Source organism: Salegentibacter flavus (assembly GCF_900115145.1).
In the GTDB taxonomy this organism is placed as follows: Bacteria; Bacteroidota; Bacteroidia; order Flavobacteriales; family Flavobacteriaceae; genus Salegentibacter; species Salegentibacter flavus.
On record NZ_FOVL01000014.1, the window covers coordinates 1 to 57,671 of the forward strand.

Sequence of the window (57,671 nt, forward strand, 5' to 3'; positions counted from 1 at the left end):
AGTGAAGAAGGAATTGCCCATCGTAAGCGAAGGTGCTGGGATGTAGAGGCCGTTTTTGGGAATATTAAGCAAAATATGGGCTTCAAAAGGTTTATGCTTCGGGGAATGGATAAAATAACTACCGAAATGGGGCTTATAGCAATGGCCCATAACCTAAAGAAGTTTAGTATAGCCTAAGAGAAAAGATACTACTTCTATTTTTCATTCTTAAAAAAATAGGAAAAACTGACCAGAGCCTACAGATCAAATAACACAAAAGAAAAAAACCGCCCAAAAATTACTTTTTAGACGGCCTCTTTTTTCAAAAATCCATGATGAGGATTTTTAATTATTTTATGCCGAAACTATTTCAGGTTAATTTTCTCAGTAAAGACCTTAGCGATGGCTTCCTTGCCACAGTGTACGTTTAGTTTCTGATAGATGTTCCTAAGGTGAGATCTGGAGGTCTCGAAAGCCATATTTAATTCGCTGGCGATTCGCTTTACACTAAGTCCCTTAATAAGAAGTTTAAGGACTTCAATTTCCCTGTCGGTGAGATTGTAATTCTCTTCATTCTTTTTAGAGGGTTTTCTAAAGGATTCAAGAACAAGTTTTGCTGCGGCAGGCGACATTGGTGCACCGCCATCCCTCAATTCGTTAACCCCTTCGTATACCTCAATAAGCGAGGTATTTTTAAGAAGAAAGCCGTTAGCACCCTGGCAAAAACACTTAAATAGTTTCTCTTCATCCAGAACACTGGTGTAAATAAGTACAAGGGTTTCTGGCCTCTCTTTCTTTATTATAGAAATCGCAGTAATACCTTCAGGCATTCCGGCATCAAGGATTACCAAATCCGGCTTCTCAAGTCTAAGGATCGCAGCGATATCTTTAACATTTTCGTAAGCTCCTAACACCACATACTCCCCTCCACTTTCCAGAACCGCTTTAAGCGATTCCCGAAGCTTTTCATCCTTTTCAAACAATAAAAGTTTGGAATGCATAATTAAAGAATTTAAAATCTAAAGTTTGCGGGTATAAATGCTACTGCGGAAAACTCTTTAAGACTGAATTTATTCAGTTTAAAGATTAGCAGGTCGTAATAATATCCGCTGGGGGAGGACATTAGCAATAGAAGTCTGAAATATTTTTCCAATACGTCATAAAGAAAAATACTTTTTAAAGTACATTGCTGAGGATTGGGGTGGTTTACTCCAGAGGTTTGCCTTTTCTTAAACCTGCTTATAGATTTAAGAGAAACAGGAAGAGCATATATCAGGCACCACTTTTCCATAAGACTGAGGTTAAAAATAACCCGGGGCTAAAATTTGGGAGGGCTATAAATTTAATGAAATTTAAACTTGCCACAAAGATTACAACAACTTGATTTACAACTAAATACAGGGGGTTTTCCCGTAATATTAAGTAAAATAATCTTTAGTACGAAATTGAGAATTTCATCCCGAAAATTAGAGTTTTCGCAGCAATAGGGAGATTTGCTTATAAACGATCCCTAATCTCAAATTTCCTTTACCTTGATGATCTTCACCGGGCAGGCCCCGGCTGCCGCTTCAGCCGGATCCAGGATACTATGATCGGGAGATTTCAGGGTATGAAAACCTTTATTGTCTGTAGCTCTCAAAAGCACCGATTTACCGTCTTTCTTCGACATCTGGAATTGAGCGGGAGCAAGCTCAACACAATAATTACAACCTATACACTTTTGGCGTTGCAGGGTGATTACTATCATCAGGCCTCAACCATTTTATACAGTTTATCTGAAAGTCTAACCCGGAACGGAAGCTTTATGGTACAAGAGTCCCCTTTGGTAGCTTTCTCAGCACTGGCCTCATTTACGTACAGCTCCTCCAATTCAATTTCTTTGGCGCCGGTACTGGGGCCGGTAACCAACAATTTATCTCCCTTTTTAATATCGTAGGCTTCTATCTTAAATTCGGCGATCCCGGCTTTAGGGAAATAATGGACTCCTTTCCCAACGTAAACTTTTTTCTGAGTGGCCTGGGAACCGGAGGTTTTACTCCATTCCCCCAGTTTCTGGCCGAGGTAATACCCACTCCAGAACCCGCGGTTATAAACCGTTGCCAGCTGTTCCATCCAGGTTTCTATTTTTTCTGAAGTAAAAGCATCTTCATAAAGCGCATCTATTGCCTCGCGATATACGCGAGTCACCGTGGCCACATATTCAGGGGCCCGACCGCGACCTTCAATTTTAAGGATCTTAATACCTGCATCCATTACCTGATCAAGAAAATCGAGAGTACAAAGATCTTTGGGAGACATCATATACTCATTATCGATCTCGATCTCAAAACCGGTTTCCTGATCGATTACGGTATATTTCTTTCGGCAATTCTGTTTACAGGCCCCACGGTTTGCCGAGGAGTTATCTGAATGCAGACTTAAATAACATTTTCCCGAAACGGCCATACATAAAGCCCCGTGACCAAAGATTTCAATCTTCACCAGCTCGCCGGATGGCCCTTTTATCTGGTCTTTTTCGATCTGCTCAGTGATCTTTTTTACCTGGCGCAAGCTCAATTCACGGGACAGCACCATAGTTTCGGCAAACAGGCTGTAGAATTTAACCGTTTCGATATTGGTGACGTTAAGTTGGGTAGAGATATGCACATCTATTCCAATTTCCTTTGCTGAAGCGATCACGGCCTGGTCTGAAGCGATCACCGCTGTGATCCCGGCCTCTTTTGCTTTGCTCAAAAGCGTTTTAATAAGCGAAAGGTCGTGATCGTAGATGATGGTATTAAGGGTAAGATAAGTTCTTACGTTTTTTTGTTCACATCTGCGGGTTATTTCCGGAAGGTCTTCCATCGTGAAATTTATCGAGGCCCTGGCCCGCATATTAAGCTGATCTACTCCAAAATAAACCGAATCGGCGCCATTGTCAAGAGCTGCCTGCAGGGATTCAAAATTTCCCGCTGGAGCCATAAGTTCCATCCTTGTCTTCATTTAAATCTGTTTAGTGATAATTTCAAGTCCTGATTTCAGGAAATAGTCTTTCTACCAAATCGCTTCGGCTGAAAAACACTACAAAAAAAGTAAAAATCCCATTTTCTCATTGTGATTAGGGTCATATTTCAACACATTTCTGTGCCTTTTCTTTGTTTTAAAATAAAGACAATGAATGCAAGCTTAGATATTAATGTCCTTCCGGAAGGACATCCGGTTAAGATTTACTTTGAAGAAAAAGAACTCATCCAAATTTTGCTAGGAGAACTGGAAGAAACCAGTCCCATTGAAGAAACCCAGAAATACTATAATATTTTCAACCAGTTACAAAGTATCGAAAGACGTTTTGAACGAAAAGAGAACCAATTATTCCCTTTTCTGGAGCAAAAGGGATGGAATGGCCCCAGCCAGGGCATGTGGTCTTTTCATGATAATCTCAGGGAGCAGTTAAGATTACTCCGGAAAAAGATAGCTAAAGGAGAATATAAAGATGTTGCTGCTGATGCCAGGTTTCTAACCAGCGGAATTCATCGGTTGCTATTGATTGAAGAAGATGTTCTCTTTCCAAATGCCCTGGAAATACTTTCAGAAAAAGACTGGATAGAAGTACGCAAAGGAGAAGAGGAAATCGGTTGGATGTTAGCTGAAAATCCGGTTGCTTTTCCGAAGGAAGAAGAATACATACACCCAAGCCAGGATACTACCAAAAGGGAACTCACTTTTAGCCTTGAGAATACCTCTCATTACGATGAAGGTTATATGACTGTAGATCAGGTCAACCTGCTATTAAAAACAATGCCCCTGGATATCACCTATGTTGATGAAAACGACAAGGTTATCTTTTACAATCGTGGTAAGGAAAGGGTTTTCCCAAGAAGTGCCGGAATTATAGGCAGGGAAGTTAGATTTTGTCATCCCCCTAAGAGTGTGGGCACCGTGTTGAAGATCCTGGAAGAATTTAAAAAGGGCACAAAAAACGAAGCTTCTTTCTGGATAAACTTTAAGAGCAGACTAATTTACATTCGCTATTTCGCGGTAAGAGATGCAGAGAAAAAATATAGAGGCGTTATAGAAATGTCTCAGGATATCACCGATATCAAAAAAATAGAAGGAGAAAATCGATTACTGAACTGGGATTAATACCCAGATATGTTCTTGTAGTTCAAAATTCTTATCTTTAACTAAATAAGAATTCTGAAGCTATTTTCAGAGAAAAAATCAATCACTATGAGAACAATAATATTCGCAGGGCTTTTAAGTTTTGCAGGCTTTGGAGCCACGGCCCAGGATGCCGAGATCCTTCCGAAGGAAATTCAGATAAAAACAGCGACTCTTGCCGCACCCGAAGAAGATCGGGACGGGGCAATGGTTTATGGATATGACGAAGCGGGGAAAATGATCGTTTTGAGAGAAGGAACCAATAACCTGGTTTGCCTTGCTGATGATCCCAACCGAAAAGGAGTCAGCGTTTCCTGTTATTCCAAGAAGCTGGATCCGTTTATGGCCCGGGGAAGAGAATTGCAAGCTGAAGGAAAAGAGATGATGGAAATAAGAGAGACGCGCAGACAGGAAGCAGAAGCCGGCAGCCTGAAATTACCTGACTCTCCCAGTATGACCTATATCCTAAGCGGGGATGAGGAAAATTATAACAAGGAAACCGGAAAACTAAAGGATTCGCATATGCGGTATGTAATTTATATGCCATATGCTACCACCGAGGAAACCGGCCTTCCGGATAAACCACATATGCCGGGAATGCCATGGCTTATGGACCCCGGAACACACCGGGCTCATATTATGATCACACCGCCTAAAGATCAGTAAAAAAATAATCGAATCCCGGAACCTTAAAGTTTCGGGATTTTTTTTGGTTCAGGACCTACTTCCTATGCCGATTGCGAATAGTCCTTAGTTTCCAGTATCCCATTTTATAATAGATAAAGGCTACAATTGCCGCCAGAAGGTTAGAGATGGGGAAGGCCCACCAGATCCCTTCAAAACCCAGTCCGGTATTATTTGAAAGTACAAAAGCCGTGGGAAACCTTATCATCCAAAGGGCAAAAACAGAAATCAACAGGGAAGCTTTTGTGAAGCCAGCTCCGTTAAAGACCCCGTTTAAAACCTGCTGCACACCAAGCAACCCAAAACTGGGCGCCATTATTTTAATAAATATAGAGCCATCTCTTATCACTTCGGGATCATCAGGGACAAAAAAGGCGGTTACCGGCTCGGCAAAAGCAAAGAGCACCAAGCCAACGGCCGTAAGGCCAAAGAAAGCAATTTTGGCACTCAGGTTTCCAATCAACTCCGCTCGTTTGATCTTCCCGGCTCCTATATTCTGACCTACCAAAGTCGTGGTTGCCATAGCAAAGCCCAGGGCGGGAACAACGATAAGGCTCAGGATACGACTACCAATTCCATAGGCTGCTACTACCTCACTTCCAAAACTCGTTACCAGCATTATTAGCACCGTCATCCCAGCGGCGCGAGTAGACATTTCCATACTGGAAGGGATGCCTATATTAAACATTCGCCGGGTCCAGGGGGAGTCAAACTTCATCTGGCTGAAACTTATGCTAATCCCCATTTTTCCGCGGAAAAGGATAATAAGTCCGACTAGAGCAGACAGCCCCTGAGTCACAATACTGGCAACTGCAGCACCCGCCACCCCATAGCCCGGGATGGGGCCATAGCCAAATATGAATAAGGGATCCAAAACCAGATTCAGAAAAACAGTAGCCAAAACAACGTACATCGGTAGGAGCACGTTGCCTATACCACGCATTAATGACTGGAAAACATAGAACATAAACAAAAAGATGAAGCCCCAGGAAGAGACCTGGAAATAACTTACTGAATCCTCCAGAATCTCGGGGCCTGCCCCGATCAGTTTCATCAGCGGGGCAGCCGAAAAATAACCGACAACGGCCAGGAGCACCGAAATAAAGAAGATCACAAAAACGGTTTGAGAACTGCTGTAATTTACCTGCAACTGGTCCTCGGCTCCTTTATACTGGGAAACAATCACGGTACCTGCCAGGGTGAGGCCTGCCCCCAGGCTAAGGATAAGAAATAGAATAGGGAAACTAATACTCACTGCAGCTACGGCATCGGCGCCAATACGCCCCAGCCAAAATGTATCGATTAGCTGATAGGCAGTTTGTAGGATATTAGCCAGAATTATAGGCCAGGCTAGTCTTACCAGGTTATTGAGGATTTTACCTTCGGTGAATTTCACCTGTTTTTTTTTTGCCACGGGAATGAAAATAGTTTAAGACTGCAAGTAAGGAAAATATCGATAAAGCCCGGCTTTCCCTGGTTCTGAAATAAATTATTTTAAGGATAATTTATAAAAAATCGTGGCGAGAAGACCGGATTTAGTACTCTTAAAAGAATGCACAAAAAAGCCTCTTAACTTATAAAGCAAAGAGGCTCCCTTATTCCGAAGACATCCTTTGGGGGGCTCCGGAAAATCAGGTTAACTAAATTAGCGAATTTTCTTACAAATAAAAAATGTGTTTAGGAGTTTCTCAGAGCCTCAATGAGTTCATCCTTTGTCATTTTGCTCCGGCCTTCAACGCCCACCTTTTTAGCCTGTTGGTAAAGCTCTTCTTTGGTGCGCTCCTCATATTTATCGGCCTTTCCTCCCTTTTTACCTGAATCAGGGTCATTAGCGATACGGGCAGCTTTTTTTTTGCTCATTCCTTCCTTGCGGAGTTCCTCATATTGCTCATCGTCTTTAATACTTGGTCCGTGATCTTTAGTCATGACTTATAATTTTAAATTCTGATTTCAAGTTAAGAAATTTGGTTATCCCGAAGATTGAAATTTCCAAATGATTTTCTAAATACTTCCTTTATTAACAGACTTTTATAATCCTTAGATTCCTGAAAAATAAGTTAAAACCTAACGTTTCCCAACTGATTTTGTTTATCTTATAAATGTCCTCCCAATCTGTTTACCCATTATGAAATCAAACATGAAAGGCTATGAAATCAAACATGAAAGACTCTGTAAGAAGGTTAAAAGAACTCTATATTTTAAATAAAAACCTGGAAATGTTCTACCGGAAAATCCGGGAGCGGGAGAAAAGACTTTTTTTAAAGAGTCTGTTGACGCGCTTAGTCCAGGAAAAGAGTAGTTTTAACCACGATATTCGACGTCACCTAATGCGTTATACAAAGAGGGATCCTGCAAGTGAGGTAAAGGCTTTAGTCGAATCCAGAAAATTTATGCCCGAAACCGGTAGAGAAAAAATAGAAGCGGTGTGTCTTAAGATGGAATTAAACTCTTATAAACTCTGCCAGGAAGCCCTAACAAAAACTACTGTAGGCGAAATAAGGGCTACCCTGCTGGAGCACCGGCAACAAATGAGGGAATTGCTGGAAAATTTAAAAACAATGAATAAATATGTTTTATAGAAATCTTTAGCGACGGTGCCATTTGGTTTGGAACAGGCTTACGGCTATCTGTAGAAAAACAGTTAGGATCGCCGCGACAGCCAGATGTTGCAGGGCAGTAAAAACCCCCAAAGTATAAGAATCACTAAAGCGGGAAGAATTCCCGAATAGGTTAAGCGCATGTTGAGTGAAATAACCAAAGACGCCAAAGGCTAAAACAAGAAAAAAATAGGTGAGAATAAAGAAGAAGTTATTTTTCTGTGTCCATTTATAATACACTGAGACTACCATCATTCCCACCCAACTTAGCCAGATACTTAATTGATACCCGGTAATATCAGCTCTTATTTCCCCCGGATTTTGTGCCGAAGTAAACAGATCTAAGACTCCATACGCCTGGTAAAGAGGGTACAATAATAAGATGATAAAAATAAGGATTAGGAGTTGTCTTTTCTTCATACTTAATAGGATAACACTATATTTTTAAAGCAAAAGAAAATCCCGGGCCAGATAGCCTCCTACGGGCCCGGGAATCTTTGATTGGTTAGATCTAAGAAGTTAATTCTGTTATTTATATTCGATCCTACCTGAGAAAAAGCAATTTTTTGTAAGAGCAAAAAACAGAAATAACTTCTTAATTTTAAATCACATACTCTGTAAATTTAAGATTTAAGGAAGGTACTATCAATGGATTTAACGTTTTTAACGCTTTTATAATCAATTTGTTAGGCTTGATATTTCTTAATCGATATTAATTCCATTTCATCCGGAAATGACCACAAAAAACCCCTTATTTTCCTAAAGGCTTAAAAAGAAGAACGGTTTTCCCGATATTCCGTCCTAACAGACTCCAATCGGGACAGGCTTCTCAACGATCAATCTCAAGGTTACTGAAGAATTGGAATTGTACAGTAAAGAAATAAGATTAAAAATATATCTTACATTGAATTCTTCCCATATTGATTATCCTCAAATTTTATGTTTAGTCCACAACATTTAGGCTTGATCCCAAAAAATTTGACATAAAAAAAGGCGGATTATTAATCCACCTTTTTTTGCCCCAAATCTACCATGAACTTAACCTACTTATGTTATGGTCTTATGAATATAAGAAGAAAAGATGCCATGCAAAATACTTTTAGCCCAATAACCTAAATACTTGATAAATGCCTTCTTTGGAAAAACATTTGTAGGAATTTTCTTTTATTTTGGGATAGTCACAACATTTAGGAATGATTCGGTATAAGATTATCATCAAATTAACGAAATAAAAAAAGCCCCTCGTTTCCGAAGGGCTGAATAAAGGGGTGGAAGACCGGTTTCGAACCGGCGACCTCCGGAACCACAATCCGGCGCTCTAACCAGCTGAGCTACAACCACCATTTTAATTGCGGTTGCAAATGTAATTTATTTCTACTATTTCCCAAAGAAAAAAATCATTTTCGGATGGAAAAAATCAAATCAAATCAAAAACCGAATCCACCGCCACGTAACGTTCTGCCGTAAATCCCTCAGCGTGTTCGGTATTGATCAATCTCCCAAGGTCTCTTGCCCTGTATGTAATACTGTCTAAAAAATTAGAACTGGAAATTGGAGTTTGAGGCTCTTTGGAACTCTGGTCAAAAAACTGGGTCTTATATGCCAGTACCGATTCAAGTTTCTTGTCCATATACCCCGTGATATCCACCACGAGATCCGGTTCCAGATTTTTCCACTGTATGTAATGAAATACCTGCTTAGGCCTCCAAGCCTCCTGGTTCTTCCCGCCATTAATGGTTTCTATTTTGCGCAGTCCACTAAGAAAACACGCATCACTAACCAGTTTAGCCCCTTTCCCGTGATCAATATGCCTGTCCTCAACGGCATTGCAAAGCACGATCTCCGGTCGGTAATTTCTAAGGATCTTTATGATCTCCAATTGGTGCGCGGTATTGTTCTGAAAAAAACCATCGCTAAATTCCAGGTTGTGACGCATAACCACGCCCAGAATTTCCGCTGCAACTTTAGCTTCCTCATCCCGGGTTTCGGCGGTACCTCTGGTTCCAAGTTCACCCCGGGTCAGGTCAAGAATACCCACTTTCTTTCCACGGTCTACCTCTTTGGCGATAGTGCCTGAACAACTTAATTCCACATCGTCGGGATGCGACCCAACAGCTAATATATCTAACTTCATAATATTTACTTTGTCATTTCCGTGAAGACGGAAATCTAATTTTAAATCAGTCAAAATACCTTCAAACTTCCCAGGGTGAACTTCTAACCTCTAACTTTCTCTAAAGCCTGTTCCAGGTCTTCCAGAAGGTCTTCCTTCTCCTCTATCCCAACCGAAAACCTCAACAGGCCATCCCGTATCCCTTGTTTCTCCCTTTCTTCTTCGGAAAGGAGTCCGTGGCTGGTTTTAGCCGGAGAAAGAATGGTTGATTCCACACCGGCAAGGCTCATCGAGGATTTAATCAGTTTCAATTCCTTCTGAAACAGATCGGCATCAAGACCTTCCCGAAGTTCAAAAGACATCATTCCCCCAAAACCACTCATCTGTTTTCTGGCAATGTCATGATCGGGGTGAGATTCAAGACCGGGGTAGTATACCTGAGCAACATCGGGATGTTTTTCCAGGGATTTTGCCAATTCCAGGGCATTTTCATTCTGAGCTCTTACCCGAATTCCCATGGTTTTCAGGCTGCGTTCCAGGAGCCATACGGTATAATCGCTTAGGCTGCCACCAAAATTTTTAGCCAGTTGAAAGATGGTATCTATTTTTTCTTCCGAAGAGATCACCGTTCCGGCAAGAATATCGCTATGCCCACCCATATATTTCGTCGCCGAGTGTATCACCACATCAATTCCCATATCAATAGGGTTCTGGTTTACCGGCGAGGCAAATGTATTATCTATCATACTCACCAATCCATGATTCTTTGATATTTCGGCAACGGCCTTGATATCGGTAACAGTAAGTAGCGGATTAGAGGGAGTTTCTATGTAAATTACTTTAGTATTCGGTTTGATTTCCGCTTCAAAAGAAGAAGGCTTAGAATCTTCCGTAAAAGTGTATTCAATCCCGAATTTATCGAACTCCTCGGTTACCAGGTTACTGGTCCCGCCATATAGGGTATTCTGGAATACCACGTGATCGCCTTTATGTAAAAAAGCCATCAATGCAGTGCTTACTGCGGCCATTCCGCTGCCAAAGATCAGGGCTGCATCGCCATGTTCCAGGGCGGCCATTTTTTTAGCAAGGGCCACCTGGTTTGGAGTATTGAAATATCTTGGGTAACGTTTTACCTCTACATCTTCAAAAGCGTAAGAGGTGGCCATATATAAGGGAGAAACTGCCCCTTTAAATTCTTTGTCTTCCAGTTCGCCGGCGTGAATACAAGTTGTATTTATTCCGTGAGTTCTTTTTGCCATATTATGTCTATGAATTAATTTTTAAAAATTTCCCCTAAAATAAACATAAGCCTATAGTTTCCCAGCATTTCCTTTATTTTTCTTCCCTGTTTTATATCTTTATCTGGCAAAACCCAAAAGAAAATGAAATTACTGTTTACCAATATAAAGGAACTGTTACAGGTAAGGGAGGCTTCCGTAGAAAAGCTATCCGGAAAAGAGATGAAGGAATTGCCCACGATTAAAAACGCCTGGTTGCTAATTGAAGATGGTAATATATCAGACTTCGGAAAAATGGACAATCTTTCTGAAATTAATGCCGATGAGACTATTAATGCCGAAGGAAAGATCGTTTTACCCACCTGGTGCGATTCCCATACCCATATCGTCTACGCCGGAAACCGGGAACAGGAATTCGTAGACCGCATCAACGGGCTCAGCTATGAGGAAATCGCCAATCGTGGCGGTGGTATTCTTAATTCGGCTAAGACCCTGCAGGAGACTCCTGAAGAGGAAGTATACCGGCAATCGGCAGAGCGTCTGGAAGAAGTAATGAGCCTGGGTACCGGCGCGGTGGAGATCAAATCGGGGTACGGACTTACCAAAGAAGGGGAACTCAAAATGCTTCGGGTAATCAAGAGACTGAAAGAAAATTACCAGATTCCTATTAAAGCTACCTTCCTTGGCGCTCACGCCCTTCCGAAGGAATATGATGGAAATACTTCGGCATATATCGACAAAGTGATAAATGAGATCCTGCCGGAAGTCGCAAGGCAAAAACTGGCAGAATTCATAGATATTTTCTGCGAACAGGGCTATTTTACGGTAGAGGATACCAATCGATTGCTTTCAGCAGCGAAGGAATACGGGATGAAACCCAAGATCCACGTCAACCAGTTCCACGCCATTGGCGGAATTCAGGCAGGTGTAGAACACGATGCCCTGAGCGTAGACCATCTGGAGGTAATGCGCCCCGAAGATATTGAAAGCCTGAAGGGTACTGCAACTATGCCGGTAGCCCTTCCCACTTGTTCCCTGTATTTAAGTATTCCCTACACCCCCGCACGTGCTATTCTGGATGGCGGATTACCCCTGGCCCTGGCAACCGATTTCAATCCGGGTAGTACTCCCAGCGGAAATATGAACCTGGTGGTTTCCCTGGCCTGTATCAAGATGAGGATGACTCCTGAAGAGGCCATAAATGCAGCGACCATCAACGGAGCTTACGCGATGGAACTCAGCGAGACCCACGGCAGCATCAGCAAAGGAAAAAAGGCGAATTTTATCCTGACTAAAAAAATTCCATCGTATGCTTTCCTGCCTTATGCCTTCGGAACCAATTCTATCGAATCTGTATATATTAACGGTGAAAAAGTAAAATAATGGAAGGCCTGAAGCTCTATAATTTCAAAACAGTGGAAAAGCTGATCTCCCCCCGGAAAGGCGAAACCAAATTCGGCGAAAAGATCGCGTTCATCGAGGATATAAATGAACTCAAAGAACATACTGCAAAATTCGTAATCTTCGGAATCCCGGAAGATATCGGGGTGCGTGCCAATCACGGAAAACCCGGAACCTCAAATGCCTGGGAAGCCTGCCTGAGTTCTCTGTTGAATATTCAGCATAATGAATATACCCATCCTGAATCCCTTCTTCTACTAGGACATATTGATTGTTCTGAAGAAATGAAGAAAGCGGGGAATATAGATGATGCCGATCCTAATTATTTGCCTAAACTGGGAGACCTAACAGAAATTATAGATCAGAAAGTGAGTACGCTGGTGGAATACATTATTTCAGCAGGGAAGATCCCTCTTATCATCGGAGGCGGACACAACAATGCTTACGGTAATATTAAAGGCAGTTCTAAAGCTATTGGGAAAGCACTTAATGTGCTTAATATAGATGCCCATACCGACCTAAGACGGCTGGAACATCGCCACAGTGGGAATGGCTTCAGCTTTGCCAGAGAAGAAGGTTTTTTAAACCGGTATACGATCTTTGGCCTGGCACGAAATTATACGCCGCAGTATATTTTTGATGAGATTGAGGCTTCAGAGCAAACCGAATTCAGATTATTCGAGGAATTATTGGAGTATTCTTCAGAAGATCTCAATACCGCCTTTATGGACAGCCTGGAATTTGTTCGGGATGAGGAATTCGGACTGGAACTGGACTGCGATGTAATAAAGGATTTTCCTGCCAGTGCACAAACTCCTTCCGGTTTCAAGATAGAACAGGTGAGACATTTTATAAGCCTTGCTGCGCGTTTACCTGAATGTAGTTACCTGCATTTATGCGAAGCGGCCCCTACCCCTGCAGGCTCAGCACAGGTTGGAAAAGCACTATCGTTTTTTATAACAGATTTTCTAAAAGCAGCCTATGGAAGGTAAAAGAACTTATTGAATTACTGCTCTCATTTTAGAGATGATAGGAATCCCGGTCATGGCAATCGGGACTTTTATCGCTTTAGGTCGCTATGCTTTTAAGGGACAAGGAAGATAAATCAGGAGTTTTAAGCAGATTCGGGAGGAATTAAGTCGGGCCATCCGGCCTGGCCCGGAGATCCTGATTGGCGCCGATATTATCGCCACTGTAGTCCAGGATGTGAAAATGGAGCAAATTTTAAAACTCGGACTCATCATCCTGATTCGAACCTTTTTGAGTTTTACCCTGGAGGTGGAAATTGAAGGACAATGACCCTGGAAACAAGGAAAATACAGAACCACCGGCAAGAAGTAAATCACCCGAAATCTTCTTTTTCTATTCTTCCTTTGAAAGTTTCTGGTAGACTCCGTTTGTCCAGCCAAAGCCGTCCTGAGTTGGGTATTCCCCTCCCCCGCTCTCTTTACTCAGGTCTTCCACATTGTATTTTTCCAACAATTTATAACTCTTCTGATATACGTTCTGGTTCAGGTTCAACCAACGCTGCCTAATTTCTGAAGCAAGTTGGTCTTTGCAATAATTCCGGAGCCCTTCAATGCTCATATATTGCAAAGGTGCCCAGCCATTGGGCGCATCCCATTGTTGCCCGGTATTATGCGGGGTGCTTACTAATCCGCCTGGTCTAAGAAAGACCTGTTCCAGGGCCTCGGCCAGCCTACGGGCCTGATCTTCTTCTGAAATTTCAAGGAATAAAGGATAAACTCCAGCCAGCGAATAGATTCCCGTGGTATTATCATTTTTAAAATTATAGTCGAAATAAAAACCAGTCTCTTCTTCCCAAAGGTATTTCTGTACAGCGGCCTTTCGGTTTTTTGCTTTTCTTCGGTAGATTTCCGCCTTTTCAGGAGCTGCTTCCAATTCATAGCCCCGGGCAAGTGTTTGCTCCAGATTATAAAGCAGGCTGTTAAGATCTACCGGAATAATTTGCGTGGTATGAATGCTGTAAAGATTAAAATCCCCATTCCCATTTATACTAAGCCATCGGCTGGAAAAATCCCAACCTGATTCGGCGGCGGCCCTTAGATCCCGATAAACTTCCTCCCGGGTACGATGTGGATTTTGAGCAATGGCCCTTTCAGCGGTTTCCACATCCTCGCGATAACTTTCGGGCCTTGGGGTGTCTTTATCATCCCAATACCGATTCAATATTTCCCCATCGGGAAGCTTTACTACTCTTTTATAGGCCTGCAATTCTGAATTATCGCTGCCGTTCATCCAGAAATCATGTTCTTTTTGCAAAGCCGGCAGATATTCTGTATAAACTTCTTCCCCCTGGATTTCGGCGAGCAGCTCGACCATCTTCGCAAAAAATGGAGGCTGAGAACGGCTTAAATAATAAGTGCGGTTTCCGTTGGGAATAAAACCATAGGTCTCGATGAGCCAGGCAAAGTTATCTACCATATTCCTGATGGTTTCGGTTTCACCGTCTTCCTGAAGACCAAGCATAGTGAAATAACTATCCCAGTAATAGATCTCACGAAACCTCCCGCCGGGAACTATATAGGGATTAGGAAGAGGAATTAAAGTACCCGAAACTTGTTTATCTGAAGGTCGCTTAAGCACCTCCCATAATTTCTGTATGTGCAGGTTAATAGAAGAAGAATCGGTTTTATAATTCGTGTTCGCTTCGGGGATTTTGAAATTTTGATTCAAAAAAGCCTTCATTTCAGCGTGGGTCTCAGGTTGATCTTCAGAATATTTCTTCCGAATATCTTCCGGAGCAAGACGCGGTACCGCATCTACAAAAGTTTTGCTGTCTGGAAACAAGGAATCATTCTCCTGGACCTCAAAAAACAATTTCCCGTAAAGATCTTCCGGCGGCAAAATGCTTAGCTGCTTTTCATCGATCCTTTTTTCTTCAGTCTTTATTGCTGAAGAGCACCCGGTCAATATTAGGAAGGAACACAGAAACAGAAAATTAACTGGAAGCTTTTTCATAAAATCAATTTTTGCTTAGTCAGGCTCCGGTGAAAGTAAAGAATAATTTATAATTCAGTGTTTTTGGACTTAAAGGCAATCTTCGGAAACAGCTTATTTTCCTATTTTAGCCAAAAATATCAGCATAGTAAAATGGAAATAATCTCTTACCAGTCACAATACGCCAAAGATTTTAAAGAGCTAAATATAGCCTGGCTTGAAAAGTATTTTTGGGTAGAACCCCACGACGAAGAAGTACTGGGAAACCCCGAAAAATATATCATTGAACCGGGTGGAACAATATTTTTTGTAAAAGAAGCAGATGAAATCATTGGTTGCGTTGCATTGATGAAAATGGACGAGGGCGTATTTGAACTCACTAAGATGGCAATTACTCCCACATATCAGGGAAAGAAGATCGGGCAGAAGTTAATGGAACATAGCATTAGATTCGCAAAAGAACAAGGCTGGGATTATCTGATTATCTTTTCAAACAGAAAGCTTGAAAATGCCATTTATATCTATAAAAAATATGGTTTTGAAGAAATTCCTATTGGAGCAAACAACCCCTATACCCGTGGAGATATAAAGATGAGACTTAACCTATCCTAAAAATTAAAAAAAACTACGTTTTTCTAGTTTATGTTAATTAGTTTTATTGCAAAATAACGAAACATGAAATATTTATTCACTTTAATGGCAGTTGGAATACTTTTTACAGGCTGTAAGAATGAAGGAAATGACAGTCAGACCGAAGATTCGATGAGCGAAAACCCTTATGGGGGAGAAACAAACTATCTGGAAGCAGATACGGTAGATATAGACATCCAACCCATCACCCACGCTACAGCGGTTATTAATTGGGGCGATGCCACTTTCTACATTGATCCTGTAGGCGGTATCGAAGCTTTTGAAGGAAAAGAAAAACCAGATTTTATCCTCATTACCGATATTCACGGGGATCATATGAACGCTGAAACCATAATGGCTATGGATACTGAGGGCACACCTATTATTGTTCCGCAAGCGGTAAAAGATGAATTGCCTGAAGAAATGAACGATATTTTAAGAACTTTACAAAACGGTGGTACCACTCGTGTACTTGACTTCTATATTGAAGCCATACCCATGTATAACCTTCCCGAAGATCCTGAAAGCTACCACCCTAAAGGGCGGGGTAACGGCTATGTAGTTGAGAGAAACCGTCAAAGACTTTATATCGCCGGAGATACAGAAGATATTCCTGAAATGAGGGAATTAGAAGACATTGAGATCGCTTTAATCCCAATGAATCTTCCTTACACGATGACGGTAGAAGATGCTGCAGATGGAGTTTTGGCTTTTGCTCCTGAAAAAGTAATTCCTTACCATTTTAGAGGCGAGGACGGATATTCCGATGTGGAAAAATTTAAAGAACTGGTAAACGAAGGCAATAAAGATATTGAAGTAGAAATCCTGGAATGGTATCCGGACAGAGAGGAATAAAAATAAGATTGTAAATAATAAAACCCGGTGATGAGCCGGGTTTTTTGTTCTTTACATTTTTTGATCGATCTTAAGCCTGGAGCCTGATGGGCAATTTGTACTCTCTTATAGACTTATCTAATTGTGTATTAACCTTTTTGTAATTCAGGCGTTTCTTTATCACGCTTTTTATATAAGGGTCGTTACACTCCACCGATAATACCACGATCTCATTGTCTTGGTTGAAAGTAATAGTCAGGTTAACTATTTTCTCTTCCTCCTCGAGTTCTATAGGCAGATCTTCAAGAAGTTTTTCCACTTCATATTTAAAAGAAGAAGATGGGTCGATGGGCAGTTCGGCTGCCTTCACTGCTGTACCAAAACCAATGGCCAGCACCAATAGAAATAACTGTAAATTTTTCATAATAATATCATTTAAAAGGTTATACATTAAAAAAGACCAAGTAATTTTTTAGTTGTTACAGTTGTGATTTGAATTTTAGAAAAAAATTAATCCTGTCCGGCTAAGCCTTAAAAAGAAGATACAGCAAAACGGGTAGAGAATGTTGCAAAAAATTCATTGGGGTAGTAAATACTAAAACAACGAGAAATTTCATGTTTTGGGTTAGGAGGTTTCAAAGGAGTTTTGATTATAGAACTTTGAGGTTTCTCAATCGCCAGATTGCTTCTTCCGATTCAAAATTCTGGATGGCAATGACAGGCTCATATCGAAATAACTCAAGGTCGGGGTCAAATGAAAGTTAGTAGAATTTCGATTGATAGCTTTCCTGCCTTCAAACGAAAAACTTTATATAGGCCACACCCACATAATCATTGGAATACCCACCAGGACAATGATTACTTCCAACGGAAGCCCCATGCGCCAATAATCGGTAAATTTGTAACCACCAGGTCCCATTACCAAGGTATTAGACTGGTGACCTATGGGAGTTAAGAATGCACAAGAACCACCAACGGCTACTGCCATAAGAAAAGGATCTATTGAATAACCTAACCCATTGGCAACACCAACCGCAATTGGAGCCATTAATACCACCGTTGCAGCATTGTTTATGATATCTGACAGAAACATTGTAATAACGAGAATAATGGTAAGCATTGCCCAGGCAGGCATCGTTTCCCCTAATTCAAGGACCCAGGAGGCAATGAGATTTGCTCCACCACTGGTTTCCAGAGCAACTCCCACAGGTATCATAGCCCCCAGCAAGACAATCACCGGCCAGTCAACACTTGTATATACATTTTTTATGGGAAGAACTCCGCTTAATACCATCCCTACTGCAGCCATTGAGAATGCCACCTGCACAGGGAGCAATCTTGTAACTACAAGAGTTACAGATAGGATGAAAATGCCCATAGCCAAAAGGATCTTTGTCTGGTAACCAATGCGTAAACTACGCTGAGCTAAAGGTAAACAGCCCATATATTTTATGGTATCATTAAGCACCTGCTCACGCCCCTGGAGCAGCAAAACATCTCCTGTTTGAAAGACAATCTTGTTTAATCGCCGGCGAATACGTTTTTCGCGACGGGCGATCGCAACCAAATTGATACCATACCGGCTGCGAAAATGTAAATCGGAGACTGTGCGCCCTATTAAGGAGGAATCTGCCATTACCACCGCTTCAGCAACCATGATCTTATCAGATCCTTCGGCATCTTTTAAGAATTTCTTATCCCCAACCAATTTAACCTTGGTATCTTCGATAAATGTTTTAAGGTCATCCGCATCTGTTTCAAGAAGAATTATATCTTTTTTAAGCAATACATAATTGATTTCAGGGGCATGAATGAGTTTATTATCCCTTACCAAACCGAAAACCTGCACATCGGTATCTGAGATATCTGCCAATTCCGAAATAGGTTTTCCAATGACTTTCGAATCTTCAACAACTTCAACTTCTGTAATATAATCATCAATATCGAAACTATTTTCATCAGACTTCTTCCCGATTCTTTTTGGTAACAGCCGCCATCCAATAAGGACAATAAAAACAAGTCCAGAAAGCATAATTGTTAAACCCACCGGAGAAAAATCAAACATATTGAAAGGTTCTCCAATTACTTCAGCACGGAATGTTGCTATAATAATATTTGGAGGTGTTCCGATTAAAGTTGTCATACCTCCAAGTAAAGATGCAAACGCTATCGGCATTAATATGTAGGAGGGCGGATTACCACTTTTACGTGCCAAATGTATTGCGATGGGCATCGTTATCGCCAGGGCTCCCACATTGTTCATAAAGGCGGATGCTACTGCAACCAAAAGTGAAAGCACCAGGATCTGTACCAGTAGTTGATCACCGATCTTCATAATCCATTTACCCAACACGTCAATCAGCCCCGAAAACTCAAAGGCTTTTCCAATGATTAATACCGATGCCACTGTTATTACTGCAGGGTGACCAAACCCTGAAAAGGCCTGAGCAGGATCAATTATACCAGTTACAATAAGGATGAAAAGTGCTATCAACGCCACAAAATCATGACGAATACGACCCCAGGCAAACAGGCCAACCGTGAGGATAAGGGTTCCGAAAACAATATTATGAGTCATTTGGATAAATTAAAATCAATTTTGACATCAATACTGATTATTAAATTTAACCATTGTTAACATATATCTTCAATTCCATACCATTTAATTCATAGATAGCTATTGTTTTTTAATCATTAGTGTCCGGTTAATATTTTCCTTTGGATTTCCCGCTTTATAGTAATTTGGTTTTACCACAAACTTTATTACTATGAATAAAAGTACACACTTTAGCGGACATCCCATACTCTAGCAAAACTTTCCCCGGAAGTATTTTCTGGGCCATAGCCCAAATGCCATTAAAATTCAGATTTGTTGCGGATTGATTGTACAACTGCTGATGCTGGTGGTGCAAAAAAGGATCAAGAAAACCTAGGCTTATTCAAATATGATCTCCATGGTGCGCCTACACCTGATAAGTTATATAAACCTGTTCATTTTTTTCAAAAATCCTTCCCAAAAAGGGACTATCTCACTAGCAAACTTCCAGATATACAGCTTTCATTCTTCTAGTTCCACCAAGCTATTTGGGTAGGAGCTAAAAAAGACGACTTTATTGAACTGTTTAATCTAAATCCGGGTTTTTACCGGACACTAATGAAAAGAATAAGTTTTGTAGATTTAATTTCAAGGAATATATTTTAAGGTCATTCTGAATTGATTTCAGAATCTCACTTGAAGTTTACTGTAAAGGATGAGATTCCGGATCGAGCCCGGAATGAACGGTTCCATTCAAAGGTCATTCTGAACTTGATTAAGAATCTAACTCCTTTAGACTTGCATTGTTATATTTATATCGAAGTTTACCGTAAAGGATGAAATCCCGGATCAAGTCCGGGATGACGATAGAATATTTTCCATAAAAAAAACCGCCCAGAAGGCGGTTTTCAGAAATCATATTTTCTCCAGATTATTAGCTAAGTACTTCCTGTACTTTATCGGCTGCTTCCTGGAATTCTACGGCAGAATGAATTTTCAATCCGCTGTTGTCTATTAGTTCTTTTGCGATATCGGCATTGGTTCCCTGCAAACGCACAATTATTGGCACATTTACTTTATCTCCAAGGTTTTTGTAGGCATCAATGATTCCCTGTGCCACACGGTCACAACGAACAATACCTCCAAAGATATTTACCAAAATAGCTTCTACTTTATCGTCTTTCAGAATAATTCTAAAAGCTTCTTCTACCCTTTTGGCATCTGCAGTACCTCCAACATCAAGGAAGTTTGCAGGTTCTCCACCCGCCTGCTTGATAAGGTCCATCGTTGCCATTGCAAGTCCGGCGCCGTTTACCATACAACCAACATTTCCATCAAGGTCTACATAGTTTAGGCCTACTTCCCTGGCTTCTACTTCGGTTGGATTCTCTTCACGAATGTCACGCATTTCTGCATAATCCTTATGACGGAAAAGCGCGTTATCGTCAAGCGTTACTTTAGCATCTACGGCAAGGATCTTGTCATCGCTGGTTTTAAGTACCGGGTTGATCTCAAAAAGAGAAGAATCAGATTTTTCAAAAGCGGTGTAAAGCGCGGTCACGAATTTCACCATTTCTTTAAAAGCTGTGCCACTAAGACCTAAATTAAAAGCCACGCGACGTGCCTGGAAAGGAAGCAATCCTACGGTAGGATCAATCTCTTCGGTGAAGATAAGGTGCGGAGTCTTCTCGGCAACGCTCTCAATATCTACTCCACCTTCGGTAGAATACATGATCATATTTCTTCCGGTAGCACGGTTAAGCAATACCGACATATAGATCTCTGAGGTCTCGCTGTCTCCGGGATAATAAACATCTTCGGCAACAAGTACCTGGTGTACTTTTTTCCCTTCGGCTGAAGTTTGCGGAGTTACCAGGTTCATCCCGATAATATCTCCTGCGATTTCTTCAACTTCTTTCAGGTTTTTGGCAAGTTTAACCCCGCCACCTTTACCACGGCCACCGGCATGTACCTGGGCTTTGATCACGTGCCATCCGGTTCCGGTTTGTTCGGTTAATTCTTTGGCTGCGTTCACGGCCTCGGTAGCATTATGTGCTACGATCCCACGCTGAATGCGGACTCCAAAACTATTTAAAATCTCTTTTCCTTGATATTCGTGTATGTTCATAATCAGGTATTTCTTCAGATTTAATTACGGTAAACAAAAGTAACAAAACCAAAAGTATTGTACCAATCTTTTTTCCTTTAATAATGCAGGTTTCCACAGGAAGCAAATATTTGATCTGCCGAGGAATAATCCTCTATAATAGTACCTTTAAATAACCAAACCAAGTTTCTTTGTATTCCTAAGAAAACAATTTAGAGGAATTCGTTATTTTTGAGACTTGTGCTTGCGGGAGTTTTATTTTCTCCTGTATTTTGCGACTTAATATTTATCCCTATATGACCAATCAAGACCTGCTGGCCATTGCCAAAGAATTTGAAAGCCCTGTATATGTTTATGATGCCGAAAAGATCGCTTTTCAGTATAATCGGCTAAAAAATGCGTTTAGCGAAATAGAAGACCTACGTATTCATTACGCGGTAAAAGCACTTTCCAATATTTCTATTCTGAAGTATCTTAATTCTATGGGCTGCGGACTCGATACGGTATCGGTACAGGAAGTGATGCTGGGACTAAAAGCGGGAGTAGCCCCTAAGGATATTATCTATACTCCCAACGGCGTTTCCCTTGAGGAGATCGAGGAAGTGGTAGAGCTGGGAGCCCAGATCAATATCGATAACCTTTCCATCCTGGAACAGTTTGGAGCCAAGCATCCTGAGGTGCCGGTTTGTATTCGAATAAATCCGCATATTCTCGCAGGGGGAAATGCCAAGATCTCAGTTGGTCATGTAGATTCCAAGTTCGGGATCTCTATTCACCAGATGCCGCTTCTATTGCGCATCGTTGAAAATACAGGGATGAATATCAACGGAATTCACATGCATACTGGCAGCGACATTCTGGATATTGAAGTATTTCTGCGTGCCTCCGAAATACTTTTTGATGCGGCAAAAAACTTCAAGAACCTTTCATTCCTGGATTTTGGGAGTGGATTTAAAGTGCCCTATACTGCAGGCGACATAGAAACCGATATTGAAGAACTGGGAGAAAAGCTCACCCATAGGTTCAAGGATTTCTGCAAGGATTATGGCCGCGAGCTCACCCTTGTTTTCGAACCCGGAAAGTTCCTGGTTAGCGAAGCCGGTAAATTTCTCGCCCGGGTTAATGTGATCAAGCAAACCACCTCTACGGTTTTTGCAGGGGTAGATTCAGGTTTTAATCACCTTATTCGACCTATGTTCTATGGCTCTCATCACGATATTCATAACATCTCCAACCCTGAAGGCAAGCAGCGGTTTTACTCGGTGGTGGGTTATATCTGCGAAACCGATACTTTTGCCAACAACCGCCGTATCGCAGAGATCACGGAGGGAGATGTATTGGCTTTCAGCAATGCCGGGGCTTATTCCTTTTCTATGGCCAGCAATTTCAATTCCCGATATCGTCCTGCGGAAGTATTGTGGTATAACGGAAAAGCTCATTTGATAAGGGAAAGAGAGACTTTTGAAGACCTGTTAAGGCATCAAGTGGTGATCGATCTTGAAACGATTACTTCGGAATAGACTTTCATCAGATATTTAAATCGCTAAAAAGGAAAGTAATGGGTTTTGCTTAACTTTCCCTTCGGAAAAAAACCTGCCCGATGAGCCTGTATTTTATCGCCATTCTCCCACCTGAAGCTCTGAGCAATCGCATCAAAAAGCTGAAACTGGAGCTTGCTGAAAATTACCAGGCTCGGCGTGCGCTAAAACTCCCGGCACATATCACGCTTCAAATTCCGTTCAGAATGAGCAAGACCAGGGAAGAAAAACTACATAAAATTCTGAGAGATTTCGCCGAAAACCAAGAACCTTTTGAGATAAAGACAGCGGGTTTTGGAAGGTTTTCACGCAAAGTTCTGTTTATAGCCATAGCCGAAAATCCAGAAATGGTCCAGCTCCACCAGAAACTGCAAAAAAGTCTTGACAAAAATCTTCGGTTAAAAGAAAATGAAAAAGGCAACAACTTTCACCCACACTTTACTTTGGCCACCCGTGACCTCAGCATCAAAAACTTTGAACCTGCCTGGAAGGAACTTAAAGATCGAGGGTTCAAGGCTTCTTTTACTGCAGAAAGTCTGGTGCTTTTTAAACATAACGGCAAAACCTGGGATTGTTTTGGAGAGTTTTTTTTTAACAAGCCCTCCACAACTACAAGTAATTAAACTGCTTCAAAGGTTCCAAATATTTCTGCAGAAACCGGGGATTTTGTATTCAGGTATTTTTGCAATGCGTCAACTGCCCGAATCCCACTTTTAGCCCTTTCTTTACCGTATTTTCCCGGGACACCCTGCGAGGTTACATAGCAGGCCGTATAATTTTCCTCCGGGTTAATCGGCTCCTCCCCTATGAATAATTTTTGAATACGGGTAGCGGTACCCACCTCAATTTTAATATAGGCCTTTAAGCCAAGGCAGCGCTTAACAAAGCCTCCTTGTTGCTTATAGGCATCCCCCGAAAAAGTCTTCTCAAGATTTTCCTCCAACATATCCAGAATTTCACGACCTGTTAGTATTACTGTTTCTATCACGGGGTTGACGGGAATAATATTGTGCAAATCATTATTGGTTATTGATCCGGGAACTATAGGTGCACCATATCTCCATCCATTAGAAAAAGCCAACTGTGACCCGGTAGCCATTAACATGGCTTGTAGCAAAAGATTATCCATAGAGGATTCCAGGATATTGTTCCTATCTAATGCCTTAGTTGTTTCTCCAGCTTTTTTATTCAAATATTCCCGATATGGCAACAAAGCATTTTCAATTTGCTTTTTCAATTCCTGATCTTCCGGAAACTCTAGAGTTACTTCTACAAGTTCAAAATTCACATCCTTAATTTTCTTATCCTGAAGTGTTACATCCAGTCTTCCCAAAAAAGAGCCATGACAGCCAGATTCAATCATTATAGTATTTCCAACCTTCACCATTGATTCGGTGCGATAGTGAGTATGACTGCTTAAGCATATATCAACCCCCTCAACTTCTTTCATCAATTTCAGATTTTGCGGGAATCCAAGATGTGATATCAAAACAATTACATCTGCTTTTTCCTGCTCTTTAAGAGTTTGAATATGTTTTGGTAATTCTTCATTACCCAGAGTAAAATAAATTCCTTTGCTAAAATGGGCAGGCATTGTTTTATCCACAATATTAGAAGCAATGCCAATAACAGCTACTTTAATCCCTTCGATCTCTTTAATGATCCAGGGTTTGTAAAGTAATTCGTTAGTTTCTTTATCATAAACATTTATAGCTAACATGGGATAATTCAACTCTGCCGTAATTTCCTTAAAACGTTCCGGGCCGTATGCGAAATCCCAATGAGCTGTCATAGCATCCAAACCGAGATGGTTAAGGATAGATACTAAAATTTCTCCTTTGGTTTGAACTACGGGATAGGTTCCGTGAAAAGTATCTCCCCCGTCCAGGGCTATTACCGCTCCCTGTTTTTCTTCACGTATTTTTTTTAAATATTGAGAAATCCGGGTATAACCGCCTGCTTTGCGATATAGCTTTTGCCCCTTTTCCCAAAACATTTCCTGATGAGACTCCATGTACCCATGCACATCAGTGATTTGTATAAGGCTAAATTCTTTTAAATTTTCCATAAGATATTTGCCGTTTAAAAATTGGCTTAATTTTTCTGTGTAGGTTTCGCTTATTGTGGGGGAAGAATTAAATTTATGAATTTATGACGAGAAGTCATACCTCCGGCAACACTAACTACAAAAGCATTCAAACAGATTATTAAGGCAGTTTAATTGGTCATAGGTTTCAATTCCGGGGTAAAAGATTTCGAAATTATACAAAAAAAACGGCCGCTCTTACATTAATTGTAAGAGGGCCGGGAATGATTTAAAAATCTTTTGCTGTTTACTAAAATTTGCCGCTGGCACAGCTTACCATTGAGCTGGCTTTTGACATAAGAGAGTTCTTATCATCTATTTCAGGATACCCCAGTTTTTTCAACTTGTCTTTAACCTTAACTGCATCTTCCGGCTCTGTATATTGAAATGAAACAGCAGAGGTTTCTTTATCTACCTGTACATTATCGATATTTTCCATTTCTGAAATTTTTGTAGTAATTGTATTTACACAACCACCGCACCTTAAATTTTGTACTGTTATAGTCTTTTCCATATTTATATAATGAATTATTTCAGGTTAAGTATATATATTATATTTTTTTCAAAAATAACATTCACTAGAGGCGGGGATTGTAACATATGTTACAGATCGTCACTCTAAAAATACAAAAAAAGGTCTTTTACTTTTTTACATTTCAGTATTTCCCACAGCGAATTTTCGTAGGAAATACTCCTCAGGTTCCTCTTAAAATCCTAATTTTACTGCTCGAAACCAATGCCGCCAATGAAAAAGATCTTCTGGATATTTCTTCTGATTTTAATCCTTTTAATAAGTCTGATCTACATCTCTGTCTCCAGCACCGACAAGGAATTCGGGACTGTTAGCATCAAAGATTTTGAAGACCTGGAAAGCATAGATTTCAGTAATAATGATACTGTAAAGATAGCTGCCAGCAGTCTATACGAAGGAAATGTGCTGAAAGGAATCATTCAGGGGGAAAATTACCGCGAAGCCTGGTCGGCGCCGGTTAAAGTCCCGGTAGTTTTCCTCGATACACTTTTTGGGGGGATGAAGATCGTCAAGGAAGGTGGTGGGAGCCAAACCCATTCCCTACGCCTGGAAGGTCCCGACGGAGTTCTTTACTCACTTCGCAGCGTAAACAAAGATCCGGCCTCCCACGTGCCGGAATTCGCCCGTAGCCTTGGCCTGGAAAATATCGTGATAGATGCCATTTCAGCTTCACATCCTTACGGAGCGATCCTTGCAGCATCACTTTCTGAGGTGGCCGGTGTTCTGCATACCCATCCCTGGCTGGTTTTTATTCCGAAGCAGGATTTTCTTGGAAAAGATTACAACGAGAAGTACGGGAACAGACTTTTCCTCCTGGAATATGAAACCGAAGGTAAAAAGAACTGGACGGGAGTAGAGGAAGTGGTAGAAATTCTGGACACCAAAGATTTACAGGAATGGAAACAAAAATATGGTGCGGGCCTTAAAATAGATGAAAATGCAGTGGTTAGGGCCAGATTATTCGATCTGCTTATTGGCGACTGGGATAGACACGCCAAGCAATGGGGATGGGTGGTACAGAAAAAAGCAAATAGATTTAAAGCCTATCCGCTGGCTGGCGACAGGGATAATGCCTTTTTCAGTATTGACGGGATGATCCCTGAAATTATTTCAAATAAAAATATAGAACCCATGGTAAGGTCTTTCGAGGAAGAGATAGATTACCTTCCCGGGCTCGTCTACCCCAATGATGTATACTTCCTGAGATATACCCCGGAAAGGGTATTTACAGAAGAAGCCCAAAAGCTTCAGGAGCTTATGAGCGATGAAGCCCTGGACTCAGCCTTTAAGGTGTGGCAGGACACTATTTATGCCCTGGATGGTGAAGAAATAAAAACCAAGATAAAAAGTCGGAAAGAGAACCTGGTCGAGACAGCCAGGCAGTTTCACAGAATCATTTCTGAAAGAGAATTGCTAAGTGAACCCCTGAAAGGATCGGAAGATATTGAGATAAGTCCGCAACTAATGCAGTGTTTTGAATGTGCACAACATCTATCTGAAAATCAGAAAAAATAAAAGGCTGCCTAAAATGAATTAAGCAGCCTTTTTATCTTTTGAAGGATGTGTTCTATTTCCTAATCATCCTCATTTTCATCATCGTCATCATCATCCCCGTTTTTATCTTCTGCACTAATAAAAGCGCCATCTACATCAAATTCGAGTTCAACCCCATTGTTAAGCGTTACTTCATATCCATCATCTTCTTTCTCGGCTTCTATAATGGTCTGTTCGGGATAATTTTCAGCGATATAATCTAATATTACCTGCGGTAGATCAGCAGGGTCAATATCTTCATCGTCGTCATCATAAGCATCGTCCTCATCTTCTCCCTTACCTAAAAATTCACCATCGGCATTAAAAATAAGTTCAACATCGTTGTTCAATTCTACTTCATAATTACCGTTATTTTCTCTTTCGGCTTCATCGATGCCTACCCCCGGAAAATACTGAGCAATGAAATCCTGGATATTTTGTGGTAGTTCTGACGGATCCAAATCTTCATCGCCAAAATCATCTACATCGTCATCATCAATACCCAGAAAATTGCCCTGCATATCAAAAATTAGCTCAGTCTCATCACTAAGGGTTATTTCATAGGTGTCATCGTCCTCAATTTCAGCTTTCCTTATGGTAAGACCGGGGTAGTTAGCAGAAACATAATCCAGTATTGGTTGTGGCAAACTAGAGGTTTGCACGTGCGCATCGGCTTTAATTGCTGTTGCGCTAAGATCTACTTCGGCAGTACCGGTATCCCCATCATCATCAGAACTGCAGGAAAATCCTATAAATGCAGTTAACAAAGTAATTCCTAAAATTTTAATACGTTTCATAAATGTGTTTTTTAATTAATCGTTATTCAAACAAGCCTTATAGGTTCAAATAAAAACGAGGTATCAATAAAAAAATTGCCTGCCTGAATCCTAAAACCTCCTAAAATTTCAGTCAGGTTGCCAAGGGAAGTTTAAAAGTAGATACTTCGTTAAGAAAACAGAATAGCAAAATAAGCCGGGGCGGTTTAATGCCTGCCATCATTAACCTCTATCCAGTAACCATCGGGATCCTGGAAATATATTTGCCTGATTCCGTCCGGACGGGTATTAGAGGTATTAGGTTCCCCCTTCCAGGTTTCAAATTGGATGTTTTTTGATTTGAGATAATCCATAAAGGCATCCAGTAGATCTGTTCTCATAGCCATATGCACCCCTTTATATTTTTCTATTACTTCCTTACTCTCCACAAGATGGATCTGGACCCGGTCGTTGAGCTGAAACCACATAATATGGTCTCCAAGACCTCCATTATGAATTTCCTCCAGGCCCAGGATATTTCCGTAGAAATCGGCAGAAACCTTCAGGTCTCTTACCCTGATGGTATCATGGTCTTTTCTAAGGTTATATTTATTAACTTCGGCTGTTGCAGCGAAAAGAATTATCGCCGGTGTTTTTTGTGCTTGCATAGCGCAATGTTTTTACGGTTTTTTTAGTACTCTACAAGATAATTTAATTGCCGCCCCCAACTGTAAAACTGAGGTTAAAACTTTTATTTTGGGTGTCAAAAAGTCTTAACTTGCAGGATAAAGCTCAAACATCCTATGATTTATATCCTTTACCACCCCGACGATGAATCGGAAGTGAAAGAAGAACTTATTCCACTCTTAGATGGAAAGGAGCATAAATTAGTTGAATACCCGAATCCGGAGTTCAAGCCTGAGAATGAAAACGTATTAATCACCTATTTAAACGACGAATATCTTAGGGAGTTTTTACCCCGGGCGGCAAACCAAAATTGGCCGGTAGGCATCCTACCACATCCCGAAAATTTATATACTTCAAAAGGCTTGGGCATTTCTTTAAAAATGGGAGAAGCTATGGATGAGATCCTTGTTGCTGAGGAAAGCCACAAGCTGGACCTGTTATTTTGCAACGAAAAACCTGTCTTTCAGGCAGTAAACATTGGGAATGCCTTCATTTTTTCGGAAGAATACAAAGAGAATAGTTTCTTTTTTGAGGTTAAGACCTTTTTGAAAAATATACGGCGACTTTCTTCCCTCTCGCATCACTCTTATCTTTTAAAATCTGATGGCGAGAAATTAATACAAACTTCAGCATTGGGCATTATCGTGGTAGAGCACCCATTGAGTTCAGTGGTTTCCAGAAGACTGGTTACGGAAAGTGCGATGAATGATGGCATGTTCAACGTGCTGATCCTGGCGCCGCAAAACCTTTTTGAATTACTGTTGTTCTTATTGCGCAGTTTAATCCCGATCAAGAAAAAGCTGGGAAAACTACCCTCTTTTATCGGGCAGATCAAGATCTCTAATCTGGAAATAGAAAACTCTTCCCAGATAGAATATACGGTAGATGGACAGACAGATAAAGCCGAAAGCATAAAACTTGAGGTACAACCGGAAGTCCTGTGCTTAAAACAGGTGAGCACTTACTGCACCGATGAAAAAGGGGCTGATGTAAAGAAAAGTCTCAAGATAGACAAGCTGCCCACAGGACAAAAAAGAAAAGAATTGACCAAGCGGAGCCTGCCCATCCTTCCCCGGGCCACGGCCGAGGAATTTGAAGACCTGTTTAAGGTATTAAGGGAGAACGCAGTGACTACATCCCCGTATGTGATAATGATGATTCTCTCTACCCTTATCGCGACCTTTGGTCTTTTTGGCAACTCTTCACCGGTAATCATTGGAGCGATGATCCTTGCTCCCATTATCGCGCCTATAGTCTCTTTTTCTATGGGAATGGTACGATACGATACCCAAATGCTAAAAACTGGTTTTATCACTATTCTTATTGGAACAGGGGTTTCTCTTTTATTTGCGGCCGCGGTTAGTCTTATCATTCCGCTTAAAGTGCTCACTTCAGAGATCGATGCCCGGCTTTCACCCACTCTTTTAGACATGGGGATAGCAGTGGCATCGGGCGTGGCAGCGGCATACGCCCACGCCGAGGAGGGTATTGCCAAAAGTCTGGCTGGGGTTGCAATTGCGGTCGCGCTTGTGCCCCCGCTTGCCGTAGCAGGAATAGGTATTGGTTGGTGGGATTGGGATGTCTTTTCCGGAGCATTTTTGCTTTATCTCACCAACATGGCCGGAATTATAATGTTTGCCGGACTTACATTTCTAGTCCTCGGGTTTGCACCTTTTAAACGAGCAAGAATGGGACTTGTCTATACCTTAATAATAATTGCTTTGATTCTCGTGCCTCTTTCGCTTTCTTTTAATCGCATTCAGCAGGAAGCAAGCATCACCAAGCAATTGGAAGGCAGTACTTTTAATGACGTTATCCTTCGGGATGTTAAGGTGCGTTTTGGCACCCCCTTAAAAGTGAGTCTAACCCTGGTTGGCACAGAAAGCCTTGAAAAAGAAGATATGGTGGATATAAAAAGACAGATAGAGGAAAATATAGAACAACCCATACAGCTTGAAGTAATTTCGGCTCGGCAATTTTAGGTGTCAGAGATGTTTTAACAGCCAGCTACTCTAAGTGTTAATTCTTTTTTAAAAATGTAGGAATATGTTGCAGATTAGTTTTTATACCATTTAAATTTCAATAGCTTCGGGCCCTTAAAATGAAACTTAAAAACAAAAAAGACAATTATGCTTAGATTGAAAAGAATTGCAACTTCACTATTTTTTACGGCTGTTATAGGTACCGTTACCGCTGTGGCTCAAACTCCACAACAAATGGCACCACAGCAGCAGCAAGTGGAGGTAAATGATGAAGAACTGAGTAAGTTTGCAAATGCATATCAAGGGATTACTGTTATAAATCAACAAGCTCAACAAAAGATGGTAAAAGCTGTTGAAGATAGTGGTTTTGATGTTCAGCGTTTTAATGAAATTCACCAGGCTTCTCTTGATCCAAACCAGGAAGTAGAAGTAAGCAGTGAAGAAAAAGCCAAGCACAAAGCTGTAGTTACAGAAATTGAAGGTATGCAAGGGGACTTCCAAAAAGATATGGAAAATGTAATTGAAGAGCAAGGGCTTAGCATTGAGCGTTATGAGCAACTGGCTATGGCTTTGCAACAAGATACTGCACTGCAACAAAGACTGCAGAAGCTTATGCAGGGAGAAGGATAATCCAAACCCTTATAATAACTAAAAAGCGACAGAAATTTCTGCCGCTTTTTTTATGTCCTTAGCACCTACTCTCATTGAAAATCCTCAATAAAATAATATTCATTTTAAAAATATTAAAATAAACTTTGTTTTATTGTGCGAACTATTTAAATATCATGTATATTTGCAGTCAATATAAATAATAGTTACAATGAACAGAGGAACAGTTAAATTTTTTAACGACTCAAAAGGTTTCGGTTTTATTACCGACGAAGAATCAAACAAGGAGTATTTTGTACACGCAAACGGCTTAATTGACGAAATCAGAGAAAATGATGAAGTTGTGTTTGATCTTGAAGAAGGAAGAAAAGGTTTAAATGCGGTAAATGTAAAACAAGCTTAGGCTTTTTTTAGTTACCAGTTTATAAAGATTTTCAGGCCCTGCATTAATTTGCAGGGTTTTTTTTATGCATTTTTTATAATATCAGATTTGTCTCATTCCTTTCATATTCCATAATTTAGGAGTCTAAGGAAAGTTTAACTATTTTGAAATCACCGGTTTTCAGTATTTTAATTTTTGCACTCCTGATTATGGGACTGCCACACCCCGGTTATGCGCAATCTATGAAACAAAAAGATAGCTTAAAATTCAATAAAAAAATAGTGCCTGATATCATTTGGAGGGAAGCCTATATTGCCCTCGCTCACTACCCCGAGCTAAAGGATACTCCCATAGAATTTAAATTCAAGAAGGATATCCAGAAATCATTTATGCAGGCTCAGCCCAAGATCTCCGGGCTATTTAAAAACAAAAAAAAGCGAGCTTATTTCGTGATGATAAGTGAGGAAATTGTCATAGAAGATGAAGTCTTTGATGTGACCGCCGTCCCATCAGATGTTCTTATTGGCTGGCTGGGCCACGAATTGGGACATATTATGGATTACCGGGAAAGAAGCGGCCTGAATATGCTCTGGTTCGGAATGAAATATTTTGCTTCAAAAACCTATATCCAGGAAGCCGAACGAGTAGCCGACACTTACGCAGTAAACCATGGCATGGGAAAATATATAATTGCCACCAAAGACTTTATCCTGAATCATGCACATCTCTCTGACGTCTATAAAGCACGCATAAAGAACCTCTACTTGTCCCAGGGGGAGATCATGATGTTAATAGACGAATTGGAATAGGAGAGATAATATGGAAATCGAAATCCTTGGATGCCGTGGAAAGATAAAAGCTTCGGCGCCAAAATATAAAAATCACAGCGGATTTCTCATCGACGAAAAACTCTTGATTGATGTTGGAGAAGAAGCCTTTCTTGAGAGAAAACCGAGGGCAATTATCTTCACCCATTTTCATCCTGACCATGCATACTTTGTTTTTAAAGAGGAAACTTTCTCGCCAGGAATTCCGCATTACGGTCCGGAACCCCATCCACTTCTCCCTAACCTGAGAATTATTTCAGCAAAAACCGAAATTTTAGGTTATAGGATAATCCCTATCCCTGTAATTCACGCCAAAAACCTAAAATCATTTGGATATGTGGTAGAGAAAGATGGAAAGCGGGTTTTCTTTACCGGTGATGTTGCCTGGATCGAAAAAGCCCATCTGAAGGAAATCGGGCAGGTGGATCTTATTATTACCGAAGCTACCTTAATTCAGAAAGGCGGCCGGATAAACCGAAGTGGCGATAAGATCTATGGTCATACCGGAATCCCCGATCTGATTCGTATTTTAAGTCCGCTTAGCCCGAAACTGATATTTACCCATTATGGGGTCTGGTTCTACAAGAATATCGATAAAAGCAAAGAAAAATTAAAATCTCTGGAACCGCAGGGCACTAAAATAATCCCTGCTTTTGATGGCTTAAAAATAAAGGTCTAATTCTTCTTTTCAAAAAATGATCTTAGCAAGCGGGCATTTTCAGGGGCACGGGCCTCCAAATCGTTGTTAAAGTATATATACACTTCCTCTGTTCCTGAGTTTTTGATCTTCTCGTACCAGCTGTGGAGATCCTCCCGGGAATAATCGTAATCATACCACTTCTTACCTTTTCCGTGAAACCGAACATAGCCTATCTTCCCGGTAATGATCATTTCTTCCGGAAAAACCGGGCTCGAAATAGAGCAGAACACAACATTGTATTTCGAAAGAAGCGCATAGACCTGCTCATCAAACCAGGATAGGTGACGAAATTCAATCACATTGGTAAAATCAGGATTAAGTAATTTACAGAAAGCCTCCAGCTTTTCATCATCGCGGTGAAGGATTGGGGGTAATTGCCATAAGATACAGCTCTTTTTGTCCTCCAGAAGGTAAGCGGCCTTATAAAATTTCTCCACACTCTCCTCCACCTCGTTCAGCTTCTTCATATGGGTGACATACCGGCTGCCTTTCAGGGTGATCTTAAATTCATCGGGGACGGTCTCTTTCCATTTTATAAGGGTGGAATCTCTGGGGAATCTGTAAAATGTGCTGTTGATCTCCACAGTATTGAAAACTCCCGAATAATATTCCAGCCAGTCCTTTTGAGCCATTTTTTCAGGATAAAAACGGCCCTTCCAGTCCCGGTAATTCCAGCCTGAACAACCAATATAGACTTTCATGATCGTTCTTTTTGACATTCAGGGCAGAAATAAGTACTTCTGCCGGAAACCTTGATCATCTCAATTTTCCCTGAACATTTGGGGCAATCAGTTCCCTCTTTTCGAGACCGGCTTAGATAGTCTTTGGGAAATTCCGATCGTTCTCCTTCCTTTTTTATTGCCGTGTTTAAAACCTCGGCCATTTCTTCAAAAAGCTTTTTTCTATCCTTTTCAGAAAGTTTTTCCACTTTGGTTTTAGGGTGAATTTTGGTTTGAAACAGAATCTCATCGGCGTAGACATTTCCTATTCCAGAGATCAGATGTTGATCGGTGAGCGCTGATTTTATTCCTCCTTTTTTCTGCTGAAGGATTTCGAGGAACTCTTTCTTAGAAAGATCCAACGCGTGTTTTCCCAAATCCTGTTCTTCCCGAAACTCCTCCAAACCATCTGCGAGATAAATCTTACCCAGTTTTCTCACACATACGAAAGCGAGATGAGAAGAATCCTTGAAGGTGATCAGTAAATGGGTATGTTTTGGTATTTCATTATGCTTGTAATATTCAAATTTACCCGTCATCCCAAAATGAAAGACCAGGCTTTTCTTGTTGTTGGTCTTGAGGAAAAGATATTTCCCAAGCTGTTCGGCATCAATGAATTTCTTATTGAGCAGCGCTTTTTTAAAATCGGATGTTGAGGCCTGTAATAATTTGGTTTCGGGAAATTCCACCTCAACTATTTCCTTGTTGAGCACTGTTTCTTTCAGAAAACTTTTAAAATTCGCTATTTCAGGTAATTCCGGCATAATCGAAGGATTTTAGTTTGAAAACTCGTTTAACTATAAAAATTTACTTTTGTTCTTTTTTACGAATTTCTCCCATTCAGCAAACTTCTCTTCATTCATCACCTTTTCCATTTTCACCTGCCCTCCCTTTTTCTTATTGGTAGCATTCCATTCAGGAAACATTTCGGGATGCACTTTGCTCACCTTCACCCCTTTTAAGGCTTTAGAACGGGCTACCCGGTAATTTTTATTCGCTTTTTTAAGAGATTCATCAAGGGCTTCAGCAAGTTTTTCTTCAGAAATATCTGTTTCGGTCCCAAGGTACCAGTGATGATGGAATTCCCCGTCAATTCGAACCGCCGCGAGAGTGAATTCAGGAATTTTAATATCGAAATTTTCTTCCAGTTCCTGGACCGCATCGTTCATCTTATTCACCGAAAGCTGCGAGCCAACAACATTCAGGAAAAATTTGGTCCTTCCTGTGATTCTGATCTCATTCCGGGAAACATCGGTGAATTTAATCGTGTCCCCAATAAGGTATCGCCAGGCACCTGAAACAGTACTGATAAGCAGAACATAATCTTCATCTTCTTTTACATCGGCCAAAGAGATCACGGGAGCATCTTCCACTAGCGAACCATCCTGTTTTATGTATTCGGCCTTAAAAGGAACAAATTCAAAATAAATTCCGTTATCCAGAATAAGCTTCATGGCATTGGTCTCAGGTCGAGCCTGAAAAGCCAAGAAGCCTTCCGAAGCCAGGTAGGTATCTATTACCGTAATGGGGTGACCTAATAGTGCATTAAAGCTTTTTTCATAGGGCTCAAAAGCCACCCCTCCCGAAGTGAATACCTGAAGGTTTGGCCATATATCGTGAATATTATCCAGATTGTTATATTCTATCACCTTTTTCATCATCAACTCCAACCATGAAGGAATACCGCTTAGTGCACCAATATCCCAGTTTTTAGCATTCTCAGCAATGCGCTGCACCCGTTCATCCCATTCTTCAATTTTGGCAATATCCTCTCCTGGTTTATAATAACCCCGAAACCAAAACGGAATATTGCTGGCGCTTATCCCGCTTATCTCGCCCTCGTGGTGGTCGCCTTCTTTCTGAAGATCGGTAGAGCTACCCAGCATCATGATCTCTTTTTCGAAGAAATCGGGAGGCAGGTCAAAATTACTCAGGGCGCTTACCTGTTTGATCCCGGCTTTCCTAATCGCTTCCACCATTTCGCTGGTTACGGGAATCCTTTTACTGGATTTCCCTGTGGTACCTGAGCTTAGAGCAAAATAAGGAGGCCGGCCAGGCCAGGTAATGTTTTCCTCGCCGTTGTGCACCTTATACCACCATTCTCTTTCAAGTTTATGATAGTCGAAGTAGGGTATTTTTTCTGCGAAGGTCTTTCGCATATCTACCGACTCCAGGATAGCACCAAAATTATAATGTTTCCCGAATTCAGTATCCTTTGCCGTTTTTAATAATTTTTGAAGGACTTCCTCCTGGGCTTTTTGAGCATCAGGTTCTGAAACCAGATTATCCCTTAAATCGATAAGTCTTTTTAAAATGGAACCTACTATGGCCATATTGCATTATTTACTTGTATCTATTCTCAAGATCTGAAGATAAAAAAAAGCAAAATCAGGATTCAATATGTTTCAGTAATTATCAATAATTTAACCTTTAAAAACTCACGGTTTTACCTTATGCCTTTATGCTTTTTGCACATTTTTCAGCACATTTTTCACCATCTATCGCGGCAGAAACAATCCCCCCGGCATAGCCCGCACCCTCACCACAGGGATATAAACCTTTAATCTGTACATGCTCAAAAGTATAAGGATCTCTGGGAATCCTAACCGGGGAAGAAGTACGCGACTCGGGCGCATGCACAATGGCCTCATTGGTTAGAAATCCCCGCATGCTTTTATCAAATTCTTTGAATCCTGCCTGAAGGGTTTTATGGATGAAATTCGGAAAAACACTCTCCAGTTCTACCGAAGTTACTCCCGGTTTATAAGAGGTTACAGGTAAATTTTGCGATAATTTACCATTAGTGAAATCAACGAGTCTTTGTGCCGGTACACGCTGAGTTTTTCCAGCTTCTGCCCAGGATTTTTGTTCTATTTGCTTCTGAAACTCCATAGCGGCCAAAGGATTCACTTGAGAGCCGGGAAAGTCTGATAGTCTTAATTCAACCACGATCCCGGAATTGGCTGTAGGCTGATCCCGTTTGCTGGGTGACCAGCCATTGGTCACTACCTCACCGGGCGCAGTGGCACAAGGCGCAATAATTCCGCCGGGACACATACAGAAGGAATACATTCCCCTGCCATTGATCTGCTTTACGATGCTGTAGGGTGATGGCGGCAGGTAATCCCCTCTGGTCTCACATTTATACTGGATTTTATCGATAAGCTCCTGCGGATGTTCCACCCTTACACCCAGGGCAAAAGGTTTTGCTTCTATTTTGATGTTTTTAGAATGCAGGAGTTCAAAAATATCCCTGGCTGAATGCCCCGTGGCCAGGATCAATTTTCGTGCTTTAATGGTTTCTCCCTTAAGGGTTTTAATTCCGGCCACCTCATTATCTATAATAATGATATCGGTGAGTCGGGTATTAAAAAGAACATCTCCTCCGCAGGAAATGATCTTTTCCCGAATATCGGCAATTATAGCGGGAAGTTTATTTGTCCCAATATGGGGATGGGCCTCTACCATAATTTCGGGAGTAGCCCCAAAAGCAACCAGCAGTTTTAAAATGCGATCTACATCTCCGCGTTTTTTGGAACGCGTGTATAATTTCCCGTCGCTATAAGTGCCTGCTCCACCTTCGCCAAAACAGTAATTGGAATCTTCGTTTACGATATGTTGAATGTTCAGGGCTTTCAGATCCCTTCTCCTTGTTCTTACATCTTTACCCCGCTCTACAATCACGGGCTTTAGACCGGACTCAATACATTTTAGCGCAGCGAATAAACCGGCAGGGCCCGCACCTACGATGATTACTTCTTCCTTATCACTCACGTCCTGATAGTCCGAAATTTCGATCTTATTTTCCTGAAAAGCTTCATTTACATAAACTTCAAGCTTCAGATTCACCTTTATGGTTTTCTGTCGGGCATCGATGGAGCGCTTTAAAATTTCAATATGGGAAATTTCAGAAAGCGGGATGTCCGCCTTTTTAGAAACCGCCTTCCACAATTTTTCTTTGACTGCCGCCTGTTCAGGACTCACCTGAAGTTGAAATTGATATCTCATGCTTTAAAATCTTCAGCAAAATTAAGCTTTTCCCATTATAGAAACCGATTCTACGAAAGTCTATTAGCTTCAAGAATTCATAAATGGGAAACAACATCGAACAAAATACAAATGCAGGGAAAAAATATCAAAATTTGATGAACTGTGATTTAAAAAACTAATTTAGCGGTTTTAACTCCCTGCTAAAACAAATAAATTGAAGCTACAAGCCTCCCCGGAAGCATTGATTGAACTGGCATATGCTAAAATGCATTTCGGAAAATACAAAGGCTATTTTCTGAGCGATGTACCGGAATATTATTTGGTATGGTATAGACAAAAAGGTTTCCCTAAGGGGAAAACCGGGGAACAGATGCAGGAGGTTTTCGAACTAAAGCTGAATGGAATGGAAGGTATATTAAGGCAAATAAGAAAAAGGCATCCCAAAGGAAGATAATTTCAGGGCCTGATAGACCTGAAATATTAGGTTTAAAATTCCACGCTTTTTCTATTCTTCTTTGTATTTTAGCGCCCTGAATAAAACAACGCAACAAACACTTCACAAAATGGCCGAAACCAAGTATATTTTTGTCACTGGCGGCGTTTCTTCTTCACTGGGAAAAGGAATTATCGCGGCTTCACTGGCAAAATTACTGCAAGCGCGTGGGTTTAAAACCACTATTCAGAAACTTGATCCTTACATCAATGTAGATCCGGGAACGCTTAACCCTTACGAACATGGGGAATGTTATGTAACCGAAGATGGCGCAGAAACCGATCTTGACCTTGGTCATTACGAACGTTTTTTAAATGTAAATACTTCCCAGGCCAATAATGTAACTACTGGCCGAATTTACCAAAGTGTGATCGAAAAAGAACGCCGTGGGGAATTTTTGGGAAAAACGGTACAGGTAGTACCACACATAACCAATGAAATAAAGGAACGCATACAACTACTAGGCAATAACGGAGATTACGATATAGTTATCACTGAAATTGGTGGAACTGTAGGTGATATTGAATCCCTGCCTTACATCGAGGCCGTGAGACAGTTGAAATGGGAACTTGGCGATGAGAACGCCTTGGTTATTCATTTAACCCTGGTGCCTTACCTGGCAGCCGCAGGAGAACTTAAAACCAAACCCACCCAGCATAGCGTAAAAACACTAATGGAAAGCGGAATTAAAGCCGATATTCTGGTTTGTCGCACAGAGCACGAACTCTCTGATGATATCCGTCGTAAGCTGGCCATTTTCTGTAATGTGCGTCAGGAGGCAGTGATTCAAAGCATAGATGCCGATACAATCTACGATGTTCCAAATATGATGCTGGAGGAAGGACTGGATACAGTAACCCTGAAAAAATTGGGAATTCCAGATGATACTACCCCTAAATTGGAGCGTTGGAATGAATTTCTAAAACGTCACAAAAACCCTAAAGCTGAAGTAAATATTGGTCTTATCGGGAAATACGTAGAACTTCAGGACTCTTATAAATCTATTCTGGAAGCATTTATTCATGCCGGCGCCGAAAATGAAGTGAAGGTAAATGTAGAAAGCATACATTCAGAATTTATAAATGAAAACACCATTCACCATAAAATCGCTCATTTAGACGGAATACTGGTGGCTCCCGGTTTTGGGGAACGTGGGATAGAAGGAAAAATAGACGCGGTGCGTTTTGCCCGGGAAAACAAGGTCCCCTTTTTAGGAATCTGCCTTGGAATGCAAATGGCTGTTATTGAATTTGCCCGTAATGTTTTACAATTAAAAGGTGCAAATTCTACTGAGATGGATCCTGAAACCCAGCATCCGGTGATAGATCTTATGGAAGAGCAGAAAGATATCACTCACAAAGGTGGTACTATGCGTCTTGGGGCATGGGATTGTCATCTTACCGAAGATTCTCTGATCTCCCGAATCTATGGGAAAGCAGATATTAAGGAGCGACACAGGCACCGTTTCGAATATAACAATAAATACAAAGAACACCTCGAAAATGCCGGAATGCTAAGTACCGGGATAAACCCGGATACGGGACTGGTAGAGGTTGTTGAACTTAAAGATCACCCCTGGTTTATAGGGGTGCAATATCATCCGGAATATAAGAGCACGGTAGCAAGCCCACATCCATTATTTGTGGACTTTATAAAAGCAGCTCACACTTATTCTAAAAAGAAAAATTCTGCCAGCCTGGCACCTAATCAATGAATGGTCAGTTTTTTGACCTAAGGCAAGTTACAGTTAAAGAAAAACATGGAAGAAAAAAAGTTTGATGTTCAATCCTTAATCGGGTTTTTACTAATTGGTGGTATCTTACTGTGGATGTTGTATAACAACACCCCTACCGAGGAAGAATTAGAAGCTGAACAAAACACCGAACAGGTAGAAATCCCGGAAAACACCGATGCAAATGAGCCACCGGCCAGAACCGAAGCTACAGAAATTCAGGATTCTACCGCTATGGCGCAGGCCAGAGAACGTCTGGGGCCTTTCGGCTATTCTGCAGGGCTGGCTTCCGCCAGTGACGAAAGCACTACCTTCTCCAACGATGTACTGGAGTTAAAGATAGAAAACAAAGGAGGGAGTATTTCTGAAGCGCGGATGCTCAATTTTAAAACCTACGATTCTATCCCGGTTTACTTAATAAAAGATGGCAACGCCTCTTTTAACCTTAATTTCACCACTACAGATGGTAGGGTTCTGGATACCCAAAACCTTTATTTTGAACCGGAAGTAAGCCAAAATGGTGACAACAAGGTGCTTTCTATGAAACTAAAGGTTTCAGAGACCGAATTTCTGGAATATCGTTATGTCCTGAAACCCGGCGAGTATATGCTGGATTTCAGCATAAGATCCCAGGGCCTCAACCGCGTCTTAAATCCTAACCAGGATATTAACCTGGACTGGAAACTCAAAGGTTACCGTCACGCCAAGAGTATCTCTTACGAAAACCGATACACCGAACTTAGCTATGAGTATGATGATGGGGCCGATGATTATCTGGGACAAGGAGATTTCACCGATGATGAGGAAGAAAATATTACATACGTAGCTTTCAAACAGCATTTCTTTACTTCCATCCTGCTTACCGACACGCCTTTTAAACGAGGTAAATTCACCTCAGAAAATCTGGTACAGGACGAAGAGGTAGATACCGTGTATACCAAAGCTTTTACCGCCAGCCTGCCACTTGAACTAAATGGGGGAGAGCTTAACTATAATATGAACTGGTACTACGGGCCAACAGATTATAAAATTCTTAATGATTACGATCGTAATCTTGATGAGATCGTCCCCCTTGGATGGGGAATCTTTGGATGGATAAACCAACATATCTTTATTCCGTTTTTCAGCTTCCTGAGTGGGGTATTGCCCAGCTACGGGATTGCAATTATCGTAATGACAATTGTTGTTAGGATCGTGCTCTCACCCGTAACCTATAAGTCCTATTTATCTCAGGCCAAGATGAAGGTTTTAAGACCGGAGATCAACGAGCTTAACGAGAAGTACAAGGACAATGCGATGAAGAAGCAGCAGGAAACTATGAAGCTTTACAGCAAGGCGGGAGCAAGCCCAATGAGTGGATGTTTACCGGCCCTGATGCAGATTCCGGTTTTCTATGCCTTATTCCAATTCTTCCCCAGTGCTTTTCAGTTAAGACAAAAAGGATTCTTATGGGCAGATGACCTTTCGAGTTATGATACCATAGCCCAGTTACCGTTTACTATTCCGTTTTATGGGGATCATGTAAGTCTTTTCCCTATTCTGGCATCCATCGCGATCTTCATCTATATGATGATGACCACCGGCCAGAGTATGGCGCAAGCCCAGCAGCCTGGAATGCCTAATATGAAGTTTATAATGTATCTGTCTCCATTACTGATGTTGTTCTTCTTTAACAACTATGCCAGTGGACTTTCTTTATACTACTTCACCTCTAACCTGATTACCATCGGAATTATGTTGGTAATCAAATATGTGATCATTGACGAGGATAAGATCCACGACAAGATCCAGGAGAATAAGAAGAAACCTAAAAAACAAAACAGGTTTACCAAAAAAATGCAGGAGATGATGGAGCAGGCCGAGCAACAGCAGAAACAAAAAGGGAAAAAATAATTTAAGTTTTTCCTAAAAAAGTAAAAGCCCCCGCTATCCGCGGGGGCTTTTTGGTGTAAGAAAAAGATACTGAACTACAATTCTTCTGGTAGAATCACGGTATCAATTGCGTGAATTACCCCGTTATTTGCCTGTACATCGGCTGCTACAACGGTAGAAATTCTATCCCTGGCATCGGTAAGAGTTACGGCATCGCCAAGGTTTACGGTAAAGGAATCTCCATTTAAGGTTTCTACCATCATCCCGTCAGAAAGGTCACCAGAGCGCACATTAGCTCCGGCAACCACGTGATAGGTTAAAACAGTCGAGAGAGTTTCAGTCGGTATATCTCCTAAACTATCCATTTCCAATTCATCCAGCAAGGCAACAAAAGCATCATTAGTTGGAGCAAAAACGGTGAAAGGAGCGGGATCTTCAGTGGCTTGCAAAGTCCCAACAAAGGTAAATTCGTCTTCACGTGTTAAAGCCTGGACAAGAATATCGAAAGTTGGATCGGCTGTAGCGAAATCTACGATATCAGGTAGGCCAATCACTGCGTTCACGGCATGAATAATCCCGTTATCTACTTCAATATCGGCGTTGGTAACTTCGGCCATCCCGTTGATCATTACCCCATCGTCAGTATTAATATACATACTTAGAGGTTCCTCAGAAGCCATTCCGGTAGCCATACTGCTGATATAACCGGTAGCAAGATTAGAAGACATGATTACTCCAGATTGCACATGGTTAAGAAGTACCTCTCTTAACAGGTCTTCAGGCACTTCATCAAGACTATCGAATCCGTTAGCCGATAAAAAAGCATTAAATGCCGCATTGTTTGGTGCAAAAACAGTGTAATTTGCAGAGCCGTCCAGGGTTGAAGTTAATCCTGCAACTTCCAATGCGGCTGCAAGGGAAGAATAATTATCGTTATCAGCGACAAAATCGGCAATACTGTTGGAGGGCACAATAACATCTCCTGCTTCATCGTCATCACTGCACGATACAAACCCGGTCACCAATAAGGCGATAAAGGCGAATTTTGTGATTTTTGAAATAAAAGTCATCTTTTTATGTTTTAGTTATAGTGTAAAAGTACAGCAGACAAACATATAGTTTTGTTTAATTTTTGTTAATTATGTTTAAACACGAGTTAAAGTATTTATTGATGATCTTTTGTATTCCCCTTTTTGCCCAGGAGAAAATAAATCAAACTGACGAGCAGGGCCGTCGGCACGGGGAATGGAGAGTTAATTTCGAGGGTACGAATCAGCTTAAGTTTGAAGGGACATTTCAACACGGAAAAGAAACCGGGAAATTTAAGTTCTACAAAAAAGGATTTCAGGAGCATCCCACGGCAATTATAGAATTTCAGGATGCAAACACCGCTGAGGCTACTTATTACTCTCAGGACGGTAAACCCATAAGCCAGGGTAGGATAAAAAACAAGCAAAGGGAAGGCACCTGGGTATATTTCCACAATAAAACAGAAGATACCATGATGGTAGAAAATTATTCCGGAGGCGAATTAAACGGCCTCCAGATTACCTATTTCCCCGATGGTATCAAAGCCGAAAAGACCGAATATAAGAATGGCAAAAAACACGGTGAAAGTTTTATCTATGGCAAGAACGGGCAGGAACTTCAGCATTTAAATTACAAAAACGGAGAGTTGCATGGACCTGTGAGCTATTATAATGCGGCAGGCGAAAAACTCATTGAAGGCGAATACAGGGAAGACAGAAAAACCGGAAATTGGCGCTACTTTAAAGACGGAAATTTAGATGAAGAAAAAGAGCATTGAAATCAAAAAATTTTATATTTATACACCTAAACTCAACATGTTATGAAAAAAATTATTGCCTTATTAGCCGTATTTATGATGTTTACTGCCTGTGACAGCGATGACGATGTCAACGATGGGGAAGACCCAATCCTGGGCACCTGGTTTGTGGTAGACTTAGAAAATGCCTATAGCGAAGATGAATTAAGTGAATGTAATATGAATTCGAATATTACCTTTCACGCCGACAATACTGCAGATTCTGAATTCTACGAGGAAGTTGAAGGAGAATGTGTGTCCACAGCTGATACATCAGAATGGGAAAGAGAAACTAACGGCCAGTACACCTTCGATTTACCCTTCTTTGGAAGACAAACCGGAGATGTTGAATTTTCCGGAAATAACCAGTTTAAATTTTCGGTCCCATCAATGCCGGGGGTGAGCCTTACTTTCGAGAAATAATTCAGATACATTAAAGATTTTAAGGGTGGCCTCAGCCACCCTTTTTAATTGATGCCATAATAAGAAAGCATTATACTTATAATATTCAATATCTCTTATATTTCGTAATTTTGCAGCCTGCTTTCCGACTTTCTCTGCGGAAAGAAAACAAAATGAGCTTAATGAAAAAGAAAGTTGTAGTAGGTTTATCAGGCGGAGTGGATTCCAGTGTTTCTGCATATCTTTTGCAGCAGCAGGGCTATGAGGTAATCGGTCTTTTTATGAAGAACTGGCACGACGACTCGGTAACTATTTCTGATGAATGCCCCTGGCTGGACGACAGTAACGATGCGATGATGGTAGCCGATAAACTGGGAATTCCTTTTCAAACCGTAGATCTTAGCGAGCAATATAAAGAACGTATCGTAGATTATATGTTCAATGAATATGAGCGCGGCCGTACCCCAAATCCCGATGTGTTGTGCAACCGCGAGATCAAATTCGATGTCTTTATGAAAATTGCCCTCTCTCTGGGCGCCGCCTATGTGGCCACCGGGCATTACTGCCGGAAAGGAGAGTTTGAGAAAGACGGAGAGACCATCTACCAGTTACTCTCGGGAAAAGATAATAATAAGGACCAGTCTTATTTTCTTTGCCAGTTGACGCAGGATCAGCTTTCAAAAACCCTCTTCCCTATCGGGGAATTACAAAAATCTGAGGTTCGCAGAATCGCTGCGGAACAGGAGCTGGTAACCGCCGATAAAAAGGATTCGCAGGGACTTTGTTTTATAGGAAAAGTTCGCCTGCCGGAATTTCTTCAGCAGAAGCTTCAGCCTAAGGAAGGGGTGATCGTGGAGATCGAAGCAGATGAAGATTTATACAAAACAGAAACTCCTTCTTTCACCAACAAAAAGGAGGAATTAGACTTCCTTTCCAAAAAGTATGAATATACTTCTAAAGATGGTAAGGTAGTCGGCAAACACCAGGGCGCTCATTATTTTACCAAGGGCCAGCGAAAAGGACTTGCCGTAGGTGGCACCCCGGAACCTCTCTTTGTTATAGACACCGATGTTGATGAAAACGTAATCTATACCGGCCAGGGCAAAGATCACCCCGGAATTTACCGAAGAGCACTTTTTATTACTAATGAGGAAGTACATTGGGTGCGGAAAGATCTTGCTATTAAAGCTGATGAAACCCTTGAGGTGATGGCAAGAATTCGTTACCGGCAACCGCTTCAGAAAGCCATTCTTCATCAAACCGAAAACGGAATGTATGTGGTTTTTGAAGAGCCACAGGCCTCGATCACCGAAGGGCAGTTTGTTGCATGGTATGATGGAGAAGAATTATTAGGTTCGGGGGTTATTTCTTAAATTCGGGAAAAATTAAGCAATGCCTGAAAATAAGATCACCTCACTTTTCAATATAAAATATCCACTTATCCAGGCGGGAATGATCTGGGCCAGCGGGTGGCGCCTTGCCAGCGCGGTTAGTAATGCCGGCGGACTTGGTATTATTGGCTCGGGCTCTATGTACCCAGATGTTTTAAGAGAACATATCCAGAAGTGTAAAAAAGCTACTGATAAGCCTTTTGCGGTAAACGTGCCTATGCTCTATCCCGACATTGAAAAGCTTATGGAGATCATTGTGGAAGAAGGTGTGAAGATCGTCTTTACTTCTGCCGGTAATCCTAAGGTTTGGACAAAGCATTTACAGGAAAATGGCATAAAAGTAGTACATGTAGTGAGCAGCGTAAAATTCGCTCTGAAATCGGAAGAGGCAGGTGTTGACGCCGTTGTCGCTGAAGGTTTTGAGGCCGGCGGGCATAACGGTCGTGATGAAACCACAACCTTTGCATTAATCCCTATGGTGAAGGAAAAAATAAAAATTCCGCTTATCGCCGCAGGTGGAATCGGTACGGGCCGTGGAATGCTGGCAGCGATGGTTCTGGGAGCTGATGCCGTCCAGGTTGGAAGTCGTTTTGTGGCTTCCCATGAAGCTTCTTCTCATCCCAATTTTAAGGAGATGGTGGTAAAAGCCGGTGAAGGCGACACTATTTTAACCCTTAAGGAACTCGCTCCGGTAAGACTGCTAAAGAACAAATTCTATCAGGATATAGAAAGAATGTACCAGAGTTCACCTTCCAAAGAAGACCTGATCGGGTTGCTGGGCAGAGCCAGGGCTAAAAAAGGAATGTTTGAAGGAGATTTGGAAGAAGGAGAACTGGAAATAGGCCAGATAGCTGGGCTTATTCACGAAATAAAACCTGCGGCAGAGATCGTTAAGGAAATGATTAAAGAGTTTGAAAGGGCTAAAGCAGAGGTAGCGCAGCTTTAATCGCGGTAATCGCTTAGTTTGGCTAATTCCTCTTTTACGAATTTTATCCAACCAGCTTCAGCCTCTTTATTTGTGCTGTGTACGGTTTCGGCATCAAACAATTTTTGCATCTCCACCCGATCTTTTTCGATACCTTCATATAAGCGATTCAAATCGCGCCTAATATTTCTTCCGGTTTCGTATTCATCGATGGCTTTACGGAGTTTGCGGGCGTGTAGTTCAGAAATATCAAAATGCAGCTGCTCGTGTCCCAGTAGATACTCATCTTCTTCATGCTCTTTTACCCAGGAAAGCTGCGGAAAGAAATTGGTAACCACCTCATACCTTAAAACCGGCTGCCCGCTTTCAGTACTGTAATTCCAGGAAAAAGAAATCCCTGAATTGGTATTGGCTTCATAGGCCACTCCTTGCTTAGGAGTGCCTTTAAAATCGGCCCAGGTGAGTTTTTTTCCTTCTTCCCATTCAATTTTTTCCTGTTCCTGAGAAGAAGAAATTTCAGCAGTAAAAAGCAGGAGCAGGAGGAAGAAAGATTGCCTCATTACGAGGGATAATTAAAAGTGATGTTCTTTTCGATTTCTGGGTGTAGGCTCTGCAAGACCGGGCAGGTTCTGGCGGTATGTTCCAGGATTTTGGCCTGTTTATCAGAATAGACATAAGGAAAATCAAGATTCACCTCTATTTTAGAGATTCGCCGTGGGTTTTCGGCCATGGTTTTTGTGATCTCGGCCTGGGTTCCTTCCAGAACTATGCCCATCTCTTCTGCCTTAATCCCCATAACTGTAAGCATACAGGTCGCAAGAGCAGTAGCTACGGTATCGGTGGGAGAAAAAGCTTCTCCTTTCCCATGATTATCAACAGGAGCATCGGTAATCATTTTACGGCCACTCTGCAAATGTTCGGCTTCGGTTCTCAGGTTCCCTTTGTAAACAACTTTCGATGTCATTATTCTACTGTGCTAAGGGTTAGATCTTCATTCAACCTCATAATATAAATTGCCTGGTTGTGATAACCACCTTCGGCACGTTCGGTATAAAAGAACTTATTTTCGTTGTATTCAGTATAACCTCTATGATCCTCAAAAGAATCATACAAATCTTTTGCCGATGCCAATCTGAGAAGTATATCCAGAGTAAGGTCATAACCTCTAACGGCATATTGATTAGGCTCTACCCCATATTTCTCTATATATTCTTCAAGAAATTCCTCGGAAACCTCCCGATTGTATTCCCTATCAACCGAAGGATAATGCAGTTTTAACCTTGCCAGGTGATCATTGGAAATATTAAAATTATCGTAGGTACTATTCTTATCGGTGGTTAACAGGGTTATTTCACGATCTCTTGCCAAACGATTTAAAGCTGAAGTCGCGCTGCTTAAAACACCTACACTGGAAGATTCCAGAATTACCCAGTTTTCACGACCTTCAACCAGAGATTCATTTAATTTTGATGCGCTTATATTTCCGTTCGAAGGCGTTATTACCGGCGCTGAGGGAAAAATACTTCTCAATCGTTCTTTGATCTGGTAGGCCTGTCCATCAGCAATGATCACTATATTCCTGTTTCCGGCATTCTCTTCAAAATATTCCAACATGGCATCCTGAAGCATATTATCTGTAGGCCTGGACTGGAATAAATTATCAAATGGTCTCATAGACCTGTTTGACAATGGACTTATCACCGGAATTCTCCTGGATTCCAATCTGGCAGCAGCAGCCTCGGTAGAACTTTGCAGGAATGGCCCAATAACCGCATCTACATCATCAAAATTATTGGTATTAATAATATTGACTACCTCCCCGGCATTCTGGCGGGTATCGTAGGCTTTAGCCATGGTGGAAATTCCCAATTCCTTTGCTTCTTCAATGGCCAATAGAGCACCACCGTAAAAATCAAGTGACAACCGCAGGATTCTTTCATTCTGAATAGCGCTTTTATAATGTTCTATAGAATCTGACTCGATCTTATGCAGGTTAAAAGGGAGCATAAACGCGATTTCTTTGGTCTTGCGATTACTTATTGTATTTCTAAGATCCAGCCTGGTAGAGGCCATAGCTTCCTCTTCAAGCCGATCTGGATCGTTTAATTCTTCGGTTTCAGAGGTCGAGAGATTACCAAAACCCTGTCCTTTATTCGGGACTTTTAAAACCATCCCGGTTTTAAGCCCATCTTCCAACGCAGGATTCAAGGCTATAAGAGAATCCTGTTCCACCTCAAAACGTCTTGATAAGCTGAAAAGGGTTTCTTTAGGCTGAACTTCATAAAATTCAAAATTATTATCGGTTAGAATCACCGGTTGATCCAAAACCTTCGTTCCTACCCTAAGCATTATACCCGGTTGTAGTATGTCTACTTTAGGATTAAGGGCTTCCAGCTCTTTAACTGTAAGTCCGTATTTACGGGCGATTCCATACTTGGTTTCTTTAGGAATTACCACGTGTTCCCGGGTATCGGTGATCTGGTTTTTTATATCGGCATCTGTTCTTCTTTCGGGGGCGGCCGGTGCTTTCTCTCTTCCCCCAACCGGAATTCTGATCTCTTCCCCGGTACGCAATTCTGCTGAATATAAATGGGGATTATAGCGTTTAATATCCTCTATGCTTACCTCATATTGCTTAGAAAGGCTATACAGGGTTTCTTTTCTTGCTACTTTATGGGTTTTAAAACTAACATCTTCACTTCTTTCTGCGGACGCTTCCGCCTCGCCAATCGGAATTACCAGTTTTGAAGATACCTCTATCCCGTTCCGGGCATCCGGATTATATTTATAAATAGCTTCCTCGCTAATGTTATATGATTTCGCTATGCTATAAACTGTTTCTCCCGGCTTTACGTCGTGATATTTATACTCCTGGCCTATGGCCGAAGTACTAAACAACTGAAAAGCAAAGAACAAAACTAAAAGGTATCTCATATCTTTAATTTTTTAATAAAGTCTATTCCCACTCAATAGTAGCCGGTGGTTTTGAACTTATATCATATACTACTCTATTAACGCCTTTAACCCGATTTATTATGGAATTCGAGGTTTTTTGCAAAAACTCATAGGGCAGGTTCACCCAATCGGCGGTCATTCCATCGGTAGATTCTACCGCTCTCAAGGCTACAACTTTCTCGTAGGTTCTTTCATCTCCCATAACCCCTACCGAACTCACTGGCAACAGAATCGCTCCTGCCTGCCATACCTTATCATAAAGCATCCAGTCTCTTAAACCCTGAATAAATATATGATCTACTTCCTGCAAGATACGTACCTTTTCGGCAGTAATATCTCCCAGTATTCTAATCGCCAAACCGGGTCCTGGAAACGGATGTCTTCCTAACAATTCCTTATCTATTTCGAGCTCTGCTCCCACTCTTCTCACCTCATCTTTAAAAAGCATCTTAAGGGGTTCCACGATCTTAAGTTTCATGAAATCGGGTAGCCCTCCTACATTGTGATGCGACTTAATAGTTGCTGAAGGACCTCCACTTACCGATACCGATTCGATGACATCGGGGTAAATAGTGCCTTGCGCCAGGTAGGTCACGTCTTTAATTTCGTGCGCCTCATCGTCAAATACTTCAATAAAAGTATTCCCAATCGCTTTCCGTTTGGCTTCAGGCTCACTAATACCTTCCAGAGCTTTCAGAAATCGTGCCGAAGCATCAACTCCCTTTACATTAAGCCCCATATCTTTATACTGGTCCAGAACACTTTCAAATTCGTTCTTGCGAAGAAGTCCGTTATTCACGAAAATACAGTAAAGGTTTTTCCCTATGGCTTTATGCAGAAGCACCGCCGCAACACTGGAGTCAACACCACCACTCAGACCAAGAACTACTTTATCGTCTCCTATTTTTTCTTTTAATTCAGAAACCGTGAGATCAACAAATTTCCCCGGCGTCCAGGTTTGAGCTACTCCGGCAATTCTTACAAGAAAGTTCTCCAGCAGTTGTTTCCCGTCGGTAGAATGATAAACCTCAGGATGAAACTGAATAGCGAAAGTCTCTTCCCCTTCGATGCGGTAGGCGGCATTCAGCACATCGGTGGTGCTGGCCAGGCGAATACTGTTTTCAGGAAGTTCTTTGATGGTATCACTATGGCTCATCCACACCTGTGAATTTTCCATGATATCTTCAAATAAAGGTTCGGCATCTTTGATCACAGAAAGATTGGCGCGACCATACTCCCGTGTTTCAGAAGCTTCCACCTTTCCACCATGGAACTGTGCCAGGTACTGGGCACCATAACAAACCGCCAGCATTGGTTTCTTTCCACGAATTTGAGAAAGATCCGGATGCGGAGCGTTTTCTGCCCTTACAGAGAAAGGGCTTCCCGATAGGATAACCGCTTTAAAGTCTGAAAGATCTTTTGGAATTTTGTTGTAGGGATGAATTTCGCAGTAAATGTTTAGTTCTCTAACGCGCCTTGCAATAAGCTGCGTGTACTGCGAACCGAAGTCTAAAATAAGTACGTTTTGTTGCATAGGCAAAAGTAATAATTTGAGGCAAAAATAAAATAACCAGCGACTTTATTTTCTATCTTTATTCTGAACAACTATCTTAATAGAAATGAAACACCTAAGCGCTGTAATTTTCGCCATCGCAATAGTAATTGCAGCCTGGTTTTTAGGTAACTCCTATGTAAGTCGGGCCAATCCTGATGGGGTGATCTCGGTAACGGGTTCCGGAAGCGAGAATTTCACCTCAGATCTTATCGTTTGGGAAGGCAGTTTTAGCCGGATGAACCCAAACCTGGAACAAGCTTACAAAGATCTGAACAACGACAAGGAAACCGTAAGAAACTACCTTTTAGAGAAAGGAATGAAGGAAGAGAATATCGTCTTTACTTCGGTTCAGACCTCAGAACAGCGCGAAAATCAATATCAGAACGGAAATTATGTGGGCAGTATTTTCCAGGGATATCTGCTAACCCAAAATGTCAAAATAGAAGCTACAGAAGTGGAAATGGTGGAAGAAGTCTCCCGCGAGATCACCGAATTGCTGAATAAAGGAGTACAGTTCAATTCCACACCACCACGGTATTATTATACGAAACTCGCCGACCTTAAACTGGAAATGATCTCCAAAGCTACTGAAGATGCTAGGTTAAGGGCTGAAAGGATAGCCGAAAACAGCGGTGGAAATCTGGGCGATCTCAAAAATGCCAATATGGGTGTTTTCCAAATCACCGGCCAGAACAGCGGAGAAGATTTCAGTTGGAGTGGCGTTTACAATACCGCCGATAAAAGAAAAACCGCATCAATTACAATGCGGTTAGATTATGAGATCGATTAATTAAAGCTTATTTTCCTGAGTTACTACTTATTACATCCCTATAGATCTGCCAGGTGCCCTCGTTGTTTTTCCAAAGGGTCATGAAATTTCCGTAATCTACTTCCTGCCGGGATTATAATTCAAAAGCTCACAGGCAATTGAAGAATCAGAAAGGTTAAGTTTTAGGATGGGGAAAGACTAAACATACAATAAAAAGCAATTAAACAACTGAATAATAGCTTTTTAACCGCTTTTGTAATTATTGATTTTTTTCTTCCGCCTATTTCAGCGTGTCCAGTATCATATCGATATCCTTTTCTGTAGTATCAGGATTTATGAAACAGAAGCGTACCACGGTTTCCCCGTTCCAGATAGTCGGAGTTACCAGGGCAAAGCCTTCCCGGTGATTTTTATAGGTCCAGTCCCGATACATCTCGGGAGTCCAGCCTTTTCTTTTGAATAACACAACCGAAAGACTCGAAGGCCGCACCAGTTCAAAATGCTCATCTTCCTTCACTTTCTTTTCTGCGATTTTGGCGAGTTCTATTCCCCGCTCAATTGCCTTACGGTATTTATTGGTGCCGTGCATAGCCAGGGAAAACCAAAGTGGCATTCCCCGAACCCTTCTGGTGAGTTGTATCTGGTAATCGGCCGGATTAAAGCCATGAGCTCCCTCATCTTTAAAAATCTCAAGATAGGCCCCTTTCTGGGAGTGGGCATTTTTTGCCAATTCCATATCCTTGTAAATTACCGCACCACAATCGTAAGGAGAAAACAACCATTTATGCGGATCTATAGTAATACTATCGGCCCGTTCAATTCCGTTGAACAAATGTCTTACCGATAAAGCAGCCAGTGCTCCCCCGCCATAGGCACAGTCTACGTGCAGCCATATATTTTCTTTTCCGCAAACGTCGGCTATTGTATCCAGCTCGTCTATAATTCCGGCATTGGTTGTGCCTCCGGTAGCCACCACCGCAAAAAGTCGTTTTCGGTCTTGCTTACTAAGTTTATTAACAGCTTCCTGTAGTTCGAGACCGGTAAGGTGTTCATCATCACAATCGGCCAGCATCACCTCGGCATCCATTACCTTAGCCATAGCTTTTATGGAACTATGCGCTCCACTGGAGGTGATAAGCAGGGCTTTGAGATCTTCATTTTCAGTATTCCTGCTGCGCCATTCTTCGCGGGCAGTAACCAGGGCCGAAAGATTAGCAGCTGTACCTCCACTGGTAAAAACCCCGAAGGAATCCTGAGGAAGGCCGGTAAGAGAGACCAGCCATTTCATCGCCTGGTTTTCACAGAAAATTCCGCCGGCACCTTCCATCCAGTAAGCTCCGTGAATACTTGAGGCCGAAGTTACCAAATCGAACATGATAGCCGCTCTTGTAGGGGCTGCAGGTACAAAGGCCAGATGTCGTGGATGGTCTATAGGCACAGTGGCTTTCACCAGCACATCCCTGAATAACTGAAAGGCGGCTTCACCTCCAATCCCTTCAGGAGTAATGGTTTGCCCGACAATCCGAAATAAATCTTCTTCTCTTTTAGGCGCTCCCATTTCGGGGGTCACATTAGAAATACGATCTATGGTATATTTCATGACATCCAGGGTCATTTCTACCAGATCCATATCTATAGTATGCATTCTATTATTTTCCAAAAGTCAGTATTTTAAATTCAGCCTCTAATGGGTTTAATTCTTTTAATAAGGTTGAGATCAAACCTTCACCATATTCGGCATAGAGTTCAGAAAAATTGGTTTGTCTTTCCTGCAGGCTCTGGTTGGGAAACAAACTGTTCTGTAATTCGGCTATGCGGTGTACATGATCTTCCAGTTTTCGTTTCTGAGCCTTAAGGAGTCGTTTTTCCAGGTTCTCCAGTCCTTTTAACTGTTTAACTTCCTGGGCTTTCACCGCACCCAAAAAGGTTTTATCTGTTTGTTCAGCAATTTCATATAAATGCTGAAATTGCTGCACCAAATGCTCTTTCTGTGGTGAAAAATCTATATCGATATTAGAGATCTGCCTTACTTTTCTGTTGATGAGCTCGTGCGGTTTCAGGAAGAGCTCCTTTACTGAAATATTTAATTTCTCCCTTTTTTCATTGATCTTTTCATTCTGAATCAAAGCCGAATTCCGCAACAATAAAACCGGGAAGGGTACTTTTTCAGCTTCAAAATAATCCTTTAGCTCCAGCCAATAAGCCAGCTCTCCCCCGCCGCCAATGTAACAAAGGTTAGGCAGGATCACTTCCTGATAAAGTGGCCTGAGCATCACATTAGGGCTGAAGAGCTCCGGGTGTTCCTCTAATTCTCTGAGGATCTCCTCCCTGCTCCACTCAATTTCGGTATCATGAACAAAATAGCGGCCTTCGCTTTCTATTATGCGTTCCCGCAAACCATCATGCAAATAAAACAGGTTGATCTCCCTGGGGTTTACCTGTACATTATAGCCCAGCTCACTCAGGGCTTCAGTCTTTGGATGCGTGGTTTTATATGAAAGTTGTTCGGTAAGCTCCCTTTGGGCAAAGGGAATAAAAAGGTCTTTTAATTCCTTATGCTGGCCATCCAGGATCACCAGTCCCTGTTCCTTAAAGAGTTCGTTAGCGAGATATCTTGTGGCGTCGGTAAGATTTTCGTGCTGCAGATAGGCTTTTTTAAACAAATCCTTAAGATGTTCAGCATTGGTACCGCCACCAATTTCGGCTGAAAAGAGTTTGTAAACCTCATCGAGGCCATTGGTAGAAAGATTTCCTACTGCGTCTCGTCCCGCTCTTTCTTCAGCATTTACCCACTTGAATTTTTTTCCGTGGAGATAAAAAAAACTGATCTCTTCAAAGTCATGATCTTCAGTGGCCATCCAGTAAACCGGCACAAAATCATATTCCGGATATTTTTCCTTTAAAATTTTAGTGAGATTAATCGTGGAAACAATCTTGTACAGAAAATAAAGGGGGCCGGTAAATAGATTAAGCTGGTGCCCCGTGACCACTGTAAAAGTAGTTTTTTGAGAAAGTCTATCGATGTTTTTGGAAGTAGCAGGTGAAACCACTGTTTCAGCGTATTGCTTCTTCAGACTTTGCACCAGAACTTCCCGGTTTTCTATGGGAAACGAAGTTTTTTCTTCGATTTGGGCTTTAAAATTCTCAATTTCAGGAAAGTGATTGTAAAATGGCTTAAGCTTTTCCTTTTGGGCCAGGTAATCTAAAATAAGTTCAGAAAAATAGTTTGTTTCTTTATACGGGATACACTCTGTTGGCATTAGTAATTCTTTGGTGGTGTAAAGATACCCAGATTAGATATTTTTTTGCCAGTTTTTTAGTTAATTTGGCTCCGAACATTATCTTTACTACTGTTTGTAATCCTCAAAATTAATAAATGAAAACAATTTTACTTCCTTTCGTTCTTCTATTTTTCGTATTTCAGAGCTATGCTCAACTTCAGAGCCCAAAAGACTTTCTTGGTTATGAACCCGGAGCGCAATTCAGCCGCCATGCCGATGTGGTTAATTATTTTGAGCACGTAGCTGAACATTCGCCCCTGGTGGAATATCACACCTACGGAAAGACCAATGAGCGCAGGCCACTTACTTATGCAGTAATTTCTTCGGAAGAAAATATTAAAAATCTCGAACAAATAAGGAAGCGGCACCTGGCAAATGCCAGAAACGAAGCCGAAGCCGATATAGCCATCGTTTGGCTTAGCTATAATGTGCACGGAAATGAAGCTTCCAGCACCGAGGCTTCTATGAAAACCCTTTATGCGCTTATCACCGAAAAACAGGATTACCTGGAAAACACAGTGGTGATCATAGATCCCACGGTTAATCCAGATGGCCGCGATCGCTATGCCAACTGGTACAACCAGGTGAAGGCAGAACCTTATAACACCTCTCAGGCTGCCATTGAGCATAACGAGCCCTGGCCGGGCGGAAGACCCAACCACTACCTTTTTGATCTAAACCGGGATTGGGCCTGGGCGACACAAATTGAAACCCGGGAAAGGCTGAAGATTTATAATAAATGGTTGCCTCACGTGCATGTAGATTTCCATGAGCAAGGAATGAACGAACCATATTATTTTGCACCTGCTGCAGAGCCATTTCACGAGATCATAACACCGTTTCAACGCGAATTTCAAACCGAGATCGGTAAAAACCACGCCAGATATTTTGACGAAGAAGGTTGGTTGTATTTTACCAAAGAACGCTTTGATCTTTTATACCCGAGCTATGGCGACACCTATCCAACTTATCTGGGAGCCATTGGAATGACCTATGAGCAGGCCGGCCATGTAGGGCTTGGAATCAATACCGATGAGGGTTACGAACTAACTTTAACAGACAGGGTGGAACATCATCATACCACGGGATTATCTACGGTAGAGGTAGCCCATAAAAATGCAGAGCGGCTGAATAAAGAGTTTAACAGCTTTTTTGACAACAGCCAGCTCGAAAATAAATCTTATGTGCTAAAAGGAAATTCAGATAAGATCGCAGCCTTAAGAAACCTGCTGGATAGGCACGAAATCGAATATGGACAAGCAAGTTCAAACCGGATAAGCGGTTATGTTTATGAGCAAGGTAAATCGGGTAGTTTCACGGCCGGTGAAAACAGCCTGGTCGTAAACACCAATCAGCTAAAAGGAAAGATGGTTGATGTTTTATTTGAACCTTCTACTAAACTTGTGGATTCGCTAACCTACGATATTACTGCCTGGAGCCTGCCTTACGCTTATGGTCTTGATGCCGTGGCCAGCAAAAGACAGGTTTCTGCGGAAAACTTTGCTGACAGGCCTGAGATTAAAAACACCCCACAACCCTCAGGAGCGGGTTATGTATCCAAATGGAATTCTATGCAGGATGCGCAGTTTCTTGCAGCTTTGCTGAAGGAGGATATAAAAGTACGATTCAGTGAAGTGCCGTTTGAGAATGATGGCGAGAAGTTTGACCGTGGAAGCCTGGTAATCACCAAAAGCGACAACAGAAGCCTGGAAGATTTTGATGAAAAAGTTACCAGGATTGCCAATGAACAACAGAGAGAATTATTAGCGGCAAAAAGCAGTTTTGCCGGCAGCGGCCCAGATTTTGGTTCGCCCGAGATCAAGGTGATCAACACTCCTGAAATTGCCGTTTTACGTGGAAATGGTACCTCTTCGCTCAATTACGGAGAGATCTGGTATTTCTTCGAGCAGGAATTACAGTACCCAATCACTTCCATTAGCACCGATTATTTTTCAGGGGTAGATTTATCTCAATTTGATGTTCTGGTTATGCCGGAAGGAAATTACAGCAAACTTCTTGATGAAAGCGGATTCCATAATTTAAAATCCTGGATCCGAAGCGGAGGGAAAGTGATCGCCATCGGCCGTGCCGTAAGCGAATTTGCCGGTAAAAATTCTTTGAACTTAAAAGAAAATAAAACCGAAAAAGACACGGTATCACCTAATCTTATCCCTTATGCCCAGCGGGAACGTGAAAGCGCGAAAAACCTCATCACCGGGAGTATAGTTAAGACCAAAATTGATAAAACGCATCCTATGGCTTTTGGATATGACGACACCTATTTCAGCCTGAAACTGAATAGCCGGAGTTTTTCACTTTTAAACGAAGGCTATAATGTAGGCTATCTGGAAGAACCAGAGGTGATTGCCGGCTTTGCAGGTAGCGATGCCATTAAGAACCTGGAAAACTCACTTATCTTCGGAGAAGAGCGGCTGGGAAAGGGAAGTATTATCTATTTGGTAGACAACCCTCTTTTTAGAGGTTTCTGGCAAAATGGGAAGCTCTTTTTTGTGAATTCCCTCTTCTTCGTGAATAATAATAAATTCAGATTATAGAACTTTCTGGGACATGAACATTTTCTGAACCCGGGGGCCTTTCCCCGGGTTTTTAATTTTCTATCCCCATTAAGACCGCCATAAAATTTCTATTTTGAATAGAGAAATAAACCTTAATTTTGGTTAGGTCAAACAGCATACACTATGAAACTCTTAAGATTACTTTTTCTTTCTTCCTTCCTTATTATATCCGGCAATTCCTTTTCACAGGATAGCTCCCCGCATTTCAATGTAGATTTTGAAACTTTCACCCTGGAAAATGGCTTGAATGTAATCTTCCATGTAGATAAATCAGATCCTGTGGTGGCTGTGGCATTAACGGCTCATGTTGGCTCGGCCAGGGAAAAGGAAGGCCG

General features: G+C 41.5%; 55 protein-coding genes and 1 tRNA gene (1 of these 56 running past the window's edge). 27 read left to right on the forward strand and 29 right to left on the reverse strand.

What is annotated here, in order from left to right:
* The coding region (locus BM266_RS11220) for a transposase (RefSeq protein WP_139220631.1) at nt 1-177 on the forward strand (177 nt) is incomplete at its 5' end.
* A gap of 167 nt (nt 178-344) precedes the next feature.
* On the opposite strand, the gene BM266_RS11225 is transcribed toward BM266_RS11220, so the two are convergent.
* From BM266_RS11225 to BM266_RS11240, 4 genes are all read right to left on the reverse strand, one after another.
* Complete coding sequence (locus tag BM266_RS11225; protein WP_093409641.1) at nt 345-980, reverse strand: response regulator transcription factor; 636 nt, start codon at nt 978-980, stop codon at nt 345-347.
* Nucleotides 981-991: 11 nt separating this feature from the next.
* The gene (locus BM266_RS11230) at nt 992-1,270 is read right to left on the reverse strand and encodes a hypothetical protein (RefSeq protein WP_093409644.1); all 279 of its coding nucleotides are present in this window, start codon (nt 1,268-1,270) and stop codon (nt 992-994) included.
* 225 nt (nt 1,271-1,495) lie between these two features.
* Nucleotides 1,496-1,726: a ferredoxin gene (locus tag BM266_RS11235; RefSeq protein ID WP_093409646.1), complete on the reverse strand. Its 231-nt coding sequence runs from the start codon at nt 1,724-1,726 to the stop codon at nt 1,496-1,498.
* Nucleotides 1,726-2,961: a U32 family peptidase gene (locus BM266_RS11240; RefSeq protein WP_093409649.1), complete on the reverse strand. Its 1,236-nt coding sequence runs from the start codon at nt 2,959-2,961 to the stop codon at nt 1,726-1,728. Before BM266_RS11240 ends, BM266_RS11235 begins: the two co-directional genes overlap by 1 nt.
* A 171-nt stretch (nt 2,962-3,132) precedes the next feature.
* On the opposite strand from BM266_RS11240, the gene BM266_RS11245 reads away from it, so the two are divergent.
* A complete protein-coding gene (locus BM266_RS11245; RefSeq protein WP_093409651.1) occupies nt 3,133-4,101 on the forward strand; it encodes a DUF438 domain-containing protein in 969 nt (322 codons plus the stop codon).
* 87 nt (nt 4,102-4,188) lie between these two features.
* A complete protein-coding gene (locus tag BM266_RS11250; RefSeq protein WP_093409654.1) occupies nt 4,189-4,785 on the forward strand; it encodes a hypothetical protein in 597 nt (198 codons plus the stop codon).
* 55 nt (nt 4,786-4,840) lie between these two features.
* Here the strand turns inward: BM266_RS11250 and BM266_RS11255 are convergent, their stop codons facing one another.
* Nucleotides 4,841-6,217, reverse strand: coding sequence for an MATE family efflux transporter (locus BM266_RS11255; RefSeq protein WP_093409657.1), 1,377 nt, complete (start codon nt 6,215-6,217; stop codon nt 4,841-4,843).
* A gap of 263 nt (nt 6,218-6,480) precedes the next feature.
* Nucleotides 6,481-6,729: a DUF7218 family protein gene (locus BM266_RS11260; RefSeq protein ID WP_093409659.1), complete on the reverse strand. Its 249-nt coding sequence runs from the start codon at nt 6,727-6,729 to the stop codon at nt 6,481-6,483.
* Between the two features lie 221 nt (nt 6,730-6,950).
* On the opposite strand from BM266_RS11260, the gene BM266_RS11265 reads away from it, so the two are divergent.
* A complete protein-coding gene (locus BM266_RS11265; RefSeq protein ID WP_139220632.1) occupies nt 6,951-7,382 on the forward strand; it encodes a hypothetical protein in 432 nt (143 codons plus the stop codon).
* Nucleotides 7,383-7,388: 6 nt separating this feature from the next.
* Here BM266_RS11265 and BM266_RS11270 read toward each other — a convergent pair whose 3' ends face one another.
* The 4 genes from BM266_RS11270 to BM266_RS11285 form a co-directional block, all read right to left on the reverse strand.
* The gene (locus BM266_RS11270; protein ID WP_093409664.1) at nt 7,389-7,820 is read right to left on the reverse strand and encodes a hypothetical protein; all 432 of its coding nucleotides are present in this window, start codon (nt 7,818-7,820) and stop codon (nt 7,389-7,391) included.
* Nucleotides 7,821-8,666: 846 nt separating this feature from the next.
* Nucleotides 8,667-8,742: transfer RNA gene (locus BM266_RS11275), tRNA-His, on the reverse strand.
* Between the two features lie 75 nt (nt 8,743-8,817).
* Entirely contained in the window at nt 8,818-9,534 is a 717-nt protein-coding gene (gene bshB1 / locus BM266_RS11280) for a bacillithiol biosynthesis deacetylase BshB1 (protein WP_093409865.1), read from the reverse strand.
* Between the two features lie 83 nt (nt 9,535-9,617).
* Nucleotides 9,618-10,772, reverse strand: a complete 1,155-nt coding sequence (locus tag BM266_RS11285; protein WP_093409666.1) for a trans-sulfuration enzyme family protein — start codon at nt 10,770-10,772, stop codon at nt 9,618-9,620.
* A 123-nt stretch (nt 10,773-10,895) separates the two neighbouring features.
* Between BM266_RS11285 and hutI the strand changes: the two genes are divergently transcribed.
* The 3 genes from hutI (at nt 10,896) to BM266_RS17595 (ending at nt 13,451) form a co-directional block, all read left to right on the forward strand.
* Nucleotides 10,896-12,134, forward strand: coding sequence for an imidazolonepropionase (gene hutI / locus BM266_RS11290; RefSeq protein WP_093409668.1), 1,239 nt, complete (start codon nt 10,896-10,898; stop codon nt 12,132-12,134).
* Nucleotides 12,134-13,144 (forward strand): formimidoylglutamase, encoded by a 1,011-nt coding sequence (locus BM266_RS11295; RefSeq protein WP_093409670.1) that lies wholly within the window; start codon nt 12,134-12,136, stop codon nt 13,142-13,144. The genes hutI and BM266_RS11295 overlap by 1 nt, the downstream gene beginning before the upstream one ends.
* Nucleotides 13,145-13,274: 130 nt before the next feature.
* Nucleotides 13,275-13,451 (forward strand): DUF1622 domain-containing protein, encoded by a 177-nt coding sequence (locus BM266_RS17595; RefSeq protein WP_394333125.1) that lies wholly within the window; start codon nt 13,275-13,277, stop codon nt 13,449-13,451.
* A 63-nt stretch (nt 13,452-13,514) separates the two neighbouring features.
* Here the strand turns inward: BM266_RS17595 and treF are convergent, their stop codons facing one another.
* Nucleotides 13,515-15,134 (reverse strand): alpha,alpha-trehalase TreF, encoded by a 1,620-nt coding sequence (treF, locus tag BM266_RS11305; protein WP_093409675.1) that lies wholly within the window; start codon nt 15,132-15,134, stop codon nt 13,515-13,517.
* A gap of 132 nt (nt 15,135-15,266) precedes the next feature.
* Between treF and BM266_RS11310 the strand changes: the two genes are divergently transcribed.
* Both BM266_RS11310 and BM266_RS11315 read left to right on the forward strand, forming a co-directional pair.
* Nucleotides 15,267-15,725, forward strand: coding sequence for a GNAT family N-acetyltransferase (locus BM266_RS11310; RefSeq protein ID WP_093409868.1), 459 nt, complete (start codon nt 15,267-15,269; stop codon nt 15,723-15,725).
* Between the two features lie 63 nt (nt 15,726-15,788).
* Entirely contained in the window at nt 15,789-16,598 is an 810-nt protein-coding gene (locus tag BM266_RS11315) for an MBL fold metallo-hydrolase (protein WP_093409677.1), read from the forward strand.
* Between the two features lie 70 nt (nt 16,599-16,668).
* Here the strand turns inward: BM266_RS11315 and BM266_RS11320 are convergent, their stop codons facing one another.
* From BM266_RS11320 to sucC, 3 genes are all read right to left on the reverse strand, one after another.
* The gene (locus BM266_RS11320) at nt 16,669-17,001 is read right to left on the reverse strand and encodes a hypothetical protein (protein WP_139220633.1); all 333 of its coding nucleotides are present in this window, start codon (nt 16,999-17,001) and stop codon (nt 16,669-16,671) included.
* 384 nt (nt 17,002-17,385) lie between these two features.
* A complete protein-coding gene (locus tag BM266_RS11325) occupies nt 17,386-19,155 on the reverse strand; it encodes an SLC13 family permease (protein ID WP_093409683.1) in 1,770 nt (589 codons plus the stop codon).
* 892 nt (nt 19,156-20,047) lie between these two features.
* Nucleotides 20,048-21,241, reverse strand: a complete 1,194-nt coding sequence (sucC, locus tag BM266_RS11335; protein ID WP_093409688.1) for an ADP-forming succinate--CoA ligase subunit beta — start codon at nt 21,239-21,241, stop codon at nt 20,048-20,050.
* A gap of 275 nt (nt 21,242-21,516) precedes the next feature.
* Between sucC and lysA the strand changes: the two genes are divergently transcribed.
* Both lysA and BM266_RS11345 read left to right on the forward strand, forming a co-directional pair.
* Complete coding sequence (gene lysA / locus BM266_RS11340; protein ID WP_093409691.1) at nt 21,517-22,740, forward strand: diaminopimelate decarboxylase; 1,224 nt, start codon at nt 21,517-21,519, stop codon at nt 22,738-22,740.
* An 80-nt stretch (nt 22,741-22,820) separates the two neighbouring features.
* A complete protein-coding gene (locus tag BM266_RS11345; protein WP_093409694.1) occupies nt 22,821-23,381 on the forward strand; it encodes a 2'-5' RNA ligase family protein in 561 nt (186 codons plus the stop codon).
* On the opposite strand, the gene BM266_RS11350 is transcribed toward BM266_RS11345, so the two are convergent.
* Both BM266_RS11350 and BM266_RS11355 read right to left on the reverse strand, forming a co-directional pair.
* A complete protein-coding gene (locus tag BM266_RS11350; RefSeq protein WP_217648156.1) occupies nt 23,378-24,826 on the reverse strand; it encodes a bifunctional metallophosphatase/5'-nucleotidase in 1,449 nt (482 codons plus the stop codon). The two genes, BM266_RS11345 and BM266_RS11350, sit on opposite strands and share 4 nt — an antisense overlap.
* Nucleotides 24,827-25,094: 268 nt before the next feature.
* Nucleotides 25,095-25,358, reverse strand: a complete 264-nt coding sequence (locus BM266_RS11355; RefSeq protein ID WP_093409696.1) for a heavy-metal-associated domain-containing protein — start codon at nt 25,356-25,358, stop codon at nt 25,095-25,097.
* 231 nt (nt 25,359-25,589) lie between these two features.
* On the opposite strand from BM266_RS11355, the gene BM266_RS11360 reads away from it, so the two are divergent.
* Nucleotides 25,590-26,891, forward strand: coding sequence for a hypothetical protein (locus BM266_RS11360; protein ID WP_093409699.1), 1,302 nt, complete (start codon nt 25,590-25,592; stop codon nt 26,889-26,891).
* 59 nt (nt 26,892-26,950) lie between these two features.
* On the opposite strand, the gene BM266_RS11365 is transcribed toward BM266_RS11360, so the two are convergent.
* Both BM266_RS11365 and BM266_RS11370 read right to left on the reverse strand, forming a co-directional pair.
* Nucleotides 26,951-27,706, reverse strand: a complete 756-nt coding sequence (locus tag BM266_RS11365; RefSeq protein WP_093409701.1) for a PepSY-like domain-containing protein — start codon at nt 27,704-27,706, stop codon at nt 26,951-26,953.
* Nucleotides 27,707-27,891: 185 nt separating this feature from the next.
* Entirely contained in the window at nt 27,892-28,332 is a 441-nt protein-coding gene (locus BM266_RS11370; protein ID WP_093409704.1) for a VOC family protein, read from the reverse strand.
* A 135-nt stretch (nt 28,333-28,467) separates the two neighbouring features.
* On the opposite strand from BM266_RS11370, the gene BM266_RS11375 reads away from it, so the two are divergent.
* The 5 genes from BM266_RS11375 (at nt 28,468) to BM266_RS11395 (ending at nt 32,830) form a co-directional block, all read left to right on the forward strand.
* Nucleotides 28,468-30,333, forward strand: coding sequence for a DUF389 domain-containing protein (locus tag BM266_RS11375; RefSeq protein ID WP_093409706.1), 1,866 nt, complete (start codon nt 28,468-28,470; stop codon nt 30,331-30,333).
* A gap of 147 nt (nt 30,334-30,480) precedes the next feature.
* Nucleotides 30,481-30,963, forward strand: a complete 483-nt coding sequence (locus BM266_RS11380) for a DUF4168 domain-containing protein (RefSeq protein ID WP_093409709.1) — start codon at nt 30,481-30,483, stop codon at nt 30,961-30,963.
* 190 nt (nt 30,964-31,153) lie between these two features.
* The gene (locus BM266_RS11385; RefSeq protein ID WP_093409712.1) at nt 31,154-31,345 is read left to right on the forward strand and encodes a cold-shock protein; all 192 of its coding nucleotides are present in this window, start codon (nt 31,154-31,156) and stop codon (nt 31,343-31,345) included.
* A 221-nt stretch (nt 31,346-31,566) separates the two neighbouring features.
* Complete coding sequence (locus tag BM266_RS11390) at nt 31,567-32,133, forward strand: hypothetical protein (RefSeq protein WP_093409874.1); 567 nt, start codon at nt 31,567-31,569, stop codon at nt 32,131-32,133.
* A 10-nt stretch (nt 32,134-32,143) separates the two neighbouring features.
* Nucleotides 32,144-32,830: an MBL fold metallo-hydrolase gene (locus tag BM266_RS11395; protein WP_093409714.1), complete on the forward strand. Its 687-nt coding sequence runs from the start codon at nt 32,144-32,146 to the stop codon at nt 32,828-32,830.
* Here the strand turns inward: BM266_RS11395 and BM266_RS11400 are convergent.
* From BM266_RS11400 to BM266_RS11415, 4 genes are all read right to left on the reverse strand, one after another.
* The gene (locus tag BM266_RS11400) at nt 32,827-33,552 is read right to left on the reverse strand and encodes a DUF72 domain-containing protein (protein WP_175494800.1); all 726 of its coding nucleotides are present in this window, start codon (nt 33,550-33,552) and stop codon (nt 32,827-32,829) included. The two genes, BM266_RS11395 and BM266_RS11400, sit on opposite strands and share 4 nt — an antisense overlap.
* Complete coding sequence (locus BM266_RS11405) at nt 33,549-34,334, reverse strand: Fpg/Nei family DNA glycosylase (protein WP_093409719.1); 786 nt, start codon at nt 34,332-34,334, stop codon at nt 33,549-33,551. Before BM266_RS11405 ends, BM266_RS11400 begins: the two co-directional genes overlap by 4 nt.
* A 33-nt stretch (nt 34,335-34,367) precedes the next feature.
* The gene (locus BM266_RS11410; RefSeq protein WP_093409722.1) at nt 34,368-35,903 is read right to left on the reverse strand and encodes a GH3 family acyl-acid amido synthetase; all 1,536 of its coding nucleotides are present in this window, start codon (nt 35,901-35,903) and stop codon (nt 34,368-34,370) included.
* A 118-nt stretch (nt 35,904-36,021) separates the two neighbouring features.
* Nucleotides 36,022-37,578 carry an NAD(P)/FAD-dependent oxidoreductase gene (locus tag BM266_RS11415; protein ID WP_093409725.1) on the reverse strand — a complete coding sequence of 519 codons (1,557 nt, stop codon included), beginning with the start codon at nt 37,576-37,578 and terminating at the stop codon, nt 36,022-36,024.
* 196 nt (nt 37,579-37,774) lie between these two features.
* Between BM266_RS11415 and BM266_RS11420 the strand changes: the two genes are divergently transcribed.
* From BM266_RS11420 to yidC, 3 genes are all read left to right on the forward strand, one after another.
* Nucleotides 37,775-38,014, forward strand: coding sequence for a DUF3820 family protein (locus BM266_RS11420; protein ID WP_093409727.1), 240 nt, complete (start codon nt 37,775-37,777; stop codon nt 38,012-38,014).
* A 109-nt stretch (nt 38,015-38,123) separates the two neighbouring features.
* Nucleotides 38,124-39,767 (forward strand): CTP synthase, encoded by a 1,644-nt coding sequence (locus BM266_RS11425; RefSeq protein ID WP_093409877.1) that lies wholly within the window; start codon nt 38,124-38,126, stop codon nt 39,765-39,767.
* Between the two features lie 45 nt (nt 39,768-39,812).
* Nucleotides 39,813-41,678: a membrane protein insertase YidC gene (gene yidC / locus BM266_RS11430; RefSeq protein ID WP_093409730.1), complete on the forward strand. Its 1,866-nt coding sequence runs from the start codon at nt 39,813-39,815 to the stop codon at nt 41,676-41,678.
* A 74-nt stretch (nt 41,679-41,752) separates the two neighbouring features.
* Here the strand turns inward: yidC and BM266_RS11435 are convergent, their stop codons facing one another.
* A complete protein-coding gene (locus tag BM266_RS11435) occupies nt 41,753-42,727 on the reverse strand; it encodes a fasciclin domain-containing protein (protein WP_093409732.1) in 975 nt (324 codons plus the stop codon).
* Between the two features lie 71 nt (nt 42,728-42,798).
* Between BM266_RS11435 and BM266_RS11440 the strand changes: the two genes are divergently transcribed.
* From BM266_RS11440 to BM266_RS11455, 4 genes are all read left to right on the forward strand, one after another.
* Nucleotides 42,799-43,464, forward strand: a complete 666-nt coding sequence (locus tag BM266_RS11440; RefSeq protein ID WP_245760432.1) for a toxin-antitoxin system YwqK family antitoxin — start codon at nt 42,799-42,801, stop codon at nt 43,462-43,464.
* Between the two features lie 42 nt (nt 43,465-43,506).
* Nucleotides 43,507-43,905 carry a lipocalin family protein gene (locus tag BM266_RS11445; protein ID WP_093409737.1) on the forward strand — a complete coding sequence of 133 codons (399 nt, stop codon included), beginning with the start codon at nt 43,507-43,509 and terminating at the stop codon, nt 43,903-43,905.
* Nucleotides 43,906-44,066: 161 nt separating this feature from the next.
* Nucleotides 44,067-45,257 carry a tRNA 2-thiouridine(34) synthase MnmA gene (gene mnmA / locus BM266_RS11450; protein ID WP_093409880.1) on the forward strand — a complete coding sequence of 397 codons (1,191 nt, stop codon included), beginning with the start codon at nt 44,067-44,069 and terminating at the stop codon, nt 45,255-45,257.
* A gap of 19 nt (nt 45,258-45,276) precedes the next feature.
* Nucleotides 45,277-46,221, forward strand: a complete 945-nt coding sequence (locus BM266_RS11455) for an NAD(P)H-dependent flavin oxidoreductase (protein WP_093409740.1) — start codon at nt 45,277-45,279, stop codon at nt 46,219-46,221.
* Here BM266_RS11455 and BM266_RS11460 read toward each other — a convergent pair.
* The 4 genes from BM266_RS11460 to guaA are packed head-to-tail and all read right to left on the reverse strand — an operon-like array spanning nt 46,218 to nt 50,689.
* Nucleotides 46,218-46,760: a DUF922 domain-containing protein gene (locus tag BM266_RS11460; protein WP_093409742.1), complete on the reverse strand. Its 543-nt coding sequence runs from the start codon at nt 46,758-46,760 to the stop codon at nt 46,218-46,220. The two genes, BM266_RS11455 and BM266_RS11460, sit on opposite strands and share 4 nt — an antisense overlap.
* Nucleotides 46,760-47,164, reverse strand: coding sequence for an OsmC family protein (locus BM266_RS11465; protein WP_093409745.1), 405 nt, complete (start codon nt 47,162-47,164; stop codon nt 46,760-46,762). The genes BM266_RS11460 and BM266_RS11465 overlap by 1 nt, the downstream gene beginning before the upstream one ends.
* Nucleotides 47,164-49,134, reverse strand: coding sequence for an amino acid ABC transporter substrate-binding protein (locus tag BM266_RS11470; RefSeq protein WP_093409747.1), 1,971 nt, complete (start codon nt 49,132-49,134; stop codon nt 47,164-47,166). Before BM266_RS11470 ends, BM266_RS11465 begins: the two co-directional genes overlap by 1 nt.
* 22 nt (nt 49,135-49,156) lie before the next feature.
* A complete protein-coding gene (guaA, locus tag BM266_RS11475) occupies nt 49,157-50,689 on the reverse strand; it encodes a glutamine-hydrolyzing GMP synthase (protein WP_093409750.1) in 1,533 nt (510 codons plus the stop codon).
* A gap of 85 nt (nt 50,690-50,774) precedes the next feature.
* Between guaA and BM266_RS11480 the strand changes: the two genes are divergently transcribed.
* Complete coding sequence (locus BM266_RS11480; RefSeq protein WP_093409752.1) at nt 50,775-51,500, forward strand: SIMPL domain-containing protein; 726 nt, start codon at nt 50,775-50,777, stop codon at nt 51,498-51,500.
* A gap of 259 nt (nt 51,501-51,759) precedes the next feature.
* Here the strand turns inward: BM266_RS11480 and BM266_RS11485 are convergent, their stop codons facing one another.
* A complete protein-coding gene (locus BM266_RS11485; RefSeq protein ID WP_093409883.1) occupies nt 51,760-53,124 on the reverse strand; it encodes a pyridoxal phosphate-dependent decarboxylase family protein in 1,365 nt (454 codons plus the stop codon).
* 4 nt (nt 53,125-53,128) lie between these two features.
* Complete coding sequence (gene bshC / locus BM266_RS11490; protein WP_093409755.1) at nt 53,129-54,739, reverse strand: bacillithiol biosynthesis cysteine-adding enzyme BshC; 1,611 nt, start codon at nt 54,737-54,739, stop codon at nt 53,129-53,131.
* 116 nt (nt 54,740-54,855) lie between these two features.
* Between bshC and BM266_RS11495 the strand changes: the two genes are divergently transcribed.
* Together BM266_RS11495 and BM266_RS11500 are read left to right on the forward strand one after the other, a co-directional pair.
* Entirely contained in the window at nt 54,856-57,315 is a 2,460-nt protein-coding gene (locus BM266_RS11495) for a M14 metallopeptidase family protein (RefSeq protein ID WP_093409757.1), read from the forward strand.
* Between the two features lie 144 nt (nt 57,316-57,459).
* Nucleotides 57,460-57,671 carry the start of a M16 family metallopeptidase gene (locus BM266_RS11500; RefSeq protein WP_093409760.1) on the forward strand. Its footprint extends 2,611 nt past the window's final position, so only the first 212 of its 2,823 coding nucleotides appear in the window; its start codon is at nt 57,460-57,462; the stop codon falls past the right edge of the window.

Coding starts and splice junctions, on each gene's coding strand:
- BM266_RS11350 (WP_217648156.1), bottom strand. CDS start 24,826: ATGGAAAATTTAAAAGAATTTAGCCTTATACAAATCACTGATGTGCAT.
- BM266_RS11435 (WP_093409732.1), bottom strand. CDS start 42,727: ATGACTTTTATTTCAAAAATCACAAAATTCGCCTTTATCGCCTTATTG.
- BM266_RS11225 (WP_093409641.1), bottom strand. CDS start 980: ATGCATTCCAAACTTTTATTGTTTGAAAAGGATGAAAAGCTTCGGGAA.
- hutI (WP_093409668.1), top strand. CDS start 10,896: ATGAAATTACTGTTTACCAATATAAAGGAACTGTTACAGGTAAGGGAG.
- BM266_RS11320 (WP_139220633.1), bottom strand. CDS start 17,001: ATGAAAAATTTACAGTTATTTCTATTGGTGCTGGCCATTGGTTTTGGT.
- BM266_RS11400 (WP_175494800.1), bottom strand. CDS start 33,552: ATGAAAGTCTATATTGGTTGTTCAGGCTGGAATTACCGGGACTGGAAG.
- BM266_RS11325 (WP_093409683.1), bottom strand. CDS start 19,155: ATGACTCATAATATTGTTTTCGGAACCCTTATCCTCACGGTTGGCCTG.
- BM266_RS11235 (WP_093409646.1), bottom strand. CDS start 1,726: ATGATAGTAATCACCCTGCAACGCCAAAAGTGTATAGGTTGTAATTAT.
- BM266_RS11295 (WP_093409670.1), top strand. CDS start 12,134: ATGGAAGGCCTGAAGCTCTATAATTTCAAAACAGTGGAAAAGCTGATC.
- guaA (WP_093409750.1), bottom strand. CDS start 50,689: ATGCAACAAAACGTACTTATTTTAGACTTCGGTTCGCAGTACACGCAG.
- yidC (WP_093409730.1), top strand. CDS start 39,813: ATGGAAGAAAAAAAGTTTGATGTTCAATCCTTAATCGGGTTTTTACTA.
- BM266_RS11355 (WP_093409696.1), bottom strand. CDS start 25,358: ATGGAAAAGACTATAACAGTACAAAATTTAAGGTGCGGTGGTTGTGTA.
- lysA (WP_093409691.1), top strand. CDS start 21,517: ATGACCAATCAAGACCTGCTGGCCATTGCCAAAGAATTTGAAAGCCCT.
- BM266_RS11455 (WP_093409740.1), top strand. CDS start 45,277: ATGCCTGAAAATAAGATCACCTCACTTTTCAATATAAAATATCCACTT.
- BM266_RS11380 (WP_093409709.1), top strand. CDS start 30,481: ATGCTTAGATTGAAAAGAATTGCAACTTCACTATTTTTTACGGCTGTT.
- BM266_RS11390 (WP_093409874.1), top strand. CDS start 31,567: ATGAAACAAAAAGATAGCTTAAAATTCAATAAAAAAATAGTGCCTGAT.
- BM266_RS11250 (WP_093409654.1), top strand. CDS start 4,189: ATGAGAACAATAATATTCGCAGGGCTTTTAAGTTTTGCAGGCTTTGGA.
- BM266_RS11365 (WP_093409701.1), bottom strand. CDS start 27,706: ATGAAACGTATTAAAATTTTAGGAATTACTTTGTTAACTGCATTTATA.
- sucC (WP_093409688.1), bottom strand. CDS start 21,241: ATGAACATACACGAATATCAAGGAAAAGAGATTTTAAATAGTTTTGGA.
- BM266_RS11260 (WP_093409659.1), bottom strand. CDS start 6,729: ATGACTAAAGATCACGGACCAAGTATTAAAGACGATGAGCAATATGAG.
- BM266_RS11405 (WP_093409719.1), bottom strand. CDS start 34,334: ATGCCGGAATTACCTGAAATAGCGAATTTTAAAAGTTTTCTGAAAGAA.
- BM266_RS11285 (WP_093409666.1), bottom strand. CDS start 10,772: ATGGCAAAAAGAACTCACGGAATAAATACAACTTGTATTCACGCCGGC.
- BM266_RS11415 (WP_093409725.1), bottom strand. CDS start 37,578: ATGAGATATCAATTTCAACTTCAGGTGAGTCCTGAACAGGCGGCAGTC.
- BM266_RS11345 (WP_093409694.1), top strand. CDS start 22,821: ATGAGCCTGTATTTTATCGCCATTCTCCCACCTGAAGCTCTGAGCAAT.
- BM266_RS11495 (WP_093409757.1), top strand. CDS start 54,856: ATGAAAACAATTTTACTTCCTTTCGTTCTTCTATTTTTCGTATTTCAG.
- bshB1 (WP_093409865.1), bottom strand. CDS start 9,534: ATGAAGTTAGATATATTAGCTGTTGGGTCGCATCCCGACGATGTGGAA.
- BM266_RS11375 (WP_093409706.1), top strand. CDS start 28,468: ATGATTTATATCCTTTACCACCCCGACGATGAATCGGAAGTGAAAGAA.
- BM266_RS11395 (WP_093409714.1), top strand. CDS start 32,144: ATGGAAATCGAAATCCTTGGATGCCGTGGAAAGATAAAAGCTTCGGCG.
- BM266_RS11385 (WP_093409712.1), top strand. CDS start 31,154: ATGAACAGAGGAACAGTTAAATTTTTTAACGACTCAAAAGGTTTCGGT.
- BM266_RS11310 (WP_093409868.1), top strand. CDS start 15,267: ATGGAAATAATCTCTTACCAGTCACAATACGCCAAAGATTTTAAAGAG.
- BM266_RS11370 (WP_093409704.1), bottom strand. CDS start 28,332: ATGCAAGCACAAAAAACACCGGCGATAATTCTTTTCGCTGCAACAGCC.
- BM266_RS11240 (WP_093409649.1), bottom strand. CDS start 2,961: ATGAAGACAAGGATGGAACTTATGGCTCCAGCGGGAAATTTTGAATCC.
- treF (WP_093409675.1), bottom strand. CDS start 15,134: ATGAAAAAGCTTCCAGTTAATTTTCTGTTTCTGTGTTCCTTCCTAATA.
- BM266_RS11265 (WP_139220632.1), top strand. CDS start 6,951: ATGAAATCAAACATGAAAGACTCTGTAAGAAGGTTAAAAGAACTCTAT.
- BM266_RS11270 (WP_093409664.1), bottom strand. CDS start 7,820: ATGAAGAAAAGACAACTCCTAATCCTTATTTTTATCATCTTATTATTG.
- BM266_RS11360 (WP_093409699.1), top strand. CDS start 25,590: ATGAAAAAGATCTTCTGGATATTTCTTCTGATTTTAATCCTTTTAATA.
- BM266_RS11315 (WP_093409677.1), top strand. CDS start 15,789: ATGAAATATTTATTCACTTTAATGGCAGTTGGAATACTTTTTACAGGC.
- BM266_RS11230 (WP_093409644.1), bottom strand. CDS start 1,270: ATGGAAAAGTGGTGCCTGATATATGCTCTTCCTGTTTCTCTTAAATCT.
- BM266_RS11480 (WP_093409752.1), top strand. CDS start 50,775: ATGAAACACCTAAGCGCTGTAATTTTCGCCATCGCAATAGTAATTGCA.
- BM266_RS11485 (WP_093409883.1), bottom strand. CDS start 53,124: ATGCATACTATAGATATGGATCTGGTAGAAATGACCCTGGATGTCATG.
- BM266_RS11460 (WP_093409742.1), bottom strand. CDS start 46,760: ATGAGGCAATCTTTCTTCCTCCTGCTCCTGCTTTTTACTGCTGAAATT.
- BM266_RS11245 (WP_093409651.1), top strand. CDS start 3,133: ATGAATGCAAGCTTAGATATTAATGTCCTTCCGGAAGGACATCCGGTT.
- BM266_RS11465 (WP_093409745.1), bottom strand. CDS start 47,164: ATGACATCGAAAGTTGTTTACAAAGGGAACCTGAGAACCGAAGCCGAA.
- BM266_RS11445 (WP_093409737.1), top strand. CDS start 43,507: ATGAAAAAAATTATTGCCTTATTAGCCGTATTTATGATGTTTACTGCC.
- bshC (WP_093409755.1), bottom strand. CDS start 54,739: ATGCCAACAGAGTGTATCCCGTATAAAGAAACAAACTATTTTTCTGAA.
- BM266_RS11425 (WP_093409877.1), top strand. CDS start 38,124: ATGGCCGAAACCAAGTATATTTTTGTCACTGGCGGCGTTTCTTCTTCA.
- mnmA (WP_093409880.1), top strand. CDS start 44,067: ATGAAAAAGAAAGTTGTAGTAGGTTTATCAGGCGGAGTGGATTCCAGT.
- BM266_RS11410 (WP_093409722.1), bottom strand. CDS start 35,903: ATGGCCATAGTAGGTTCCATTTTAAAAAGACTTATCGATTTAAGGGAT.
- BM266_RS11440 (WP_245760432.1), top strand. CDS start 42,799: ATGTTTAAACACGAGTTAAAGTATTTATTGATGATCTTTTGTATTCCC.
- BM266_RS11470 (WP_093409747.1), bottom strand. CDS start 49,134: ATGAGATACCTTTTAGTTTTGTTCTTTGCTTTTCAGTTGTTTAGTACT.